The organism is Nocardia aurantiaca (assembly GCF_009708175.1).
Classification (GTDB): domain Bacteria; phylum Actinomycetota; class Actinomycetes; order Mycobacteriales; family Mycobacteriaceae; genus Nocardia; species Nocardia aurantiaca.
Window position 1 is genome coordinate 458,485 of the sequence record NZ_WMBB01000001.1, and the last position, 57,671, is coordinate 516,155.

Consider the following 57,671-nt stretch of genomic DNA (forward strand, 5'->3'; position numbering starts at 1 on the left):
CGCACGAAACCCTGGAGGGGACCGTCGTGACCCGCGCCGCCGACTTTCTAGCGGTCCCGGCACCGAGCATGGGCACCATCGACGTGGTGCAGAGCCGTTCGCGTTTCGGCCCGCGCGGCATCGCCCGCTACCGCTTGCAGTGGCGCGACCTGGAAGATGACGGCCGCTATGTGGTCACCGGCGAGCATCCCCCGGTGGCCGCCGCGGCCGACCGGCGCCGCCTGGTGACCACACTGAATGCCCATATCGCCGAGGTGTTGCAGGTGATGGCCGATGAGTGAAGGGAATGGCGTGCCCGTGGAATCTCCGGACTTCCCGACCGAGTTCACCCTGTCCTCGCGGACCGGCGCGATCGTGGTGACCACCACCGAACAGGGGCTGCCCCGGGCGATTTCGGTGGAACGCGATCGCCTGCGCGAGGACCCGGGGCTGCTGGCGGCGGAGATCCTGCGTCTGTGCCGCCAGTCCGCGGCTCGCGCCGGTGTCGAGCGCCGCGCCCAGCTGAAGGCCGCCGGTCTCGTGCCCGAACTGCTGGCGCTGACCGGTCTGCCGACCATGGAGGAGGTGACCCGCCAGGAATATGTCGAGGAACAGGAGTTCGAGACGGAACCCGACAGCTGGCTGCGCCCGATCTGAGCCGATACCGGCTGCCCCCGATCATCGCAGTGGTGCTCGACGACCACAGCCGTGTGCTGGTCAGACAGCGCTGGAACGCCGCCGGTGAGCGGACCATGGACGAGACGACTCGCCGGGGTAGATGAGATAGTCAGTGCCGCAACGTTATCCGATGGATTGGGTAACCTGTGGAATACCTGGTGTTCACCGCGCTGTTCGTCAGTTCGTGAACACTCTTCGCTATGCCGGGTGAATATCCGCTCTGTATAGTTCGATTCGAAATGGTCTTCCTGATGGGGGTCTCATGAGCCACCTCGTTGCCACACCGGATGCGATTCGCGCCTACGGAGACGCCTCGGCCGCCATGGCGAGCACTGTCGCCGGTGCCGCCGCTGTCGACCAGGTCGCCACGATCGCCGCGATGGTACCGGTTTTCGGTCTGATCGGTCAGGACTTTCTGCTGAGTTACGCGGGGGCCCAAGGCAATCACCTATCCTCGGTGGCCGAGCTGGCCGCCGTGCACGCGGGCACCGCCGTCACCGCCTACGAGGCGGCGGCGGGTTATGAGTCCGTTGACGACGCCTCCGGCGTCGATTTCCTCTCGCTGTCGCGGGACCTGTGAGTACGCCCTTCGATCAGGCCTCGACCGGGGCCGTCCAGGCCGCGCCCACGGCGGCCGGCGGCCAGTCGGTGGCGGACGCGTTGCGCGACACCGCATTCGCGCCGCTGCTCGACAGCCCGGTGGCCGATATCCTGCAAACGCTGGGCCTGCCCGCGCTGCCACAGCTCCCGGCGGTGCCGCCGCTGCCGGACATGCCGCCGCTGCCCACCCTGGACCTGACCGCGCTGACCAAGCCGCTCACCGACCTGGCCGCCTCCTTCGGCACCGGCCAGCTGGGGCAGGGAGCGGACGCGTCGCAGGTGCTTTCGGGCATCTCCACCGCGCTGCAGCAGGTGATGTCGATCGCCCAGTCGGTCATGTCGCTGGCCAACTCGAACCAGTGGCAGGGTTCGGGCGCGACCGGTGCGGGCGAGAAGGGCGCCGCGGCCCAGACCAACGCGGCGGAGCTGGGAGCCCAGAACCTGCAACAGAAGACGGTCATGGGCGGCGCGGCGGCCTCGGTGGCCACCGGCGCGGCCATGATGTCGGCCATCATCTCCAAGTTCGTCACCGGTGTCACGGTGGCCGCACCGTTCATCGGCACCCCGCCCGGGCAGGCTTTCCTGCTGTCGCTGGCCAGTGAGACGGGCCTCGAGGCGACCGCGACGGTGGCCAAGACGCGCACCGAAATGGCGGTGCACAGCGCCAATATGACCGCCGCCGGCCATAAGGTGAAGGTCACCGACGCCCCGAAGGGCGTGGACTCGATGTCACAGGTTACTCAGCTGCTGAGCCTGATCTCGCCGCTGAGCAGTGCCGCGAACACGGGTGTGCAGCAGCTGCAGCAACTCCAGTCCATCAGCCAGACCTCCGACGTGCAGCCGACCACGGACGTCGAACCGGTTGCCATGCCGAAGGATTCGGACGCGCTCGGTGGCGGCGGCCTCGCGCCGATGGGCGGTCTGGGTGGTGGCCTGGGCACGCCGTCGGCGCCGCTCGGCCAGGCCAGCCCTCGAACCATGAGCGCGACCACCACCCCGCCCGTCCCCGTGCCGGCGCCGATGCCCGCCACCGGCGCGGCCGGTATGGGCGGCGGCATGGTGCCGCCCATGGGCGCCGCGGCCGCGTCCGCGCAGGCCAGTGACGCCGACGAGGAAGTGCGCACGAACATGGTCACCGCCGAGCACGGCGACGAGGTCGTCGGCGAGCTGGGCTACACCGGCGTCCCGGTGGTCGGCGCGGTCGGCGCCAACGGCCCGCGCCCGGCACAGTCATCGACATGAGCGTGGAAACGGGGTCGTTGTATGTCGGGGCGACGCGGTAGGATTCGCGCGGAAAGGGAGGGACAATGAGCGAATTCAACATGGGCGGTGTGCGTTTCGACGCGGACACGGTGCTGTCCGCCGCCGCGGACCTGGAAGCCATGGCCGATCGGCTGGAGACCGCCCTGGGCGCGGACGCCCAGGCCCTCTCGGTGCCCGCCGCGGGCTCGGACAAGGTGTCTCTGGCCGCCGCCGACACCCTCACCTCGGTCGGCACGTCCTTCGTCACCCAGAGTGGTTTCGGCGTGGACGAGCTACGCAAGCTGGCCGCCGTCGTACGCGATCAGGCCAATACCTTCGGCCAGGTCGAGACCGACAACGCCGTGGACTTCACCAACCTCTGACCCTCCGGCCAGACTTACTTCCATACTTCGTCATCCCGGCGTGCGCTCGTTCGCATCCCGGCATGCTTACGGCCGGGATTCACAGCACCGCCATCCCAGCGGGGCCTACGGATGCTCGATGTGGGCCGGAAGCGGTTCCCCCGCTTCCGAATCCGGTTCGAAGGGCGGAGTCGATCCGGCCAGGCTGAGGTACCCGTTCACGCTCTGTGCGAGGGCGAATCCGAACCCGTCGGGTGTGCGCGCGTACCCGACGCGCGGGAATTCGTCCGGGTCGGAGATCGTCGGCCAGCCCTGGTCGCCCCACGCCCGCAGCACCAACTCGAAGGCGGAATCCGATGTCTCGGGCGTGGTGCCGAGCACCCAGTAACGGATATCCAGGAATACCAGCGGATTGTCGGGATCGCTGTCGTCCCAGGGGAGATTGACGCCGCGGTGGAACACCGCCTTGGGCAGGTCCGGATGGCGCAGTGCCAGTGAAAGCTGCGCGGGCAGCGCGCGCAATGTCTCGCCGAAGTGCCGCAACAGTTGTGCGCGGGCGGCACTCTGCGTGGTCACCGTCGGCATTCGGTCCTCGTTTCGTCTCGAAGGGTGCGCGCTCAGCGCAGCCGGCGCGCATTGCCGGTCAGGATCATTCCCAGGGTCCGGTAGGACCCGTGGGCGGCGCTGAAGTAGTTCTTGCCGCCGTGATCATCCGGATTCCAGCCCAGCCGCGTCCGAGTGGGTCTGCTATCGGACTCGAAAACCCTAGCGCCGAACTCCGGATCGGTGGGTGCGGGACCGTGCGTGGGCGGCATCATGACGAGGGAGTCGTACTCGGCCAGGGTCGCGAAGACATGATCGCCGACCTGGGACGGATCCAGGCCGGTCAGTCCCAGGTCCCCGACATGCGTGACGCCGGTACCGAAGCTGCCGATGAAAACCAGTGCGTCGGTGTTCAATTCGTGTCCGTGCCCGGCCGCGTGCCCGGCGGTGACGGCGCCGTAGGAATGCGCGATGGTGGTGGTGTTCGCGCGCGGGCCCTGATGGGTCGCCCGCAGCCCGTCGTGGAACTCCCGCAACCTCGCCGCACCGTCCTCGGCGTGCCCGGAATGCATGGCCTGGATCAGTGAATTCGGGTTGTTGTAGGCGCCGAACAGAATCACCGACGTCTCCGCGTTCGGATCGATCGCCAGGGCGGCCTGCCGCACCTGCGCCAGGGTCTCGAGTGCGTAGCCGACCCCGCTGCGCCGCCGGAACGCACCGGCCACTTCGATGGCCACGTTCTGGGCGGTATCCGGATCGCCCAGGGCATAGATGTACTGCAGCTTCTCGTCGATATACGACAGATGAACGGCGGGCATGCCCTCCTCGGTCGGCCGGTCCAGGTAGTTCTCCTTCATGTCCCGGATGATGTCCAGCCGATCCTGCATCTGTTTTCGCTCGGCCAGCACCTGCGGCGTCTCCGGCTGCGCCTGTGCCCGCAGCATCTGCTGCTCGGTCTGGTGCCGCAGCATCTCGAGGGTCTGCCGGTTGTACCGGTCGCGGTCGGCATGGGGTATGCCGTCGCGGTTTCCGATGAACGGGTCCGCGCGATGCCACGCGTCCTTGTCCTCGGGTGAGAGGCTCTGCCACTCCCGGTGCAGCTGCCGCGGATCGGCCGGCAGCCGGTGGTCCGGATCGGCGGGGAGCCCGACGTCCGGGATCGGCGTGTGGTCCGGATACTCCTGCGTGCCCGGCGGCCACCGGAACCACCGTTTCCCGGTCCGGACATCCTCGACCGTATGGTGGTCGCCGACGAGCCGCAGCCTTCCAGAGCCCGTGGTATGGGCATCTGTTCCGTGCGCCCGCGCGAGGTGCTCCGCCATTTCGGCTCGATACGCGATATGGGTCTTCATCACGGCCCCGTGGGTCGGGATGGACAGGAAATCGAGCGCGTCCGCGGCCCGGCGCTCGAGCCGGACCGTCTCGACGTGTTCACGGTCGGCGACGGACAATTCGGAGTCGCGGCGGCCGACATCGGCGAGCAGTTCGTCGACTCGTCCGCGCGCCTGCTCGGTCAGATGATCGGCGATGATCCTGCGCCGGTCGGCTGCCCCCGGTGTGCCTTCCCGCAATCCGAGTCGTTCGACCAGGGTCAGCGCTTCGCGACGGGTGGCGGCATGGCCCTCCCGCGTCCCTTCGGCCAGCTCGCGCAACTGCCGGATGCGGCCGAGATCATGCGGGGTGGGCGCGGCATCGTGATCGACCGGTCCCGGACGCAGGATGCCCGGATCCGGTATGCGCGACTGATCGATCAGGCGCGCCAGGTCCGGATCATGCTGGGCCAGTAGCCGTTCCACGGTGGGCGCATGCTCCGGATCGTGCAATCCCAGGTGGTACATCAGATCGTTGAGATCTCGACGCAGGGGCGCCATGACATGGGGCTTGGCGCGCGCCGCGACACCCTCGCCGATCTGCTCGACCAGCACCCGGAGTTCGGCGAAGCGGCCGCCCAGATGCGTCGTCATCCGCGTGGGCCGATCGTCGACCGGATCGATGACCACATCCTCGTCGTGCGCCAGCCGGATCTCGGCCAGCTCGTGCGCGACCGCGCGGACCACGTCCTCGTCCCGGGCGTGGGGGGAGACGTGGATGTCGTATCCGGTGATATGGCCGGATTCATCTCTGCGCGCGGTGAATTCGGCGACGGCGTTGCCGGTGGTCGGGCCGACGTCGACGCTGATGTCGAGCGCGCGTCCGTCGTGTGTCATCTCGAACCGGCCCGCCTCATGGTTCCACGCCATGTCCTCGGGCTCGATGAGCCGGAGATTGTGCTCGATCTTGTCGACCACGGATTCCCGGCTCAGCGGCTGCGCGCCGTCGGGCTCTGCGTCACCGCGGAATTCGCCGACCGGGCTCGCCGTGCCATGGTCGGCCGCGGTATCCGTGTGCGGAGGCTCGGCGGGGTTTGTCGACTTCCCGGTACGCGGAGCTTCTGCGGGCCGCACCGGTTCCCCGGTATGCGAAGCCTCCGTGTGCAGAGCGGGTTTCGCCGTGTGTGGAAGCCCGCGGGCGTCAGGTGGTCCGCTCGGTGGATCCAGGGAAGACCGCGCTGGACGGTATTGATCGACGAGGTTCTCCGGTCCCGAGGGAAAGTCGGTGTAGCGGCCGCTGAAGTTCTGGGCCTCGCCCATCGTGTGATTGCAGTTGGCGCAGTACGGGGTGGGCCGCGGTTCGTCGCCCTCGAACGGCTTGTAAGTCTGGGAATACATTTCGGCCAGGGCTTCCGGGCCGGTGGGTAGCTCGGGAAGTCCTTGCTCGCGGCGTTCCACGTTCGCGCGTTCACGCGCCCACAGCGCCGCGTTGGCGGCCTTCACTTCGGCGTGGCCCCAGGGCTGGTCGAAGTGCGGGTACGGCCGAACCTCTTTGGCGTAGCCGGGATAGGTTTTGCCATCGGGTCCGCCGCTGCGGCTCAGGTTGGCGTAACCGCCCTCCGGACGTGCCAGCCCGGCGGCTTTCATCCCGTCGATATTGGCCCGCAACGCGGGATGGCGCTCATCCTTCGGGATGACGTCGTTGCGGCCGCCGTTCGCCCCTTCGTAGGCGATGCCGGTCCGCAGGTCGACCACCGCGGCGGTCACGCTGCCGTGTGACTTCTGGCCGACGTAGGTGCCGTCATCCTGAGCCCTGGCGACTCGCCTCTGCGTCTTGATCGGCTTCTCGCCAGGCTGCCGGGAGAACTTCTCGGCCGCGGCGCGGAACTTGTCGGCCCGCTCACGCGCGATCTTGTCGACATGCTCCTCGACGGGTCTGCCGTCGACAGTGGCGATAAGGTCGCCGTTTCTCTCGATGCCGCCCGGATGCTCGTTCAGGTCCGCGACCGGTTTGGTGTCGGGAGTGGTCGGCGCCGCCTCATGATCGTGCGTGTGCACGCTCTGCGGATGCATGTGGGCCGCAGGGATATCCGGGTGTGCGCGGTCGGCATCGTGTGTACCGGCGGGTGTATCTTGCGCATTCTCCGGGTGTCCGTTGGGTGCCGGCCGGTGCACGTGCCCGCCTTGCTCTTCGAGTTCGTAGCGTTGCGCGAGTCGTGGATCGTGCTCGGCCAGCAGTCGGCGCACGGAGTCGGCATGGGCGGGATCGTGCATGCCGAGGTGGTCGGCGAGATCGCGCAGATCCTGGCGCAGTCGCGGAAGTTCGTGCGCACGAGACGGGTCGGCGACAGCGCGGTCGATGTGCTCGGCGAGCACCCGCATTTCGGCGAACCTGCCGCCCAGGTGGCTGGTCATCGCGGGGGGCCGATCATCGACCGGGTCGATGCGGATCTCCGGGTCCTGCGACAGCCGGATCTCGGTCAGTTCGTGCGCGAGCGCGCGGGTCACGTCCACGTCGCGCGCGCGTTCCGAGAGCGCCACGTCGTATCCGGAACCGTCTGGGCGCGCATGGAATTCGGCCACATTGTGGTCGCTCGTCTCGCCCACGTGGACGGTCACGGTGCGGCCGTCGGGCAGTACGAAGTGCTGTTCGTCGTCGTTCCAGACGACATCCTCCGGGGCGATGAGTCCCTGGTTCTCGCGGATCTGGTCGCGTACGAACTCCGGTTGGAGATGCTCCGCGCCCTCTCGGGCATCGCCGTGGAAGTCGCCCACCGGGCTCGCATTGCCGTGGTCGGCGCTCGTGTGGTGCGGGCTCGCGGACGGCTCGGCAGGCGAATGCTCATGATTGCCAGAGTCATTCGGCTCGTAGGAGATGATCCACCGATGCTCCGGCTGCGGCGGCGAGTAGTCGGCCATCCGCTCGTGTGGCAGCGTGTTGCTGGACCCGGCGTCGATTGTGTAGTAATAGTCCCGGTTCCCGGGGTGCTCGAAATCTGTCTGCTCCACGAGCTTGAACGGGCTGTTACTGTCCTGGTGCAGCCTTTCCAGCGCCTCCCACAGCTTGGTGCCCTCGATGTGATGGCGGCTGCCCCGGTCCTCGCCGATCTTGTCGGGCTTCATGTCCCACTGGATCTCGACGCGTCCGCCAGGAGCGAGGATGTCCGAGAGATGGCCGGCAATGGCGTGATACGCCGCGTCGGGGAGTTTGGCGCTGACATTGTTGATAAAGACGCGGGCGATGTCACCGCCGAGCAGGTGGCCGTTGCCCAGCATGTCGCCGTACACCATGACGGTGCCGGGTTCCATGAGCGGCCCGGCGTCGAGAATGCCGAGATCGCGACGGCGTTGTCCGCCGATCGCGGCATCGGCGAGCTCGGTCTTGATGATCAGCCCGCCGCCGGCGCGGTCGGCGGCCGGGGTCATCTCCACGGCGAACGCGCCGCGTCCGACACCGACATCGATGGTGTGGCCGCCCGCCGCGGCCGCGGGCACCGAGGGCCGTGGCCGGCGCTCGATGCTCTCGTTGTCCGCGCCGAAACGATACTGCTCCAACGCAAGCCGATGCTGCGGCTGCGGGCGGGGTAGTACCTCGACGGTGGACAGGCCGTCCACCGCATCGTGCAGGACGACCGTGTACTCGACATTGAGGCTGTTCTCGGCCGCCGCGCGGTTGGCGCGGTCGATGCCGTGCAGGAAGTCCGCCAGGGTGGTGTGCTCGCCGCCGATGTTCATGCGCCCGGTCGCGTGATCGATGACGCCGGTGACGCGGTCGAAGGCGTTCGCGAACCCATCGGCGGCGGCGTGCATCTGCGCGAAGCGGTCGGCGCCGAGGGCGTCGCGCGCCGCCTGCGGCATGCCGTCGTGAAAGTCGTCGATGGCCCGATGGATGGCCGCGGCCTGCTCAGATCCACGCAATGTCGGATGGTTGACGGCCGCGTTGATCGGATCGAGCGCCTCGAGGAAGCCGGGCACCTGGCGCCGGGCGGCCTTGGCCTCTTCCTCGAAGAGCGGCTCGAATACCCGCCGCGAAAGCTCCTCGCGCATACGGCCGTTCAGCCCGTGCTCTTCGGCGCGCACGAGATCGGCGGCGTGGTCGCCGGTCATCAGCTCGCGTAGCCGTTCGAGGTGATTCTCGGTGGCCTGGTGGAAATCGTCCTCGGTGAGGTGCCGATCGAAGGTCGGACGATCGGAGAGCACGCCCGCCCGTTCGAGCTCTATTCGGTGTGCGAGCCCCGGATCATGTTCGGCCAGCAGGTCTTCCACCGTCGGTGCGTGCGCCGGGTCGTGGAATCCGAGGTGATCCATCAGATCGTGCAGGTCGTGGCGCAGCCCGGGCAGCTCGCCGGACCGGGCCGGATCCATGACAGCGCGATCGATATGGGCCGTGAGCGTGCGCAATTCGGCGAACCGGCCACCGAGGTGGGTGGACATCCGAGTGGGTCGATCGTCCCGGGGATCGATCAGGATGTCGTCGTCCTGCGACAGCCGGATCTCGGCCATTTCGTGCGCGAGCGCGCGCACGACGTCCTCGTCGCGCGTCTTGGTCGACAGCCGCACGTCGTACCCGTCGGCGCTGGGCACGAATTCGGCCACATGCCCGTTCGAGGTCTCACCGATCTCGAACCGCACGATGCGCCCGTCCGACAGCACGAAGTGCCGCTCGTTCGGATTCCAGACCACCCCTTCGGGCGCGATGAGCCGCAGATTGTCCTGGATCTGCCCATGCATGACCTCCGGCGTGAGATCGCCCTCGGTGCGGGCGTTTCCATGGAAGTCGCCGACCGGAGCGGCAGCGGCGATTTCGTACTTGCGCGCGTCTCCGGCTCGGGGACTTTGGTCCGCGGGCGGTGGCGCGTCGACGGAAATCGGGACGATAGGTGTGATATCCGGGCGCTCGCCCGGCGAGCCCGCGCGATCATCGGGCGATGTGCGGTGATCGCCGGGGGGCCTGCCGCGGTCATCTGCCGGACCGTTGTCGTCGTGGGCTCGGGCCCGGTCGTGCGGCTGGACGTCGTGGTCGACCGGTGTGCGTGGTGCATCGCCGGACAGGTTCAGGAAATCGCCCGATCCGGCCGGGTACGCGTCCACGTTCCGCTCATGGTCGCCACCGGTTTGCGGCTCGGCCAGATGCGCGGTTGGTTCGACGCCGGTGCGGGTCGCCTGCACCGGGGCGTCCGGTCGGGTGGCGCGGTCGACACCGGCGCGGGTGTCGGGAGTCTTGGGTGCGCCACCGTCCGCGGGCTTGGGTGCGGTGCCGTCGGCGGGTCTGGGCGTGCTGCCGTCCGCCGGAGTGCGGAGCGGATCGCGTGGTGTGGCTGTCGCTCTGGCCGGATCCGCCGCCGGTGCGCGATTCTCGGTGGCGGGCCCGCTGTCGGAGGTATGCGCCGACGGGCTCGCCCCGGGCTCGCTGGGGTCACCCACAGGGCGGGTATTTCCGTTGTTCGACAGCGTCGTCGTCCCCGTGGAATTCGCATCCTTGGCGGGATCCGCGGCGTGTTCGGGGGTAGATTGCGCCGCCTGCGAATCTGTTCCGATGTCGTGCGTGCGACCGGCCGGATCCGTCGCGGCCGTGCCGTCCCCGGCACGATGCTCCTGGGTGCCGCTGGCGTCCGCCCGCGTGGAGTCGCCGGAGGTCGAGTCGCCCACGCGGTCGCCGCCGACGGACTGGGTATCGGCGGAGCGATGCGACGGGGAATCGGTGGCGTCGCTGCCATCCTGCGCACTCGCGTCGGGCCGCTCGCGCCTGCCGTCGGAAATGAACGAGCCGTTGTTGTCCGACCGTGTGGAGTCACCGCTGTGGTCGCTCGACTGATCATGCGGTTGGTCGGTGGGCGTGGAGTCGGTTGCCGTCGGAGCGCTGGCCGCGTGCAGAGCGGGTCCGCCGGACTGCTGGCCGTGGTCGCCACCCCGCTCGCCAGTCGCATCTCCCGTATTCCCCTGCTGCCCAGTGAGGCTCGGGTCTGCGGTGGCGCCGTGCTGCCCGTTGGCGCGCGGATCGCCAGTGGTGCCGTGCTGCCCGCTGGCATTCGTCTCGCCGGGGCCGCCGTGTTGTCCGGCGCTCGTGTCCCCGCCCGTGTAGTGCCCGTTGCCGTGGGTATCGACTCCGACGGTGCGGCCGTCCGAGGTCGTGCCCGGGTGGTCGAGTGGGGTGGTTTTGGCGCCGTTTTCGCCGGGGACGCGCGCGCTGCCGTCGCCGGTATTGTGTCCGCCCATCGGGCCGTTGTGATTGGTATCGCCGTTGTATCCGTGCAGGCCGCTGGGCCCCGCCCCGGCGAACGCACCGCCGGTGAGGGAGCGCGGATCGAAGCTCCAGTCGCCGTTGACGAGTCCATTGGCAAGCCAGCCCGCTCCGGCGCCGCCCACCCCGGCGGCCGCACCGGTGAGTGCACCATTGAACGCGCCCTTCCATCCGCCCATTTCGGTGGGGAGGACGCTGTGCGCGCCGAAGCCGATCGCGCCGCCCGCACCGCCGGAAAGTCCGGCCACCAGCGCGTTCTTTCCTATCGCGCCCCAATCGAAGCCGTGCCCGTGCCCGTCCAGATTCTGGATGGACTCCACGAGCAGTTCCTGGGTGGTGGCCTGGACGGCGGAAATCACCGCGCCCTGGCCGATCTCGTAGATGAGTTTCGGCAGGATCTGCTTCAGCAGCGCATTGGTGATCCGGCCCTCGATCAAATTCTCGATCCGTCTGACGAACATCTCGCCGAGCTCGCGGAACGTGGTGCGCGCCATCGTGAAGACGGCGACCTCCGACTCCGGCGCGAACGGCCCGGTGGCCGCGGCCCAGGCGAGTTCGGCCAGCAGCCACCCGCCCGCGATATAGAAGTTGAGCTTGGCCGACTGCAATTGATCGCCGAATCCATCGGCGGCCGTGGACAGCTGGCGGTAGTTGTCGCCGAATTCCTTGACCGAGCCGTGCCCGGAATCGTCCCCGTAGCGCAGCGGCTTCAGCCACTTGATGATCTCGTCGCCGCCGGTGCCGTCCGGATAGGCCTCACCGAGCGCGCCGAGCAGGTGGTCGAGATCCTTCAGTAGGTCATCCGCCTGTCCCGCAACCGATTCCAGGTCTCGGGCCATTTGCCACATGGTGTCTTCGTTGCCGTGCGGCCATTCGGAGCCCACCAGCCAGCTCAACCACTCGAGCCACGATGGAAACTCCAGCGCCACAGGACACCTCATGCCAGTCGGATCTGATCTTGGCGAGACCGACTGTGCCACAGGCACGTAGGTGAACTCAACACGAACATCGAATGAGTTGTCGGTGACCGGCCCGCGTACACCCGGCGGTGATAGGGTCCGGTGGCGAGGAGGCCGCATGGGTGACATCTCGGGAGCACGCGAGGAACTGGACCGGCTGGGCGCGGCCCTGCGTGCGCAACTGGTCGAGCTCATTGTGGATTTGACTCCGGGCACCGACCTCGGCCTGCTGTTTCTCGACGAACCGACGGTCGCCGACTGGACCGAGCCGCCGCGCTATCACTATTCGGGTCTGATCCGCGGCGAGCGTCCCGCCGCCGTCTCGGCCGCCGATATCGCCCGGCGTGCGGCCGCCCTCCTCGGCGCGGCGGGCTGGGAAGTCGGTGAGGCTCAGGACTTCAGTGGTCCGCGACCCGCCGTGGTGGTCACCGGTCAACGCGATGGCAACAGCATCGAAGTGCGTGTGGGCGAACATACTTCGGCGGTGATGTTCAGCGGCCGGACCCCGGCGCTCGCGCTGCGCGAGCCGAAGGAGTTCCGGCTGCCCGATCCGGTGCGCACTCCCGAAACGGTGACTCCTGGCTTCGTTCTGTGCTACGAGTGCGACGGCCTGGGCGCCTGCCCCGAATGCGGCGGCCGGGGTCGGCTGCCCGGCGGGCATCTCTGCCCCGAATGCAATGGCACCCGGGTCTGCCCGATCTGCCGGGGCGCGGGCCAACTGGCCATCTCTCTGCTGTCGTCCTACCAGCGCACCCACTATCCCGAATTACGCGGAGGCCCCGCATAATTCACCACCCTGAGTCGGTTGCCCCCCGGTTCTCCTGTCCCTCGGTCCACACCTCATAGCCGACGGCATCGCTGAAGTCGGGCACGGGTTCGCCGAGCTGGGACAGCCGCTCCCGCGACCGCGGGGGAGCGAGCGAGGCGGGCTCGACCGTCGGCGCCTTGGATTCGATGTCCGGCATTCCCTCGATCAGCTCCGACAGCCTGGGCATTCGCGCTCGCTGATCCATCAACGGCTGCAATAGTTCCCGCCCCTGCCGCGCCACGTCGGTCGCGGCCTGCTGCGCGGCCGTCGTCACCGCCTTGGCGATCTCCTCGTAGGTCAGTTCGTCGACATCGGGCGAGAATCGGGTGGCGATCACCACCCCGTCCGCGTTCACCGTGACCCGCACGCGGCCGCCCGCCGCGCTCGCGCTGGCGACGAGCTGGGTGCGCTTGCGCGACGCTTCGGCGATCTCCCGCATCTGCGTCGTGAATCCCTCGAGGATGGCGGCCTTCGCGACTTCGCCGTTCTCCCTGGTCATGTCGCCGGCCTACACGAAGGTGCCGTAGTTGCCGTGCTCCATGTCTTCGAGCCGTTTGGCGGACTTGGTCAGCCCGCCGTGCAGATTCTGGAAGGAGTTCGCCAGGTTCTCGGTCCCCGTGGCCATGTTCTCGCTGCTGGTGGAGAATCCCTTGGCGCCGCCGGCGAATTTGCCACCGAAATCATCATCGCCCCACCCCGAGGCCCCCGGCGAGACCGCCGCCCGGGCATTGTCGGCCATCGACTGCAATCGCGCCTGAATGTCTGCGGCGAACCCCGCGGCGTCGCGTACCGCCTCCGGATGTACCTGCAATCTCCCGGCCATGATGTGCCCCTCGCGAGTGAGCCGAATCCGTGACGCCATGCCCAGCACAGCAAGATCGACTGTCCCACAACCGATCAGTGAACACAACATGAACGAGACGTGTCGCCGCCCGCCTGGCAAGATCAATCCCGCACCGTCCATCCGGCCGAAGGAGCCCCATGCCAGAAACCCTCCCGCTGGCCAGAACCAACGCCGAGGCCCGCCTCTACCTCACCCTGCAACCCTGCCCCACCTGCGGCGAAAGTCGCTGCCAATTCCGCAGCGCCGTCGTCACCGTCGACGGCATCCTGGCCAGCCGCTACACCGGTGTATGCCCGTCGTGCGGCACATCACGCGAATACGAATTCCGCCTCCCCGACGACATCCTTCCCCCACCCGCGGATTTCGTCCGCTTCGGCCTGGACAACCCCTCCGAGCTCCTGGACCCCGGCGTGTGGCTCTGGTACTCCGACAACTGCGTCCGCCAGGTCCCCGCCGCTATGGATGCCCTCGACCCCCGTGCCGCTCATACAGCCCGCCACACTCTCGCCACCGCCCTGGCCGCCGTCGAGGAAACCCTCAAGTTCCTCCCACCCACCACCGATCGAATCCCCGAAGCGGCCTTCACCTCCCCGAAGGGACGCGCCACCTACAACACCGAACCGGGCCGTTTCACCCGCGCCCGCTTGGAAGCACTACGCGACTCCTACGCCGCCGCCCTGGCCGGCCGCTAGGCAGGTAGTGAATACGATTCGATAGTCAGGGTCGCGACTGCCGGCGAGAGGGACAACATGAACAGGATCGACTACAGCGTGAGTCGCCGTGAGATCGCCACGGATGACGATCTGCGCCTCACCTATCGGGGTGAGCCGTTCACGGGCGAGGCGGTCGAGACCATCGGCGATCAGCTCCTCTTCCAAGTCTTCTATGTTGATGGCATCCCACATGGCCCCGACCGGGAGTGGTGGGCTGATGGCCCGCTCAAGTCCGAAGGTCAGGTGAATTATGGTGTGCCGGTCGGTATCTGGCGCACCTGGCACCACAACGGCCAGCTGGCGAGCGAGCAGGAATTCGACGACGAGGGCGACCCGATCAAGGTCCGCAAGTGGGACGAGGCCGGCAACCCGATCGAGAGCTGACCTTCCAGCCTCAACTGCCGGTGATCACCCGGACAGCCGCATCCTTCGCGGCCTCGTCGACCTCACCGACCCGGAACCCGCGACTCGCGATGTGCCGCACCAACTCCGCCTCCGGCGGCAACCCGTGCTTGTGTAAATAGTGGGCCACAGCCCCCGCCCAAACCCAGGTCCCATCGGTCCTGAAGTTCAACGGCACATCCCGATCCGTCGGTGCGAACTCATCCTGCTCGAAACTCCGAGCCGCCAACACAATCGGCGCACTCTCCAGATACGCCAACACCGCGGTCCGCGTATTCCCCTCCACCGCAGGGCGATCCACCACCGGCCGCCCCTCGGCATCCTTCCCGTCATACACCTTCGCCATCCGAGGCGGCGGTGCAAGCTTGACGGTCGTTTCGACTCCCGAGTCAGGCGCGGGCGCTGCGAACGGGTTCGGTGTAGGCGCCGCGGGCGCGAACGAATTGGGCGCGGCCGCTACGGGTGCGAACGGATTCGGCACAGCAGCCATCGTGGGTGCCGCGACGGCGAAGGGATTCGGTCCCGGTGGCGGCATGAAGCCGGGTGCGTAACCCACTCTCGCCGGGGCCGCCAGTCGAGGCCGTGCCAACTGTGCGACCAGCCCGGCGATAGTGGCCGCTACGGACAGCATCAGCGTGAGTACGGCCAGCGACAGCCCGACACCTACGTATTCCCAGAAGTTGGGTCCCATCACGGCGAAGATGACACTCAACGCATTGATCGCGTTTGCGAAGATGAGGGCAGCAGCGGCGCCGACAGCCGCTCGTACAGCCGGATTTCGCTTGCCCGCACCCGCCAGCAAGGCAACAGCCACAACAATCACGGCGATCAATCCAAACGCGTATTGCACGGCTGCCCACGGAAGTGGCCTGTCCGCTCCCGTGTGCCAAATGGTCACGGAGGCCCAGTGCTCGCTGAGCAACGGCAAGAACGATCTCCCGAGGTCGACCGCCGCCGCGACGATCAGAAACACACCAGCGACTCGATCGGCCGCTCCACCGCTCGTCGCTCCGCCTACCTGGGGTGCCGCAGAGCGTTTCGACAACACGGCTTCCCGCAACCCCATGACCAATGCCGCGAGAGCGACCACCGCTACCAGCGTGATCACCCAGAATCCAGCCCCCGACGAGGCATCATCGTGGAAACCTTCCGCATAGACGGTCACATTCGCCGACGCGATTTCCAGCGCGAGCCCGCTCGCGAACGCTGCTGCCCAGAACAGCACACCCGGCCGAGCCCCTTTCCTCACCGCTAGCAGAGTCCCGGCCACGCCGGCGACGATCACCGTGAGCACGTAGGGCACAGCGGAGAAGTAGGGAAAGTAGCCGGAAAATTCGGCGAACCCGCTGACCACCTTGCTTTTCCAGAGGTACACGTCCCACGAATGGCTGTGATATCGGATGGTCATCACAGGCAGCCAGAATGTCGCAAGAGTCAGCACCGCCGCGGCGATCAGCAAGAACCCGGTAACCCGCCCGGCGCTCCGCGCCCCGGCTGTCGGCCCGGAGTTCCCCGGTGCCTGCTCATGCCCACTCATGAAGCCTTCATCCCGTGTGTAGGCCATAGATTCTCGCGCCTCTCCCGATTCAAAATGTGCCCCGCCGCCGCCCAGAACAGCCGGTCCTCGACCCCATCGGTCCGAACCGTCCGCCGAACCTTGTCGATGATCAGGGTCCGGCTCATTTCCGCACGCAGCGGCCCGAACCAGTACTCCGCTTCTTCCGGCTCATCCCGAACCTGCCGGTAATAGACGAGTAGCGCCACCACGTCACCGGTCGTCCGCGCGAGTCCGCCCCAGCGTGCGCGCAACCCGCGCACTGTCGTCAGCCATAGCTGGTTCCTCCCCCGTACGATGCTGCCGCCCACTCTAATTGGACAGCTCGATTGATGACATTCGACCGCGGGTCATCCGCGCAGCCCATTTCGCTTCCGAAACCGCTGGCTGAATCCGGCGACGAACGCCGCCGGCGGCATCGAGGACGATGAGGCTTCGATCACCGGCGTCATCGGCGATGTAGTAGAGGGCGCGGCCGATCACGATCTCGCCCGGCGGGGGAGGCACCCAAACCCATCCAGCCGCTGTTGATTCGCGCGGCGGTCAGTTGGTCGAGGGGATATCTGCTACTGGTGTCGACACCGCATTTAACCTCGGAACCGCCAGGGCCACACAGGTGTGGAGCCGATTCTCGGAGCTTTGACTGCGGCGAACTGCCCGATCTGCCGGTGAGAGCTCGCTGATCTTGGAAACTGGGCTGTGTCTCGAGGTCAGGTGAGGAGGCCATGGCGACCCTGGCTTTCGCGGTCCAGGCGCGCGCGGATTTCCTCGACCGTTGTGCCAGGGCGGGGACTGCGGTAGGGACGGGTGGATGCGACCATCCAGCCCAGCAGAGTGCCGATACCGGCGCCGATGAGATGGAGTGCGATCTCACCAATCATTGTCTTCCCCTTCATTATTCAGATCCGCGAAGAGAAGGTCCCGGGTTTGAGTGCTGAGCTGTTCGAGCGCGCGACCACCCACTAGCAGAAGGGTCTGTAGGGCGCCCGCGCTGAGGAAGAGCTCGAAGCCGCCGGGTTCGCCGAAAACGAGGGTGACCGCGCCATCCTCGGTATGAACAACGGGGCGAATGGGACATTGGTCGTCCACACAGACCCAAGTGCCGACCTTCAACTGCTCGAACATGGCCGTCCTTCCCGACGGTTGAGCTGTCGCGCAAGCAATCTGGGATAAGGGCTAACGAATTGTGGCCTCCGCCACACTCTGAGGATAGGCTGATATATCAGCAGATTCAATGGCTTGGTGTCGATGATGTTGATCGGCAGGATGTTTCGCAGAGCATACGAACGGAGGTCCATTGAGTGAGCGTTCCGATCCATCCGCGCTGCGGTTCTTGATCGGCCATGAGCTGCGGGCCGCTCGGGAGCGTGCACGGGTGAAGCAGAGCGAGGCCGCGAAGACGATCGGGTGCAGCCAGCCGAAAATCGTCGCGATGGAATCGGGCAAGTATCTTCAGCAGCCCGATGATGTGACCGCGCTGCTCAAGCTGTATCGCGCAGATGTGGCACAGATCGACCGGCTTGCCTCGCTTGCCGGCCGAGCAGACCAGACGACCTGGTGGGCACCGTTTTCCGAGGTGCTACCGAACTGGTTCAAGACATTCGTGGGCCTGGAGGGCCTTGCACGGAGCCAATTCATCTATCAGACAGTTACCTTCACCGGGCAGCTGCAGACCGCGCACTACGCCACCGCGTTGCACGAGGGCAGCCCGCTGGTCGCCACGGTGGACGTGCCGCAGATTGTCCGTGCCCGTTTGGCTCGGCAGCGGCTCGTCGGTGCCAGACCGATGGGGTTGTGCTCGGTCATCGAGGAGTCTGTCCTCTATCGAGAGGTCGGCAGCGCGGAGATCATGCGTGAACAACTCGAGCACCTGTCGGCTCTGATGGACCAGGACCATATAGACCTTCATATCTTGCCGACCAGAAGGTACGCCCACGCCGGAAACGTCAGCGAGTTCACGCTGCTGCACTTCGACGAAGCGCAGACGGTCGGCTACATCGAGTACCCGACAGGCGCTCTCTACCTGCAGGATTACGATGGGGTGGCAGTGTACGAGATGCTGGCCGAGCAGCTCCGTGCGGCGGCTCTGTCGAAAAGTGAGTCCGCCGAACTGATTCGAAGCCGGGCGGCCGATTGGTAATGAGGGAGTCGGTGCATGGCCCCGGTCGACCGTCGCGAGTGGCGTAAATCCAGCTACAGCGGAAGCAATGGTGGACAATGCGTCGAGGTGGCCTTCTCGCCCGCGTGGGTGCACATCCGCGACAGCAAGTACTCAGGATCGGCCGACCGCAGGCCGACCATCTCCGTCCCGAGTGATTCCTGGACTCGTGTATTGGAAGCGGTGCTGGCCCAGGAAGTTGTCGACATCGGTGCGGCGTGCGGTATCGACCTCCACCCGGATGGGGGTGCGACCGTCTCGGGCCGGGACGGGACCGAGTTGGTGTTCACCGCCGGCGAGTGGGATGCGTTCGCGAAAGGTGTTGCGGGCGGCGAGTTCGACATAAAGGCTCGCATGGGATGAGTGCGGCTCAACGATCACCGACATGGCCGCGAATGAGCCCCCCGATGCTTTTGTCGCACAACGCATCCACAACCCCCTGCACGGGAGCGCGTGGATTCGGTCACTGCGTGCGGCCTGGTGATCGCCCGGCGCACCGCCTTCAACCTCATGCCGCGGTCGAGTGCCGTCTCGATGAGTCCGTCCTCCACCAAAGTTCGGCGAGTTCTGCCGGAACCTCGACAGGCGCGACCTCCGAGGGCGGTGGCATAGCGATACTGTCGCTGTCCTCGGAAAGCCGTTGCCTGGCAAGACGTTCGCTGAGTTCGGGCATCGCTCCTACCGGACTGCCGGCCAGATCGGCCAGACACCCTCGCAGCACCGATTCCACCCGCTGCCGCGAGGTACGGGAGCCGAATTCGATACACAACCGCTCGACCGTCAGGTCGAACATCCGGGCATCGATCGTCCGCGTCGGCTCCAGGAGGTCATCAATCATGATCACGGTTTCAGGTTGCTGGGCGCGACAACCGCCGTGGCAGAGTCGAAAGACTCCACACCACCCGCCTTGGCCACCTGTGGTCCCGGGCCGCGCGAAGTAAGTGGGATTTTGCGATTGGGCCGCGTGTCCGCCGTTCGTGCTCGGCTTGTCTGCGGCGTACACGCCGAGGGGCAGTTCGGGTCTGATAGGCGCGCCGACGGTGTGGCGACCTGGGACGCTGCGGGCCAACGGGATTCGCGTAGACGGTGTCGTCGTCGCATTCACCGGCGCGGCCGAGGGCATCGGCGCCGGCCTCCAGTCCGCCGTGGTCGTGGCCGACGGACGTTGCTGAGCGGTGGCCAGGGTGCCAGTGCCCGATACGAGCTGTTCACCTGACATCGGTTCCTTGGTCTCCGCGATAAAGGGCCTTGGACCCTAGACTGGTCTACCGACCAGCGTCCGGTCAGAAAAGAGGTGCTTCCGTCATGTCAGGTTCGACAGACTCTCGCAAGGACCACGATGCCAGCGGTGGCATGATTCGAGAGACGCTGTCCCAGCTGCGGTTACGGGAATTGCTCGCCGAGGTGCGTGACCGTGTCGAGGAGATCATCGATGCCCGTGACCGCGTCGACGGCCTGGTCGAGGCGATGCTCGCCGTGACCGCGGGCCTGGATCTGGAGGACACTCTGCGCCGGATCGTGCGCACCGCGATCACGCTGGTGGACGCCCATTACGGCGCGCTCGGGGTGCGCGGTCCCGACGGGCAGCTGGCCCGGTTCATCTACGAGGGCATCGACGAGCAGACAGCCCGCGTGATCGGGCCGCTGCCGCAGGGACGCGGCGTGCTCGGGTTGCTGTTCGCCCAGCCCAAGGCGATCCGTCTGGATAATCTCGCCGATCATCCGGACTCGGTGGGATTCCCGCCCGGCCACCCGCCCATGCGCAGCTTCCTCGGCATGCCGGTGCGCATCCGCGAGGAGATCTTCGGCAACCTGTATCTCACGGAGAAAGACAACGGGATGCCGTTCACCGAGGACGATGAGGTCATCGTCGCCGCGCTGGCGGCCGCGGCCGGTGTCGCGATCGACAACGCCCGCCTCTACGAGACCGCGCAGGCGCGGCAGGCGTGGATCGCGGCCACCCGCGACCTCACCACCGCCTTCCTCGCCACCACCACCCCCGACACCGTGCTCGAGCAGGTCGTCGACCGTGTCCGCGCCCTGTCCGACTCCCAGTACGCGTGGCTGGCGGTCCTGCCGGACCCGGACCTGCCCGTCGGCGAGGCCACGGAACTGGTCATTGCCGAATGGTCCGGGCCCGGCCATACGCACCGCGGCGAGCGGATCCCGATCGCGGGCACGGTCCTGGCTCGAGCACTGGCCTCGGGGACAACACTGCGCCTGGACACCACTACAGACGTCGATGCCGGAGAACTACCGATCGGAGCAGGCCCAGCGCTGGTGCTGCCGCTGCACACCGGCGACGCCACCCTCGGGCTGCTCGTGGTCCAACGCGGCGACATCCGCCCCTACCCGCGCGAGACCGCGGAGCTGACGGAAGCGTTCGCCGGCCAAGCCGCACTGGCCATGCAACTGGCGGCAGCCCAACAGCGCATGCGCGAGTTGGACGTGCTCGCCGACCGCGACCGCATCGCCCGCAACCTGCACGACCACGTCCTGCAGCGATTGTTCGCGATCGGCATGGCCGCCCAGGGCACCGCCGCCCGCACCCGCAATCTCGAAGTGCGGCAACGTCTCAGCGACCACATCGACGACCTGCAAACCGTCATCAACGAGATCCGCACCTCCGTGTTCGACCTGCACGCCGGTGAGGGACCCACCCGGTTGCGCCAACGCCTCGACGAGATCATCCGCCAGCACACCGCCGACACCAACCTGCGCACCAGTGTCCGCGTCGCCGGTCCCCTCGACGTCGTCGACGCGGCACTGGCCGATCACGCCGAAGCCGTTGTCCGCGAAGCGGTCTCCAACGCGGTCCGCCACTCCGGCGCCGACACCCTCACCGTCGAACTCACCGTGAACGACGATCTGGTGATCGTCATCGAGGACGATGGATGCGGCCTGCCCGACGGGCTGACCCCCAGCGGTCTGACCAACCTCACTCACCGCGCCGAAACTGCCGGCGGACACTGCGAAGTCGGCCCCGCCGCCGTGGCCGGCCTCCACGGGCCCGGCACCCGAGTGTCCTGGTCCGCCCCGCTGTGAACCCAACCGCGGGTTTTACGAAAGGCGTTGTGAGCGGCCAGACGACTCGTCATGGGTGCGGATCTCGGCCGGTGCGATGGTGTTCTTCGGCGTCACCGGCCCGAATCCCTTGTTGAACTTCGGATTGCCGTCGATAATCCGCTCGGACGAGCGCAGCGCCTCACGCTCGCGCATGTCCGCGGCGACCTGCCGGTCGATCTCGTGCAACCGGCCGACCGTGATTCCCATTCGCGCGGCCGTCTGTTCGTCGATCTCCCGCTGTTCGTCCGGCTTATCGGGAGTCATCCACGGCGGCAAGGGCGGCTTGGACATGAACGGCTCCTCGCTCAGAAGTAGGTCGCGATCGCGGCGTCGAACCTCGGATCGGCCACATCGACCCCACCGCTGGGCTGGTAGTTCAAACCCCGCACATGCTCGAGGAACTCGGCGGGAATCTCCACCGCGTAGTTCTCCAGATAGTGGATGGAATCGACGCGCCAGATCCATTCGCCATCCGAGACCAGCGACGGCCCGCTGCGGATCGATTTAGCGGGATCGAGCAGATCGGTAATGTCTCCCGCAACATCGAAGATTGGTGTTCCCGCCCTCATGTACCCCGCCACCAGGCTTCGATCCTCGATCGGATGACTGCTCCCCGACTCGCGCAACAATGGCAGCTCATCCCGCGCCTTCCGAAACATCTCGCGGTAGATCCCGACGGGCTTCAACCCGCCCGCTGTCGTCGCTCCGGACACTGTGCAAACCCCCTATGGCAGACCACGGACGCCGACCAGCCTACTGGCCGAACCGTTCGACACGTTCTGTGAGTAGATCCTCGAGTCGGTGGCACGAACCACCTCCTGGCGCGTTGATAGAGTCGCGCTGGTCGATATGCCCATGCTCGAGCTGACTGGTTGGGCTGCGTTTAGCTGGCAGGAGCTGACATTGCTGTATTACCGAGCCGTTTACGAAGGGGAGTACGAGAAGTCCCCTCCCTTCACCATCTTCGTAACCTCCGACAAGTCTCAGGACGCTCTCGTCTGGGCCCAGGGCATCCAGATGTGGCAGTACGACCCCGGTCGGGTCATCGGGTTCACCAGCGACTTCAGGAACGACGATCGCTGGGAACTGGTCGATCGCGCGAGTGCGGAAATCTTCTCGAGGCGGCTGGCCGTAGATGGCTCTACCGCTAGTGAGCTGCCGTCCGAGGAATGGATCGAGTGGTTCTTCTCATGGAAGGGCGATCCGCCGGATCATGAGGATATTTCATGGAACGACGATTACTACGTGCGGAAAATGAAGGGAACTCCCCCTTCTCGGGATCAGTAGTCGATGACTTGGCTTGCGCAGCTGATCTATCGAGACCTAAGTCTCGGGGTGAGTACTCGAACTGCGCCCCCACGTGCATTGATCCAGGCTTCCAGCTGCGAATTGGCAAGTGTGTGTTCGCCATCGTCCGCAGCGAGGATGATCGGTCCGAAGAGGGTGCCCCGCAGGCCGTCGAACACAGTGGCATTGTCCACTTTAACCTTGAAGGTGTTCTCCTCGACAATTGCATTGGACAGGTCCGCCCCGCGGAAATCGACATGCAACAGGGAGCAACCCATGAGGGCGGTGCCACGCAGTGAAGCGCCCTTGGCGTCGACGTCGTAAAGTGAAGCGCCGACTAGATTTGCGCCGTCGAGGATCGCGTTCCGAAGGACCGCGTCATCGAGGTTCACTCGTACAAGGGACGCGTTCCTCAGGTCCGCCCCGGTGAAGTCCGCTCCCTCCGCATCGGATCGATACAGCTCGGCATCGGCCAGCTTGGCATTGGTGAAGATGGTTCCGCCGAACCAGGACTCGGAGAAGTTTCCGCCGGACAGATCGGAGTCGCTGAGATCGAGTCCGCCCGCATCGAGTCCGCCCGCCTTGCGCTCGAGTAGCCAATCACGCAAGCGCGCCGATGCTTCTGCGTTGTGCGGCAAGACGCGCGGAACCCAATCGCTAGGGGTACCAGATGACATCATCGTCCCATCCGTGTGTTCGTACAATCAGCTCGATATCGTCGATTGCAGCTTGGTCGGCATTTCTTAGATCGATAATAACGGTCCGGTTCTTCTCCTCGATTTGCTCGCGCAGCTTATCGACCCATCGACTGTTCTTAGCGGGGTTGTACGCGCCTTTAAAGGGTTTCGACTTATCGCGAACGTTATTGAACGGTGGCCAGTCCGAGTGAACACCCTTGATGTCGTAGTACTTCCCGTTGCTCTGCGAGTGGAATTCGCCATGATCAGCCTGGTCCGGTCGTCGTATGTCCTGCGGTAGGCGTCCCTGTTCTCGCAGATCCAACCCTACGCGAGCCTCGTCCTTGGACGGTTCCGAAATGCCACCGTTCTTGTCCGGATCGCGTTGGAGGTGATCGAACTCGTCAGGATTTCTCGCCTCCACTTGGTCCAAGTGTTGCCAATGCTGTGCCCTCTGCTCCGGGGTGAGCTCGGGTGCCGGCCCTGTCCGACCTGAGTCTGGCTGTATCGGGCCATCTGTATCAGCTTCGGGAAGGCCGGGCGCGTCGATCCGGTTCTCGTGTTCTTCCGTTTTGTACCCGGGCAGATGCTTGTCGAGATCCAGGCCGAATTGGTCTGTGACCCAACGGAGATCGCGGTTGTTCTCGTGCAGCCAATCCTCATACAGGCGCCAATGGTCGGGGTTCTTCCGAACCCACTTCGCCAGGCCGGAGTCCATGGGGCTCCACCGCTCCTCGACTCCACCCGGGATCCTCTCGTTGAGCCCGAGTTCTTCGTTGGTGCGCAGAATCTCGAAAAACGAGTGAACTCGTCGTTCGATCGGTTCCGGCGTCGGCTCGTTCGTCCGACGAAAGACTTCATAGGGCTCGTGCGTGAGCTTGTTTGCCCGCCAGGCGGTGTCAGTGGGGAACTGGAGTTCGAACTCACGTCCATGCGGAGACCGCAGTGTGGCGTTCAGTCCTAGATATCGATTGTCTTCCTTCCAGAAGTTCTTTACATCGACGACCTCGTATCCACGCTCCTCGAGACCACTCAGGACCGCGTCCAGGGCAGGACGGTATCCCTCACCGTCTGGCAGGCGCGTCGAGAACCGGACGAGGTCGTTGACGCGGTTGAGGAAGCTGTCAATATTTTCGCCTGCGCTGCGCTCGGTCTGGAACTTGCGAGCCAATGATTCCTCGGACTTGACTCTGTGGTCCTCGCCCCACGTTTCGACGGGATCGCGGACCAGATCGAGGTCTCGGTTCACGTTATCGAGCGTCGAATGCAGGTCTGAAAGGATCTGGTCAGCCTCAGGGCGGGCGGCGCCTACCGCGTCGGCGATCGCTTGATGGTCGGCCGGCGGCAGGTCGATCTCGATCGCCGGAGCAGGCTTGGCCGCAAACACCGGCCGCTGGTCGGATCCAGCCAGATCACCCGGAAGCAGGCTCCGCTGCTCCGCGGAACGGAAAAGTGCTATCTCACCCCATGTTTCGGCGACCTGTCCGCGCCGATAGACGATTTCGCCGGCGTCTCCACCAACTCGAAGGGTGCCATCCGGGAGCTGACGGATATCAACGCGGAGGGGATTGCGTTCGCGTCGGCTTTCATCCCATTCGTGTGGCCAATCCGCCAAACGATCGTTGGGAGAATGCAGCGCGGTAGGCACACGATCGAGGCGCGCCATTTGGGCGGCGGTCAGACGACGGTTGTCCAAACTGATGATGTGACCGTCTTCAGCAACCACGGCGTGGATCGGCCCGCCCCGCCAACCGCCGTCCGCCATATGGTCTGCAAGCTCTTGGATGGGAATTCCGTCGGAGGTCTCTCGGCTCACGCTACGTTGAGTGAAGCGGACCTCTTCGGTAGGGACAAGTTCGGTGACTGCCAACGCCTGCTCGATGCGCGGCAAATCGACCAGGGCTATGCCCTCGCCGTCAGGGAAGCCGAGATCATCCAATGTCGCACGGGGATAACCATGTTCGCCGGTTCTGTCGTTCGCCGGACGATCGATCTGTGCGGATGGCGGCGAGTCGTGCTCTGCCGGCCCAGTATCAGTTCTGTCCTCAGTGGTCCTATCCGGTGGGGGAGTCTTTTCGTCGCCTGGCCTGTCGTTACCGAGGATGTCCCAGTTCTCGCGGGGGTCCTCTTCGTACTTCGGGAGGCGCCCGTCGGTCTGCTCGGTCGGCTTCTGTACCGCGGGCTCCGGCGTGGTGCCGTCGGCCTCGCTCGGATGGAAGGTCCGCCATTCGCCCGTGTCGTGGATGACCGCGGGGGAATTGGGTACCGCTCGTACACCGACCAGATCCGAGGGCGCGCGGACCGGGACGCCGAGTTCGTCGGCGATGTGCTGGGCCCAGCCGATCTCGTTGCCGCTGTGGCATGACAGCAGCCGGACCGGAGTTCCTTCGACGTAATCGGGGTTGCTGCGGATGGCATCGACGACGTGCTGTGGATCGATTTCGAAACCCCCGTCGCCGGTGGGCTTTCCGAAACGGCCGCCGTGTACGACGACATCGTGCTCGCCCTCGTTGCGCACGTTCTCAAAGACGCGCTGGGCCTCCGGTGAATCGCCGAGGGCGGTGCGGTCGGTGCCATGGCGGACCGGCAGTTCCGCGGTCGAGTAAACGTCGGCGCCCGGTACCGAAGCGTGCTCACTCGGCCGGCCCTCGTGCCCCTTGCGCTCGGTCGGGGCCTCATGGACCGGTGCGGGTTCGGTCGACTCGTACAGGTAGACGCGGGTGCGGCCGAATAGGCCCGCGTGGGGATCCTGGACCGCGCCGCGCACTTCGAAGGTGGTGCCCGGCTTGAACAGGACCTCCTGCTCGCCGGGCCGTGCCGAGATGGCACTGATATCGCGGCCGGTCTCCGAGTGGATGATGAATTCGACGTTGCTGGTGAAGATTCGGCGGAGATCCCGCGAGGAGCTGATGAATGAAGGCTCGGTGATCTTCGCTCCAGGAACGTAGCGGGCGATCTGCTCCGGAGTGAGATGGGCTCCACGCCAAACGGTTCCGTCGTGCACCAGCAGCTTGTCGAGCCCCGATGCCAGATCGCCGGCAAGCTTGCGCTGCTCCGGATCGAGCTCGATCCCGTTGCGCAGACGATGGTTCAGATCGCTGAAGACATCCGCGTCTGGATCGGTGTAGCGGTGCACCGCGTAATGCTCATCGGAGGTGAGCGCCGATTCGGCTCCGACCTCCGGAATCTTGTTGTGTGGCTGTGCATCTGGATCGCCAAAATGCGGTTCGTCCGTTGGGTGTGTGTTCTTCGGTTCGGGATGGTGCTTTGCTGCGGAATCTTCGGTATGCGGCTGCTCCGTGTGTGGCTGTTCGGCCGGCTCGTGGCCCGATGGTTCCGTGCCGGGCGAGACATGTGTTTGGGCGAGATCCTCCGGACGAGGCAGCAGATACTCATGGTTTTGCTCGACGTACTGCGCGAGCGTGGCATCGTGCTCTCTGAACAAGTCCCATGCGGTGACCCAGGCTTCTCGGTCGCGCAGGCCGAGCTCGTCGACGAGGTCACCGAACTTCGCGCGCAACTCAGGCAATTCGGGTGTACGGGCGGGATCCTGATGGGCCGCGAAGATGTCGTTGATTCGCTCTCGGATCTGTTCGAAACGATCCTTCAGATGCTGGGTCAGCGTCGACGGCCGATCCGGATTGCCGTGGGCCTCGTTTTGGTCGGCCGGCCGCGCGTCGCTCGGCTCGAGCGGCGTTCCCGCGCGCTCGTCAGTCTTCCGCTCGGGGGGCAGGTCCCGATACTGATCGGCGAGCTTGCGGGCGAACGCGGGATCGTGCTCGCTGAGCAGTCGCCAGGGCGTTTCCCAGGTGGACCGGTCGCGCATGCCCAGGTGATCCAGTAGATCGGCCATGTCCCGACGCAGACCGGGGAGCTCGTGCGCATACTCTGAATACGTTGCGGCCCTGTCTATTTGGTTGCTGAGCGCTTCCAGCTCTAGCAGCCGATCACCGAGATGAGGGTTCGCCTGAGCTGGGTGCTCGGCCGCTGGTTCAGGCCTTTCACCCGGATCTACGCCATCTAGTACTCGAGGGTCCCCTGCTCCGGCCAGGTCCGGTTTACTTGCCACTGCCTCCGTGCCCAGGCCATCGCTCGTACTAATGGCTCCGGGCCGTTCAGCAGGCTCGTGCGGGGCTGCCGTGCCCTCTTGTTGATGATCAACCGGTGTTCTAGTGTCGGCTCCGGGGGCTCGCTCAGAGACGACGCGGTCACCTGGTATTCGATCTCCCGGTCGGTCTCCTGTATTCGCTGGAGCGTCACTGTCCAACGATGGGGGTAGATCTGCTCGCCCGGTACCGGTTGGCCCGTCCGAATCGCTTCGTCGTACTGGTGGCCGATCGTTGTCGGGTGCAGGCTCGGGTGAATGGTCACCACTCCCGTCTGAGCGTTGACCACCAAGTTGGCTTGGCCCGGAGTCGGCGGTCGGCTCCCCTGAGGGGTGGGCTCCTCCGAGGGTTTCGGGTGACAAACCCAGCCGTAGTCCGTCCGGGAGATGCTGAATTTCAGGTCCGGTCGGAAGATGCGGGCCAGGTACTCCTCCACTTGGTCCCGTGTGCGGTACTGCTCCTGCACCGGTAACACCTCCATTCGGCGCATTCGGGTCAAGGGCGACGAACCAGACCCCTGTGGATTGGTTGGTCAGGCTGTGCGGCGGTGCTTCCGAGATCGTCCGCTGCTGCGGATCCCACCATAAGGGGCCCGACGCACCCTTTGGATAGACGATCACGGTGGCATGCGCCCCGCCGCCCGACCAACTGTTGACGACCAATGCGGCCGATCCTTCACCCAATTGACTCATATGGTCGTGAAGCCACGAGAATTGTTCGGGGACAGACACAGTGGGATGGTTATAGCCCCAAGTGCTGAAATCGCCACCGAGCCAATGGAGGGCTCGGTCGTTGCCGCCCTGCTCGGGACCCCAGCCATCGATGGTGCCGTCGACGAGGAGATCAGGCCAACGCGGATGTGCGACCTGCGGATCGCCCAGGAACGACGACAAAGCGGCGAGGCTGTTGTCCAAACAGTTGTTACTGCGGCCGGTTTCGTGCGGACCACCGTCGTTGATGAGGTCCCCGTACGGGTTGGTGCGAGGGTCTGCGTGGACAAGGAACCTATCGCCGTCGCGCAGTGCGTCTTCGACTGCCCACTGATGCTCGGGGAACTCCAGGTCGTCCAGGTGGAGCTCCGCGATTACTCGGGTTTCGGGTAGTCCTGCGACGCGGCCTTCGGTATTCGCGATAGCGATGTCGTTGCTGATTCGGCGGACATCGATATCGTCGAGAGTGTGATCGCCGACGGTGTCGGTCGATAGTCCGAGGTGGTCGCGAAGGCGCTCGGCGAGCACATCCGTCGGGGTTTCGTGATTCCAAACAGTCGGATCGACGATCTCGTGAGGATTCCCCACTGACGCCTTCAAATGAGCGTCGGCCGGGTCGTCGACGAATTCGAGCTCGACGTGAAGACGATCACCACTGAGCAACCGTTCGCCCGTGTTGAAGACACGATCAGCCGTGCTGTGTAGCTGGTCGGCGATCTCGCGCAGATGTTCCGGCGGCACGGTCCCGATTTGTTCGAGATGCACCTTGACGGTGAGCGTTGTCAGCTTCTCGCCGGGGCCATAACTGAAGCGCCGTACCTCGTATCCCGTCGCGGCAGTGGGCGATCCGCCATCACGGGGTGTGACGTGGGTGGGTTTCGCGGCTTCAGTGTTCTGTTCCTTGTAGAAATCCTCGAATTCTTGTCGCGCCTTGGCGAGCTCCGGATCACGCTCGACTCCTGTGACCTTGTCGATGCGACGACGAACTTCCAGTGGATGCTCGCTGCCGGGGTGCGGCGCTGTGGTGACGATCAGCGCCGGTGCATTCGGCTGGGGCTTGTCGTGCAAGGACGAGTGATCCGATCCGACGGCACTCGGATCTTCCTTCGGCGCTTGATGATCGCCGCCGAGGGGTTGGGTGCCTGGGTCCGGTGGTTGTCCGCCACGCGGGTCGGCTGGGCGCTGGGCCGGTTCATCCGGGGTGTCCAACATCGTATCGATGGGGGAGCGGTCGGTGATTGGCTCCGGGCGATCAATGCGTGCTGCGGTGTCGCCGGGGGTCGCACGGTCGGCCGCGCCACCGTCGGTTGGGACGTTTGTCCGAGTCGGTGCTACATCGGTAGGGCGCGTCGCGGTCGGTTGCGCGGTTGGTTCGGCGCGCAACGGCCGCACCTCGGATTCTGGCGCTCGAACCTCCTGCGCCCGTGCGGCCGGAGCCGGTGCGGCCTTGTCCTGCGCGCCCGCAACGAGATTCGCCTTCTGTTCGGCGGGAGCGACATTGGCCGTCCTTGCGGGACTGTCGGCCGGTGGGCGTGCGGGTGTGTTGTCCTTGGAAGTGATGGGCTCGGCGGGACGGTCACTCGCCGCGGTTTGCTTAGCGGCGCTGTCCGCGACCTTGGCTCCGGTGTCGGCGGACCGACCCGTGGCATCTGTTGTCCGGCTGGTGGTATCGGCCGGGCGGTTGTGGTCAACCGGACCAGAGCGGGGCTGATCTACCGCCTGCGGAGTCGTATTCGTCGGTGCGGCACGGTGTTCCGTGTCCGTAGCAAGATCGGCCTTCGCCGGCTGCTCATTCTCATGAGCTCTCGCGTCGCTGGCAGCGGCGGGACTCTCGTGTGCCGGGTTCGTGTCGGGCGTGAGCTTGGTTTGCGCTTCGGCCGGAAAGCCTTTCGCCAGCGAACCACTGGGATCCCCGGTGCTGGGAACTCCTCCATGTTCCTTGCCCGCCGCTTTCATACCACCCAGACCGCCCATGGCGAGACCGCCCGCAAGCATTTGCGGACTCAGGGATTTGTCGACGTCGTGCCAATTCCCCTTGTCGTAGTACTGAACTCCCAACCCGGCCCCGTACATGCCGAAGGCACCCGCGACACCGCCGATGCCACCGGATACGAATCCTCCCAGCCGTGGGGTCAGCCCGGGAAGCGTCCGTTTGAGTGCCTTGTCCGCCAGCATGTGGCCTGGTCCGCCGACCAAACCGCCTACGCCCCATTCGATACCGGTCGTGAACGTCTGTTTCAGGTCGAAACCGTCGTCACGGTGCCCCATCCCGAGCTGAATTGCCTGAATACCGGCGTCGAGGCCCGCGCCCATTCCAGCGGCGATTACGGCGCTCTTGCCGATCTGGAGGGCGACCGGTGCGAGCCTCTGGCCCAGCGGAACGACGATCTCTTTCGACAGCGGCTTCGCCATGGACTCGAGTGCGGCCCGGCTGGCGAGCGCCGCAATGCGTTTCATCATCGATTCCGCGAAGACCGCCAGCCCCTCCCTGGCGATGGCAAGGTACGCGGGGACCAGAACCTCGCCGTACAGCGAGACCATAAGAGATCCCACGGTCCACAGCGTGAGAAGCGCGAAGGCTTCTTCCTGGATCTTCGTGTATTCGATCGTCGTCGCCGTGGAACGGGTGTCATGTCCCAACGAGTGCAGGTTCGACACCAGTTTCTGGATCGAGTAGTCCTTGCCGTCGAACAGCGTGGCGAATTCTTCGGAGATTTTGGTCGCGCCATCGCCGACGTAATACTGTGGAACCTTGCCGGTGACCGATCTCAGTTCGGGTTCGAGGTTCTCGAGTTGGCTCGCTGCCTTGTTCCAGGCGTCGCCGAGCGAGAACAGCGCCTCCTCATCACCTTTCGGATAGGCCTGCCCGAAGTTGAGGGCCTGCATGAGCCAGCCCGGCAGGTGGTCTCCGCCCGCAGTCAACCACGACACGCGTCACCAATCGGGAGCGGCAATGCTTGATCGATTGCGCGCTCGGGCGTCGTGCTCCCAGTCCTCGACATCGGTGAATCGCGGCGCTGACCCGTCCGGAGCGTCGCGCTCCGGTGATCCGGGAGGCGCGGTCGAGACTTCGGGCGGTGTCGGGATCATCGCCTGGATGTCGGGCATGGCGGGGAAGAACTCGGACATGGTGGGCATACGCTCTTGTTCGCGCCGCAAAGCCGTCATGATTTCCTGCGACTTCTGCCGCACCTGCGCCGCCGCCTCCTGGGTGGCGGTGGTCACCGCGGCCGCGATCTCGGAGAAGAGGAGATCGTCTATGTCATCGCTGAATTCGGTCTTGATCACCACTCCGTCGGCATTGACGGTGATGGTCACCCGACGCCCACCCGCCTGCGCGGTCGCGGTCAGCCGAGCGCGTTCTTCTTGAGCCCGTGCGACCGACGCGAAGCCGCCCTGCACCATCTCGAGCAGCTCGGCCAGTCGTGACTTCTCCGCCTCGTTTGCCATACTCGTTCGATGCCGCTCAGTACTTGAAACCGTCGACGTTATTGGCTTCGGCGATCTCGAGCGACGTAGCGCCGTCCCTGAGCCCAGCCGAATACTCCCGCAATCGAGCGGCTTTGGACTTCAGGACATCCTCGAGGTTGGTTGCTCGTTTCGTGTAGCCGCCGTCCCCCTCGTTGAACGGTCTGCCGTACTCGTCGTCTCCCCAGCATCCGTTATGGGCTTGCCAGGCTGCGTCGACCGTGGCCAGGATCGCATCGATCTGTGTGGATGCGCTATCGAGTCCGTCTGCGGTCGAACGCATTCCGGCGATTTCGACCTGGACCTTGTCTGTCATGCCAACCCCCCGAGGTACTGGTACCGACCAATGCCTTGATGATCATATACGGCTCGGGCGAGTGACCCGATCATGAAGTTTGGTCAGTCGGACTGTGCTGAAACCGAACTCGCGACACCGGCGAGCACCAGCTGGTAGTAGGCGTCATGTGTCTCGAATGCGTCACCGCCGAGCCCGCGCATCAGTAGCGGCCGTGTCACCTGGTGGGTCTCGGCCGCCGATACCAGATTCGAAATGCCCACGTTGCCTTTGGTGCCGAGTGCTTGCGTTATCATCTCGGCGGTGATCTTGCTGGTCCAGATGCCGGGCAGAGCGATGCCGACGGCCGTCGGATCCGGTGATTCGCCTTGGTACCAGGCATTCCCGTCCCACCAATAGCAGAACGACAGCAAACCATTGGCCGCGCGCGGACTCAGCACTGGATCGGCTACCCAATCGGGAGCGCCCCGATAGAGAAGCGGCAGCGCGGCACCGCGGTTGTAGGCGGCATCCAATTCCGCGGCGTTCCAGACGCCGCCCGATAAGACCGCCCGGCCTCCAGGCAGCCGGTGCAGTGTCGCACCGCTGCGTTTGGATCCCTCGAACCAGCCCACCCCCGCCGTGATTCGCGGTCCCCACTGAGAGTTGGCCGCCACGAATGCGGCGGAGATCGCGGCCCAGCGCGCCCACATCAGTGGGAAGGGCGGTAACACTGCCGCGGTGGAGATCGCGGTGACACCCGCGGCAAAGTCCGCTTGCGCCTGAGTAAAAGCCATCTTCGGGGTCCGAACCTGGCGGCCTTGATGCCCGACGTAAGCGGCGAGCCACACCGGCAGGGTTCTGCGCGGATACGTCTGCAAGTCCGCCTGATACGCGGCGGCGGGAAAGAGGTGATCATCGGGGAAAGGGTCGGAGCCGTCGTCGTAGTCGATAGTCGCCTCCCCGGTGTTCGTCAGCGACACCAAGAACCGCCACCACGGCCCATCGCCGACTCCCGCGGACCGATGACGATGCTCCCGTAACAGCTCGACCACCCGTGCCGAAGGCCGCGCGGGAACCGCACGTTGATTGTCGGACAGAATGACTTGCGCCGCTTCGTCACTCACAGTGAAGGCAAACGCCGCATCCAGCCGTTTCCAGGTCGGTGCGAGCAGCCGAGCCAGCTCGCGGGTGATCTCCGCCTCCAATTCGAGAGTCGGCCGCACCACCATCTCCGGTTCCCCTGGCAGGCGTGGAAAACTCACGAGCGCTCCTCCCTGGCCTTGTGACGCCACACGCCGGAACACTAGGCGACCTCGGCCAGGCGTCGCATCCGGTATCGGCGCGCAGGTGAGGCCGGCCACAGTCGACCAGTGTTCCAAGCGGTTTCACATGCGTTATCGTGCCGGGCAGGACACGATTGATCGGGGGCATCGATGAACCAGCCGCAGCAACCTTCTTCGGCGTCGCATGCGGCGAAACCCGGGCTGCCGCTGGAAGTGACCGTCGTATCGGACGCTGGCACCACCCGGCGCTTGAGCCGAGTTCTGGCCCTGGCACGTTTGCGTTCCCCGTACACCTGGGGATTCATGCTTCTGATTCCGCTGATTCTGATGTCGCGCCGCTTCATTGAGATCTTCATCGCGGCCAACTCGCCGGGTTGGAGCGTCTCGGGGCTGTTCCTGTCGTACTTCGTTCTGCTGGGGATCGCCGTCGCGATGGGCCTTCTGGGCACCGCCATTCAGATGATCAAACGCAATGCGAGCATCGCGGCCTACACTGCGCCCGGCACTGCGATCTCGGCCCGCTTCCACCAGGATTCGCTGGAACTGATCCTGATGACCGGTACTACCACGATCCCGTACAGCCAGGTCAAGGACCTGTTCGCCATCGGTGGAGGAACGTTTCTTCGAGAACAGGGCACGCGGGGCTCAGTTCTCCCACGTGCCCTGTTTTCCGACGCGGCGCTCGAACTGATGGAACGTCGGTTGGATGCCCGACCGAGCGGGATCCCGCAGCTTTCACGGAGGGCAACGGGTGTGCTGGTCCTAGGGGTTGTGCTCTTTCTCGGGGTAACGATCACGGTCGCCCTGAACGTTTTCCGAGAGAGTGGACCGACCTACTCCCTCACCGACGCGGAGCAGGGATGCGCCCTCGTCACGGCGGCGACGGTGAAGACCTACGTGCAGAACGCGACGTGCGACTCCCGCGACAACGTCCCCGAGACCAGGTATGCCCGATGGACAGGCGGCTCCGGTGGCACCTCGGCCGTTGAGGCGACGGTAACAGTGGGAGCCGCGAAAAATTGCTTCGCGAACGCTCGGCAAGAAATGAAGACCGCGGCACCGTCCTACTCATCCCAAACACAACGAACGCTCTCGCAACTCGGCTCCAATGGACCTGATATCGACGAAGGATGGTTGATCTCGGGCATGTTCGGCCGCAGCGGATCCGATAGCCAGCCCCGGGCGGATCTCGTCGTGCGACGGTCGAACGCATGCGTCCGGGTTTTCGCCGGTGGGTCCACGGATGCCACCGGGCACCCCGACCCGGACGCAGCCAGTACGACCGCCTTCGCCTTCGCGCGGGATATCCTCGCAGCCGTCCCCCAGAGGTAGCTGTCCGACAGGACGCTTACACCGCGCGCAGTTCTGTGGCCCGTGCCGTGGGCAACGCTGCTGACGGGCCTTCAGGCTGGTTCACCGTCCGCTTTGTCACCCGCGCTCTTCTTTGATCACTCGAATCACCTCGGCGATACGGGCATTGATCATCGAAGTCAACCGCCTGGCATCCGCAGGGACGGCCTTCCACGGGGCCGCGTGTCCGATCGCGTACCGCCCTTGTCCTTCCAGATCTCGCCACTCGAGCCGATGCTCGGCGATTCCGCGGGGACCGTATGCGGAGGTTCCTTGGATGACGCTGATCGTGCCGACCAGGCTCACTGGCGTTCTCGAGAACCGCTGAGTCATGCGGTCCAGGTCGTCTTCCGCCGGCGCGCCGATCCGGGAATGACCGTATCCATAGTCGACGTCGTCGCGTTTCTCATCCGGCGGAGTCAGAGGTATCTCGGCATCACCTCCGGGCTCAGCCATCGGCAGCTCGGCGACGATCCCATCCGCCAACATGATCGGGTCGCACTCGGTCAAGGTGAATCCACCGCTATGCATATAGGTTTCACCTGGCAGTTGCGTGACCAGCACGCCGCGACCGCCTCGACGCGCAGCCATCATCCGAATCCGCTTGTCCGCACGCTTCGGATCGCGTCCGTCCCAACCCTCGACCACGATCCGAATGTCGGGCTGTACCAGCGACTCCAGGACCTGGTTCAACGACCCATCGGCGTGCAGCCTGCTGCTCACCTGCTGCACCATCTCCCGTTTCTCCCGCACATAGTCGTCGTGCAACGGAGTCCGGCTCATGAACGTGAAGGGCTTGGGCAGATAGTCGTATCCGAGCCGATCGGAAAGCACCAGGAACTCCAGGTCACCGAACTGCCACTGTCGGTTCATTCTTCGGCCACCGGCCTCACCGCCGCCGGAATCTGTTCGAACACCGAGTCGAGATTCTCACCGGATCGCAGGAATTCGGGCCGCTTGTGTTCCTTGCTGCCGCCCTGACTACCCGCTTGACCGCCGGCGCTCATCGGCATACCGCTGCTGCCCGACGTGCCCGAAGTGGTTGTTGTCGATGCACTGGTCGCGAGCCCTGCGCGTGTGGCGGTGACGGTTTCTTCCTTGTCCTCGGTATTCGACTGAATGCCCGCGCGGGGAAAGAGCTTGCTCTGGGGATTATCTTTCGCCGGTGTCGGATTCGACCCAGTCGGTGTAACCGAGGGCGAGCCTCCCGGTGAAGTCGGAACGCTCCCAGGGTTCGTCAGCGAGGAGAGCAGCTGCTGCATCTGCTGCTGCTCTGTCGTCGTGGTCTGCTGGGTTTGCTGACCTGTCAAGAGTGACGACAGTGAGGTAATGCCTTGCTGGACCATTGTTTCGGTCGACTGAGCCAGTGATTCCACAAGCGATACGCCTTGTTGTGCCAGGTTCTCGACCGCGGAGACTACCGTCGTCAACGTTTGATCGTTTGTGTTCGTCGGATTGTTGATATTGGGGGTGGTTGGATTATCGGGGTTGCTCAGGGTGTTGGGGTTGCTCAGGGTGTTGGGGTCGCTCGGTGCTGTCGGAGTGGTCGGCGAAGCGGGAGTTGTCCCGCCGGGTGAAGGATTGGTACCGCCCGGCCCGGGGCTCAACTGCGGTTGTTCCGGGGGCGTTGGCTGAACCGGAACGAAAGATCCAGCTGGGTCCGGCAGACTGGGTGGAAGCGCGTCGTTGTATTCCTTCACCCCCACCGCGTATGTCTTATTGAATCTATCTTGATATTCCTGGAGTGTGGGGTCGCTTCTGTCCGTGGTTGTATAGCTGTACCCCACTGCGACGCCAGATGCGACAGCACTGCCGTAGTGAACATTGGTTGTCTCTCCCGGATCATGTTCCTTATCCGGCATCTTTTCCCTTGTGGCAGCCAGCCATCCGGACAGGTTCGTCAAAGCCTTGCTGATGGCTTTCATCCCGGGTGTCAGTTGCTGGTCGGCCTCGGTTGCATACTTGTTCACCGATTGCTGGGCACTGTCACTCCCGATGCCCTTCCATTCCCCTTTGAGTCCCACGATCTGGTTCCTGAAGTCACCAAATGCAGCACTGAGCTCGCTGGCCATCCAATCCCAATGTTTCCCGGCTATGGCGGGAGTATTGGCATCAATGTTGACCTTGAGAAGGTGCAGGCTCTCCCACGACAATGACGTGGAATTTTCGCAAGGTACCGCTTTCAAATCGGTGGAAGTGACAGTTATGTCAGCGCCGGTCTTGGCCGCATCTTTCGGTACTCCGGCGACATGTCCGTAGTCGACAGGCGGTATCTTGGAGCCTGCGGGCTGATTGGTTACTGCAATCTTGTTCAGGGCATCCGCTGAATTCTGATCGGCTCCCTCGAATGCTTTGCCTGCGGCCTTGAAGGTTTCGGCCATGTCGGTAACGGTGTCGATGTGCTTCTTGAGCACGTCCTTGAAATTGGTGCCGCAATCATTGAACACCTGCGTGATCCGGTGACCGGATTTGAAGGGGTCCGGTGGCCCCGCGAAGTCTTTCATCTCGGTGATGTTGTTGTTGTTCAGGCTGAACTGGACATCCAACATCTGGCCGAGCAGGTCATTGCAGATGTTGATCGCGGAGATCGCAACATCTGGCGTATATGTCAGCAGTCCCGCTTCGGCATTCTTGCGTTCGTCGGTCCAGGACGCCGGTGAGTTAGTAGTGCCCATCGCGCCGACTCTCCGAACGAAGATCCCTTATTGGCCTGGCCATCCTCTCGCCCCTATGTTGACGAACCCCCGAGTGTGACACGGCGCCACCGTACCACGGGCTATCGAACCGTTGGTCATGGAAAACGATGGCAGCTCGATGCTGCCGTATGGTATTCATACGCCAAGCCAACTGGGAGGGAGTTCGCGAATGACGGACGAGGGGGACGTGAGTTCCGAAGCAGTTCAGGACGATTGGCCCTCGGTGACCACCGCCACATTTACCGGCTCCATTCGTATCCGAACCACCGAGCAAGGGCTTCCGCTGGCCATCAAGGTGGATCCAGCTGAGTTGCACCGGGATCCAGCTCAACTGGCGGGAGAGGTGCTGCGGCTGTGCCAGAAGGCTGCGAATCGCGCTGGGCTCGCGCTGCGGAAGCAGTTGGAGGAGGACGGGCTCGATTCAGCTGGGCTTGCTCGGACCGGGCTACCCACCGAAGCCGACGTCGCTCGGCAGGAAATCGTCGAGGAGCAGGACTACGATACTGAGCCGCAGAGTTGGCTCAGGACGGTGTGAGAGGGGGAGCTCGTGGTTTCGTCGATGGATGAGTTGCAGGAGCAGGTTCGGCGGCAGCTGTATCGGTTTCAGGACTTGGCCGATCAGATGAAGGCTGTCAGGGGGCGGGAGACTTCCGAGGACGGCGCTGTGATGGCCGAGGTCGACGGGAACGGGGCGCTCACGGATCTGCAATTCAGCAGCGCTGTTTCGCGGATGACGCCGGGGGAGCTCGAGCAGGCTGTGGTGACCACTGCCGCGCAGGCGGCGCGGCGGGCCTTCGAGCGGCGGGCCGAGATCGTGAACCGGTTCAACGAGGAGATGGCCGGGTAGCGCCCGGTTTGTTAACAGAAGATTGAGCCAGAGTTTGCGCCTTGCGATCTGGCCCAGGGGTTTTCGCACTTGTAGGCTGAGCAAGATCATAGGTAGTGGGAGGGACACTGATGGCTGATCACGTGGCGGCGGAATTCGCGCCCATCTTGGCGTACGGCACTGAGAAGGCGGGCATCGCGGCGCAGGTCGCGGGATCGGCTGCGGCGGATGTGGGGACCGCGCTCGCGCAGGCGGTGCCGGTGTTCGGTCTGATCGGTCAGGAATTCCTGGCGGCATTCGCTGTCGCGCAGGGGAATTTCCTGATGTCCTCGGCGGAGATCGCCGCCGTGCACGCGGATACCGCGACCACTGCGTACGCGGCCGTCGGCGCCTACGGCAGCAATGAAGTGACCTCGGCGGCCAGCTTCCTCTCGACGGTGCTGTGACCAATCCGTCGAATCCGACCGTTCTGGACGAGCTACGCAGCAGTCCGATCGGTCCGTACCTCGATACACCGGTCACGGATGTTCTGAATAACCTGGGATTGCCACAGCTGCCGCAACTTTCGTCGATCAGCCTGCCGGATCTATCAGGGATACAGCTTCCCACGCTGCCGACGATCGACTTGACCGCGCTGATCCAGCCGGTCGTCAGCCTGCTGCAGTCGTTCGGGACGGGGAGCCTGAACAACAGCAGTTTCAATCCGGCGACCATTCTGACCTCGCTGGTCAGCGCGCTGACTTCCGCTGTGTCGCAGAGCAAGTCCGCGACCAGCACGGTCATGAACACCTGGACCGGTGACGCCGCGAAGTCCGCGGAGGCCAAGAGCAAGACGGTCGAGAGTCAGAGCGTGGAGGTGGCCGCGCAAGGGACGCAGCAGCACGGAATTCTGCTGAGCGCCGAAGCCATCGTCGCCGAGGGCTATGCCGAAATCAGCGCTGTCATCGCGAAATTCGTCGCGCAGGTGACCGCGGGCATCGCCATGATCGCGACTCCCGCCGGCATCCCGTGGTTGATCGCCACCGCGACCGACGCGATCACGGAGGGCTCGGCCATCGCGGCCAAGACCAGCGCCCAGTTGGCGGGCAGCACCGCCGAGATCACCGCTGCCGGAACGAAGATCATGATCGCGGGCGCGCCGATCATCTCCAATATCGCGGACCTGGCGAACATGGTGGGCACCACGCTGCAGCCGATCGCCACTGTCGCGCCGACCGTCGCGGAGAAGGTGATCGAGAAGGGCGCGTCGGTCGTCTCGACGGGTGTCAGCGACCTCAGCTCGGCACTGAGCAGCAGCAACACCAATACGAACACCAACACCGACACCAATACGAACCAGAAGACGACCACACCCACCGACACCACCAAGACCGACGACACCACCAAGACCGGCAACCCCGACGCCACCCAGACCGACGGTGGCGGCGGCAGTCCGCTCAGCACCATCTTCGGCGGCGTGCCCACCACTACGACGCCGACGAACACGGTGGGCACCAGTCGGATTCCGACCGGCGAGGTCAGCAACTCCGGTGCCGGATTGCCCAAGACCACGACCGAGGCGACCGGCCGCACCGCCACCACGCCGAGCATGACCGGGGCGGGCACCGCGGGTCGGGCGGGGGCCGCGGACGAGGAATCGACCTCGGACCGCTCCGGCTTGGTCACCGGCGCGCACGGTGACGAAGTGGTCGGCGTCATCGAGGGCGTGGTCCTGCCGGTGGTCGGCGCCATCGAAGCCATCGAAGAGCCGCCGGACAAGGCGCTCACGCTCTGAGACCGAACTGCCAGGGGAACACAGGAGGAATGGCATGAGCACCAACGCATTCGACGGTCTGCGGTTCGACGCCTCGACCGCCCGCGACGCCGCGGCCCAGCTCGACGCGCTGGCCGACCGCATCGCCAACGGACTGGGAGTCGAGCAGGTCAAGCTCGACTTCGCGCCCGCCGGAGCGGACGCGGTGTCGGTGCGCGCCGCGCAGACACTCAGCGCGGTGGCCGCGTCGTTCGTGAACTCCGGTAGCGACGGCGTCACCGAACTGCGCAACCTCGCTTCGACGCTGCGCAGTCAGTTCGACGCCTTCGGGCAGGTCGAAGAGCAGTCCGTCCTAGGCTTCGCCGGCTGAGCGGAGACCATCCTCGATGCTGGAACCGACGAAACCCGGCTTCACCGAGACGGTGTGGGAATCCCTGCCGCCCGAGCAGCTGGCGCGTGACCTGGTGACGGGTGCCGGTGCGGTACCCGCCGCTGAAGCCGGTCTCGCATGGACGCGATTGAGTGCCGGTTTCGCGGCTGCCGCCGTCGAATACGAGCGAATACTCGTAATCCTGGACAGCGCTTGGGAATCCAAGAACAGCGGTCCGTTCATCGAGCGCATCAAGGCGCTGCGGGACTGGCTGGGCGCATCCGCCTCGGCTGCGGCCGGTAATGCGGCACAGGCCGAATCACACGCCGCCGCATATGAACTCGCGAAGCTGGCCATGCCCGACGTTGACGAGGTCGAGAAGCTCAAAGACCTCCAACAGTTGATGCAGCAGCTCGGTCTCGCCGGCGGTCTGCCGCTGCTGGGCGGACTGGCGACGACCGAGACCGACGCCGAGAAGGCGAAAGCCGAGGCGGCCCGGGTGATGCGGACATACGAGGCCGCCACCGAATCGCTGGCGAAGCCGTGGGAGCACGAGGCTCCGCCGCAGGTGACCGCCGGACTGACGCCTACCGAACAGCCGGCCACACCCGTCGAAACCCCGGAAACGCCGACACCCGCGACGCCCTCGATGCCGACCCTGTCCCTCGACTCGCTCAATCTGCCGCCGATGCCGTTGACGCAGCTGCGCGCACCGACTGTCGAGGCCAAGGAGTCTGTCACGCAACGTGTTGTGACACAGCCTGTTACGGTCCAGTCGGCCGGCACCGCCATGGCGCCCACCGCCATGGGCGGTGCTGCGAGCCAGGATAGCGACGAGGAACACATCCCGCGCGCCGGACTCGTGGGTGCGCCCAGCGGCGATGCCGGGCTCGACCCCGGAATGCAGGTCGCGCCGGCCGTGCTCGGCGGCCTCGACCCCGCCGCGCAACGGCCGCCGGTCGACATCGCCTTCAACGCCGGCAGCACCGGATCTGAAAGCGTCTCCAGCGCCACTGATTCCGCTGGTCAGCAGGAGGCGTCCGCATGACGACGCTCACCAACGACGGCATGATCGCGCTCGCTGGACACCTAGGCGTGCAGACCCTGCCGCTGGTGCTATCCGTCGGCCCGCAACAGGATTCGTACCCGGAGTGGGAGCAGGCGCAGGAACAAGCTCGCGCCGACCTGCGCGCCCGCCGCATTATCGATGTCCACGGCGATGTCGACACCGACACCGCCACAGCGCTTTTCGCGCTGGCCCAGCCAGACCGTGAGTTGGCCATGCGTCTCCATACCGCCGACGGCATGATCCGCGTCTGCGTCGTCCGCCGCTCCGAGGACCACGCCCTAGCCATCCGCCGTGGCGACACGCTCGACATCCGCCCCCTGTGGTCCGACGGTTCCGGCGCATCCCTCGCCCGCCCCCTCCTCGACGCGCTCGGCCCCCGCCCGCCCGCCGACCTGGCCGCCTTCAGCGCCGAGTCGGCAGACCTGGCCGAACGCCTCGACACCGCAACGACTTCCGCGGACTACGCGAGCACGGTCTACAGCCTGGGCGTCCCCGACACCGACGCCACCGCCTACGGCCTCGCGCTCTCCGCCACCCACGCCTACGCCGAAATCGTGGCCTATGCCTACGCCGACGGCGTCACAGACCGATCGCCCGGAGCCGTAGCGGTTTACGACACCGCACGGGGCCGCATCGTGGCCGCACCGGGGGTCGCCCCGGACCAGCAACTCTGGTCCACGCTGACACCGGGCAGTGATCACCGTATCGCGCAGTCGATCACGGGTCTGATCGACTCGCTGCCCGGGGGGAGGTGGCTGTCGTGAGTCCCGCGCGACCCATGCAGCTGATCAACCCAAACCGGTGATGCGCAACGCATCGCCTATCCAATCCGAAGAAAAAAGGCAAGGTACAGACGATGGTTGCAGTTGATAAGGAAGTCGCCGTCAAGGCGCAGAGCCACATGGCTGACGTGGTTGCCTCGGTCAAGGGCATCCTGAGCAAGATCACCGATCGGGTGGACTCCTCCAAAGGCAGCTTCCAGGGTGAGGCGGCTGGTGCGTTCCAGACCGCTGCGCAGTCCTGGGACGACGAAGCCCAGCGGCTGAACAAGGCGCTGGACGAATTCCAGGAGAAGGTCGGTCAGGGCACCAACGTGTTCGAGCACACCGACATCGCCAGCAAGGACGACTTCACCAAGGCTCTCACCAACCTCGGGTAACAGAATTAGCGCCGACTTCACCTACCTACACCTACAAAGGAACTGACATGCTTTACGACAAGGCGGGGATGACCCAGCTCATCGCGGATCTCCGGCAGTACCACAGTGACCTGGTCGCTGTCGCTGGCGACGGATCGTCCGCGGTTGACACCAGCAGCGACCTCGGCCAGGCCTACAACCAGCTGAAGCAGGCATGGTCGGACCCGAACAGCGGTCAGGAGAACGGCGCCCTAGAGGCCGTCATCGCCGCGAAGAACGATTGGGACACCGCGTACGCCGACAAGTGCCTGTCGACGCTGGACGCTGTTGCCACCGCGGTTGAGAATGCGCTGAACAACGCCCTCGCCGCGGACAGCAAGGTCGGCCAGTCCTTCGCCTAGCGAGGACGTCAGTGCCGCTCACGACAGCGCACGCCTCCGACCAGGAGGGGTGCGCTGTCGTCGGCTGAGACCCAGCAATCTACGTGCCCGTAGTTCCCGGCTCGACGGAGGATTTGGTTAGTGCCAGCCCAATTGACCACCCGTGCCCAGGTCAATGGGTACCGCTTCTTGCTGCGCAGACTCGATCATGCGTTGGTGCGCCGCGACGTGCGGATGCTGCACGATCCGATGCGATCGCAGTTTCGGTCGCTCATGGTCGGCGCGGTTCTCGCGGTGCTCGTGGTCGCGGGCGCGGCGATCATGGCCTTCATTCGACCGCAGGGCTCCATCGGCGATGCGAATATCGTGATGGGCAAGGACAGCGGCGCCCTTTACGTCGTCCTCCGGGACAAAGACGATAAAAGCAAGATGACCCTGTATCCGACGCTGAATCTGGCTTCGGCACGGTTGATCTCGGGTACCAGCGAAAATCCGAAGTCCGTCAAGGACAGCAAGCTTAATTCCGTTCCGCGCGGTCCGATCCTCGGAATCCCCGGCGTGCCGGCGGCTTTGCCGGGCACCGGACAAGGCGAACGATCTCAGTGGACTCTCTGCGACAAGGTGCCTTTGTCGGCCTCCGGTGGGGCTGCCTCGTCCGCCGGTGCGGAGACGACCGTCATCTCAGGCAGTCTGGAACTCAGTGACCGCATCAAAGCAGCCGACACGGACTCGGCTGTCTGGGCGAGCAAGAGCGGCAAAGACTATCTGATTTACGACGGCAAGGTCGCTGAGTTCGACCGGACGAAGGATTCGATTGCGCAAGCACTCGGCTTGAGCGGCAAGCGATCCCGTCCCGCTACTACCGATCTGATCGGCGCATCGGTTAAGGTGCCGCCCTTGGTCCCGCCCGCTATACCGCATATCGGCGAGAACGGTCTGGGCAAGCTGAGCGCAGTGCCAGTTGGCGGCATTATCAAGGTCGCGGCACTGGATGGTTCGGACCGATCCGACCTGTATGTCGTGCTGGCTGACGGCGTGCAGCGCATCTCTGCTTTCACTGCCCAGGTCATCGGTTCCGACAATTCTCAGGGCATGAACGGATTCAAGTCCGTTACCCCCGATGTGCTCAACGGAATTCCAGTGGTGCATTCGCTGCCGGTCGACGACTTCCCCAATTCAACGCCGAAGATCATGACCGCCGAGGACAATCCGGTTGCATGCATCACCTGGGCGAAGAAGAGCGGCCTCGGCCGGGAACAGCAGGACGCCACCGAGGGGCCAGCGGACCGTGCCAAGGTTCAACTGCTGCTCGGTACGCGACTGCCGCTACCGGATTCACAGAAGTCGGTGGATCTGGCCACCAAGGACGGTGCTAGCGGAGACCGTGTCGATGCTGTCTATGTCCCGCCCAGCACGGGTGAATTCGTGCGCACTACAGGCATCGAACCAGGTAGTCAGCGGCGAGAAAATCTGTTCTATGTCGCCGACAACGGAATCCGGTATGGCATTCCGGATCTCGGGACCGCACAGATTCTCGGGCTGGGCACTACCCCGCACCTCGCCCCTTGGGAGATCATCGGGCAGTTGGTGCCAGGGCCGACTCTCTCCAAACAGGATGCGCTGAAGAACTGGGATACCCTGCCGACTCAGTAGAGAAGGTTCAACGTCCGATACCGAGCCGCATTACTTGACGCTCTTGCGTAGGATCGGCAGCAGCTTGTCGAGCAGGACCTGTTCAGAGTTGTCCGACCACTGGCGGATGGCGGCGACGGCGGCTGGGTCATCAAGGACGATAACCGAGGCCGTAGTCGACGTCACCGCAGCCGGGAGATTCACCAGACCACCCCCGCCCGCATCGGTATCACTTCGAACAGCCAGGAGATAGCCGGAATTTACGACTGTCAGTGCGGCGTATTGAGTATCCGAGCCCGGTGCGATCGGACGAGGATTCGGTTCATCTCCCTTGCACAGGAAGTTTGGGTTATAGGTGAATCCCAGGTCTTCGAGGAATTTCGATTGGGAGCCGGGCTTCAGCTGAACATCCATGTCCGCGGAATAACCGCTCTTGCCGGAAATATCCATCACTACAATGTTTTTCCCGTTGAAGGCGGGATTCTGGGCGCGCGCATCCGCCAGAATGCCTCGCGTAGCAGATGCCGTCGACCCTTGTTGTATTGCCCAGACGCCGACGCCCGCCGCCAGTCCGACCACCGTTGCGGCAACCCCGCCGATGAGCCAAGCACGCTTGCGCGTACTAGTTTTCGTGGGCACGTAGGACGGCGGCTTCTTGGCTACAGTGGCTCGATTGTGTGGCACGGTCTGCATGGAGAGCCCGGAAACACCATATTCCAGTGCTGATTTCAGAGCCGATGTAAATTCGTGGCAGGTGTCGAACCGTTCGGCTGGGTTCTTTGCCATAGCGACGGCGATCACGTCGTCCACAGCAGCCGGAAGCGTGGGATCGACAGCGGTGACCTGCGGTGGCGCCTCGCTGAGGTGCCCCATCATCACCATGGCGGGCTGGGTTCCCGGATACGGATTCTGGCCCGTGAGCAAGCGGAAGAACGAGCAAGCAAGGCTGTAGATGTCGGCGCGGTGATCGAGCCGATCACCGCTCAACTGCTCGGGCGATGCATAGGCAATCGTGGCGACGAAACCGCCAGCCTGGGTGAGCTCGTTCGTGTCTTCGGTGGACTTCGCGACGCCGAAGTCGGTGAGCAGCACTCGTTCTTCGCCATTGTCGCCCATTGACAGTAGGAAATTGGCGGGCTTGACGTCCCGATGGAGTAACCCTCTGCGGTGCGCGTGGTCAAGACCGCGCCCCACTTCGGTGACGATGTGGAGCGCGCGCCAGGGGGTGATAGACCGTGGGTCCCGCTCGGCTGCCGCCGCAGCGTCGATGCCGTTCACGTATTGCATCGCGATCCATAGCTGGCCATTGTCATCGCCACGGTTATAGATCGACACAATATTCGGATGATCCAGAGCGGCAGCGAGGTTCGCTTCCCGCTCGAAACGGGCTCGGTATTCCGCATCCTGACTGAACTGTGGGCTCAACACCTTGAGCGCATCCCAGCGTGGCAGTTCCGGATGTTGGGCCAGATATACCGTGCCCATGCCTCCCGCCCCGAGAACACGCTCGATGCGATAGCCGCGAATGATGCTGCCCGGTCCGACGTTCATCCCGATTCCTCACATGAACTGGCTGTTGGCCAGAAGGGCGTACTGGGCGGCGGCTTTCTGCTGCGCGTCGACCAATTGAGGGCTGGCCACGCGGGCGACATAGCGGTCGTAGTGCAAGCTGCAAAGGTAGACGGTGGCACCTTCTGCGGGGTCGTACGCGTACCTCAAGACGCCGGTTTCCTCGGTGGGTACCGCGCTGCATGCGACATCGGGGATGTTGGCGGGTGCTTCTACGGAATCGCTTGTGGTGCCTTTGATGCCGGCCCACAGCTTGGCTGCAGCTTCGGTATCGCGGGCTCGGAACAGCAGTCCGCCGTAGCTTGCGGTGGATACGCGGTCGACACCGTTGTCATCCATCAATTGCTTCCAAGTCGCCTGATCGTCCGCGTAGTGGAGATGACCTCGCGGCGTGTGGGTCGCTTCGCTGACGGGATGCGGGCGGTAATACGCCTTGGGGTGAAGGGTTCGGCGCAGCATGCCGTCCGGGTCGTAGTCCAGTCGGAAAATCTCATGCGGCGACAACGCGGGTGCTTTGTCAAGAAGCGGCAGTTGCGCCGCGAAGACCTTCTCGGCGAGGCCGCGCAGCCCATCGAGGTCGGGTTTGGGTTGTGCAACATAAACATTCACCGCGTACTGGCCGTACGCCATCGTGGCTGCCATCGACGGAACACCGGGTCGCCAATGGGCCTTCGCGGTCGGTTGTTTGTCGAGGGTAATTCGGACATTCTGATCGGCCGCCACCGCGAAGTCGGCGGCTTCCATTTGTTCGGCAGCCGTCTGGGCTCGTTGCGGGTCAGGGAACTGCAGCACCGTGACATTGAAAACGCTCGCTTCCGTGTCACTTTGGGCACCGTCAAATGGGTTGAAATTGCCAGGTCGCTCGCGTTGGCGCGACTTGGGCATTGCTCGGGTGCTCGCGGCTGCGGAGAAGCCGAACATCATGCCGTTGCTTTCTAGTGCGGGTTGGACGGCACCGGCCAGCACCTGCGTCGCTTTCGCTGTTGCCAACGAGTCCATTGACAGAGCAAGCGCGTTGTGGTTGAACTGCGGGTCGACATCCGGGCCGACGACGACACTATCGGCGAGTCGTGCCAGCGCAATTGCCTTGCCGGTAGTGGCCTCGTGATGAAAGGTAGAGCGGACGTCGAGCGGATCAGTTGGGTAGTTCCCGACGGCGAATTGCCTGACGTCGACCTCGCGCGCGGTCGGGTTTCCGGATGCCGGGCCGCCGCACCCGGATAGCGAGGCCGCGGCCAGCGCGATGGCAAGTGTACCGACGATCGTTCTACCAGCAGAACTGCGAGTACCAAATCTCTTCACGAGCCCCCCTATTTGTTATTGGCCAGGATGGCGTACTGCGCGGATATCCGCTGATACACGTCCTGTTGTTGCTGAGACACCATCGTTGCTACATACCGTCCATATGCCACATAGCAGCTAAAGGGGGCCGCATGCTCGTCGGGGCCGTGGTATTTCACGCAGTGTGCTGTCGAGAGCCCGGCCGGCGGCTCGATCCGATGCTGGAAACGAGATGCGAACGCGGTGTCGAGGAAGGTCTGAGCTGAAGCCGCGTCCTTGGTTCGAACCAGGATTCCCGCGCCGTAACTGAAGAAATCCACCCCAGTCTTTTCGAACAGTGCCCGGAACCTAGCAGGGTCCCCCACCGTATGCAGCGCGCCGTGCTGGTCGAGAGTCCCGGTAAACCCATCGCCTGTCTGATCGCCTGCTGGGCGTGGCAGAGTCAGCCGGAGTAATCCGTCAGGGTCGAGCGGGAGTTTGGCGAGTTGGTCCAGAGCCGTTGGGTGGAAGTGCTTCAAACGATCAGTAGTGATATCGATGGCCTTGTCGGCCAGAGCGGTCGGCGCGGGATCGGATGCGATATCGAACGCCTTATTTACCATGAGGTTCTCGACCTGGTCGATCATGGTGAATACGACGAACCTCCCGGTGGGATACCAGGACGCCAGTCGCTGTTCTGTAGGAGCCCAGATGATCTGGGCGGCCGGGTGCTGGCTCGACTGCACAGAATCGACCGTCGTGCTGTTATCTGCCAGCCAGAAGCCGCTATGAGCGAGGGCGGGCGCCGCGGATGAGGCAGCCGCCTCGCTTTCGAAAATCATGACTGCATTGGTGAGTGTATAGCCAACGTAGGTGTCCTCCGACGTGCGAGCGCTGGTGGCGAAACCCGCAATGAATCCTTTTGTGTCGTCGGCGAAATGGTCGATTCTTATGAGGTCTCCGAACGAGTTCGGGCCCGTGAATACATTCGTGCCGGAAGATCTACGAGAAAGCGTCGGGTCGATCTCAGAGGCGAGCGGAAGGACATTGCCGAGCCGCAGTCCCTCTAGGATGCGGGCCTGTTTCGCAGGATCGGCAGCGGTCGGATTTTGCGGTCTGGTCGGGAAGCTACCGGTATCCAGCTTGCTAAGATCTGCTGTTTGGTCCTCGGTCGCAGAGGATTCGGATCCGCACCCAGCGGTCGCCAGGAGTGAGATAGCCAGCGCCGCTGCCGCTGCCGCGCGCACCCCAATGCGGGCCGACCGTAGTCGGCCAAAGCCGTGACGCATGTCGAGCATCCCCCCGCTGATACCGAATTGCCTGTTATGCCTTGCTTCTCGTGGGCAGATTGTACTGGGAGGCCTGGATGGGAGGCGTACTGTATCAATCCGCTGGGGGACATCTCACAGGTACTGGCTTGTCGGCGGACCGATCACGGTGCTATCGGCTACTGCGGCGGGGCGATCAGCTCGTCACCGGCGACGCGGGACACGTGCGACACGGTCGCGAGCGCCGGGCTCACGGGCGGTCGAACTCTCCATCTCGTACACCCGCGACGAAGGGATCCCAGGCGCCCGGTGTGAAGACATGGGCGGGACCATCAGGATTCTTGGAATCGCGCACCCCGATCTCGACGCTGCCCAGGAAGGCGATCTCGGGGCGGTAGACACCTCACGGCACTTCCGGCGGATCTCGGATCAAGTGCCTGGCAGCGCTGGGATCACCGGTCCTTGGACGTCAGGCCCTCCGGTCGACGGCTCGTCGGCACTCGCGGAATGGCGGTCAGGTCCTGTGGTTTGGTCGGGTAGCTGCCCGTGTCGAGCTTAGTCAGATCGGCCGTCTTCTCCTCGGCCCCACGGGATTCCGAGCCGCATCCAGCGCTCACCAACACTGAAACCGCGAGCAGCGCTGTAGCTGCCGCGCGCACCCCGATGCGACCGACTGTAGTCGGCCATACGCATGACCCATGTCGAGCATTCCGCCCCGCCGAAAGCGAACAGCCAGTGTCACTTTGCTTCTGGTGTGCAGAGTGTACTGGGAGGTATGGATGTGCGGCCCACCTTGTCAATCGGCTGGGTGGCATCTCACAAGTACTGACTATTCGCGAGCAGGGCGTATTGTGCTGCCGCCTTCTGCTGCGCGTCGATCAGCTGGTTGCTCGCGACGCGGGCGACGTAGCGGTCGTAGCGCACGGTGCAGATGTATTTGTCGGCGGCGTTCCAGGCATTGTAGTCCTTGTTGGAGTCGTTAGCGGCGGCGTCATGGTTGTCGGCGCAGGCGACGTCGGGGACCTTGGCGGGGGCCTCGGCGGGGGTGGGGGTGAGCGCAGTGATGGCGGTCCAAAGGGCGGCGGCGGACTTGGGGTCACGGGCGCGGAAGAGGATGCTGCCCTCGTCGGCCTCCGAGACGCGGTCGACGCCGTTGTTGTCCAGCAAGGGTTTCCAGGTTGTCTGGTCGTCGACGTAGTGCAGGTAGCCGCGGGCGGTGTGGGTGATCTCGGTGTCCGGGTTGGGGTTGATCAACGAGCTGGGGTGCAGGGTGCGACGGAGCATGTCGTCGGGGTCGTAATCCAGGCGGTAGATTTTCTTGGCCGACAGCGCGGGCGCGCGGTCGAGCATTGGCAGTTGGGCGGCGAGGATCTTGTCGGCGAGGCCGCGCAGGCCGTCGAGGTCGGCGGTGGGTTGTTGGACGAAAAGGTCGACTACGTACGGGCCGTCGGTCAAGACGGCCGCCAGCGATGGGACGCCGGGCCGCCAATGGGCGACGGCGGCGGGGTTCCCGGTGAGGGTGACGTGGACGTTCTGGTCGGAGGCCACGTTGAAGTCGGCGGCCTCCATGTCCCGTCCGGCTGTCTGGGCGCTCTGCTGGTCGGGAAACTGGATCACGGTCAGGTTGAACGAACTGGCGGTGGGATCGACGTCCACGCCGCCGAAGGGCTGGAAGTTCCCGGAGAGGCTGAAACCGCTGGACTTGTCCAACGGTTTGGTGCTGGAGGCGGTGGAGTAGCCGTAGACCATGTCACTGGCCTCCAGCACCGTTCGAACCGGGTCGGCCAGCATGGCATAGGTACTAGATGCCGAGGCGAGCGACTTGGACAGCAGATTGTGGCTGAACGACGGGTCGACGTCCGCTCCGATGACCATGTTGTCGGCGAGGCGCGCGATGGCCATCGCATAGCCCTCGCCGCTGCTGTGGCGGTAGGTCATCCGAACGTCGAGCGGGTCGGTCGGGTAGTTGCCGATCGGGAGTTGCCGGACATCGACCTCCGCGGCGGCGGCGGTGCCGGACACCTCGCTGGCGCATCCGGCCAGGGCAGGCACGGTCACGGCGACGACGACGGACACCGCGCCGAGAACTGTTCTGCCGCAACCGCGGCGAGCACCGAGACGCTTCACGATTCCCCCTACTTCCCGTTGGCGAGCATGGCGTACTGCGCGGAGATGCGCTGGAAGACGTCCTGCTGCTGCTGAGACCACACCGTCGCCACATAATGTCCGTAGACAACCGAGCAGGTGAACGGGAACGCATGGACATCGGGGCCGTGGTACTTCACGCAGAACGCGCTCGGCAGCCCGGGCGGCGAATCGATCCGGTGGAGGAACTTATCCACGTTGGACTTCACGAAATCTTTCGCCGCGTTCTCGTCCCGGGTCCGGTACAGAGCGCCCGCGCCGTAGGCGACCGCGTCCACCCCGGCCTTGTCGTACAACGAGCGGGCCAGCACCACATCGGATTCGGTGTGCAGGGCTCCGTGCCTGTCGAGCACGCCGTCGAACGCGTGCGCCGTCTGGTCGCCGGCCGGGCGCGGCAGGATGAGGCGCAGCAGGCCCTGCGGATCGACCGGCAAGGAGTCGACCTGGTCCGGGGCGGTGGGCTGGAACGACTTCAGCTTGTCGGCGGTGACGTCGATCGTCTTGTCGGACTTCGCGATCAGATCGGGGAGATCCGAGATCTTCGCGTAGAAGTTCTCGGTATTGTCGACCAGCGTGAGGATGAGGTACTTCCCGGTCGGGTAGAACGTCGCGAGGTACTGGTCGCCGGGCAGCCACGAGAGGTGCGCAGCGGGGTGCGCGGACGACTGCGCGGGCTCACCCGTCCCGAAGCCGACGTCCAGGAAACCGTTGGCCCCCGCCGCCGCGGCGGCCGCGGCGGCGTCACCGTCGTTATCGAAGACCATGACGACATCGGTGAGCCGGTACCCGAGGGATTCGTCCGCGTCCGTGCGTGCGGCCGTCGCGAATCCCGCCACGAATCCGGCCGGATCGTTGGTGAAGGCCGCCTCATTGAGCCAACCGAACGCCGAATGTCCGCCGTTCATCTCGGGCCGAAGCACTTCGGAGACATGGGCGAAGGGGTGTACACCGCCATCGCCGTGGGTCAGCGCGGGATCGATTTCCATCGGCAGCGGCATGGCGTTCCCGAGCCGCAGCGCCTCCGTGATGCGCCCGCTCGCATCGGTGGCGGTGACCGGCCTCGGCGCGGTCGCGTAGCTGCCGGTGTCGAGTTTGCTCAGGTCGACCGAGTCCGCGGCGGTCGCATGGGAATCAAACCCGCATCCGGTCGTGGTCAACGCCGTGATCGCCAATACCGCGGCCGCGGCGGCGCGCAGCCGTACCGACCGGAGTCGGCCTGTGCCGTAACGCATGTTGGTTTATCCCCCCAGGTAGGTCAGCGCCGGGCCAAGGCCCCGCTCAGGTAGTGCTGTTCCGCCGGTGTGGTGACCATTTGCGCGGTCGTCATGGTGGCGTGAGTGTGCACGGAGATGGTGTGCGGGGCGTCGGGGTGCTGGACGATCGTCACATCTGCGTCGGGTTCGTAGTCGGCGGAGATGGATTCGTGGACTGTGACCACCGTGGCCGAACCCGGGGGAGCGCTGGCCGGGACGCCATCGAAGACGATGACCGTGGCGGCCGGACTGGGGAGGCGGCCGGTGACGGCGGTGCCCCGGGAGCTGTGCGTGACCGAGGAGGCCAGCGAGAGGGCGTGCGGGGCCGCGACATTCGCGACCATGGCCTGCCAGGCCCAAGGCCGGGCGGTGTGGACCACCGCGCCCGCGCCGAGGGCGATGGCGCGCAGGATGACCTGTTGGGCCAGTTGGAGACTGGCGATGATGTCGATGCGGCGGGAGCCGTCGCCGATGAGGGGGACCGCGATACCGCTGCCGGTGGCGTCCGCGCCGATGAGCTGGCCGCAGCCCGCGGTCGGCATGGAGATGTCGGTGAGGACGTCGACGGGGCCGCGGTAGCCGCTGGGGCGGATTTCCTGGGTGCCGTAGGACACGATGTCCATGAGCGCCCACATCTGCCGGCGGGGGAGTTCCTTCAGACCCGCGACAGGCGGTTCGCCGTGTTCGTAAGGCGTGTCGTAGCGGACGCGGGCGTCCACCTCGATGATGCTCGCGGGCTGGCCGGGCTTCGCGCCCGGCTCGGGGACCGGTTGCAGGCGCACCGTCACCGTGGTGGCGAGGCTGCGGACCGCCCAGATCTTGGCCAGGCCATCGGAATTGAACAGTTGCGGATCGATCTGGTAGCTCGTCAGGTGAACCCCGTTGTGCTCCAGATTGTCCGGGTGCTCGGTGAATTCGCCGACCGGGATGCCGCGGGTCAGTTCACGGGTCGCGGCGGTCATCTCCGAGGTGGTCAGGATCGACGCCGTAATGCCGTGTCCGGCCAGGCGATTCGCGACCCTGCGGGTGGCGACCAGCGCCGAGCGCAGCGCGCCCTCCGGGCCCCCGCCGCGATTGTCGACGGCTTTGGCGTTGTCGAGCGGGTTCAGCCGGAGTACCAGCCACATGGTGCGGTGCGCGATGGCGGGCAGGGGACCCAGGATCTCGTCGTACAGCCGGCCCAGCGGCGCGATGGTGGCCGCGTAGCCGGAGATCACCGCCTCGGTGCTGGCGGTGCGGGTGCCGGTGCTGATGACATCGACCGAGTGCAGTTCGACATCATACTGCCGCAGGCAGGCCGCGATCTCGTTGAGCGGCAACAGCTGATCGGTGCTCAGAGAGCCGCGACGCAGCAGCGTCAGCGTGTCCGGTGGCGGATCGATGCGCAGCATGGTGGTCAACAGCATGCCGTCCCAACGCAATCCGCAGCTGCCGCCATCGGGCAGCGGGACGTCGACCACCGCGCTTTCGTCTAAACTATTGCGCCGCACCTGCTTCCAGCGATAGGCGATCCACCTACCCAGTCGCAGCCCGATCGGCGTCCCGGATGCCGGGGCCAATCCGACCAGCGCGGGCGCCAACCCGGCCACCAGCGCCGCCCACCACGGCGCGTGCGTCGCGACCACCACCAGTGAGACCGCGACCCCGATCAATGCCACCGGAATCACCAGTCGCAAAGGAAGATTCCGCAGCAGCCACAGATCGTCCGACCGCAACTCGGCCGCGACGGCATTCGCGAGAGCGGTGGTGCTCGAGCCCGCGGGCCGAGCGGCGGAATCGGGGGCATCGCGCGGCTGGGACCGCAGTGATTCGGGAGCGGACTCCTGCGCCGGTGGAGCGGGACGTGGCGGCGCCGCGACGCTCGAGCCGCCTCTTTCGAAGGCTTCCGGCTCGCGCCGCCCGTGATCGCCGCGCCGGCCCTGCGGATAGTTGCCCGGACCGTTCGGCCCGAAGCCGTCGGGTGCATTCGGCGGAACGTAGCCGGGTCCCCCGGGTCGGGAGCCGTCCGGCGAGCCCGGCGCGAAGTCTCCTCGGCCGCCGTTCTGCGCGTTCGGGGTCACGCCGCCGGGTACGAAACCGCCCGGACCGCCTTGCGGATAGCCGCTCGGCGGGCGGCCGTGCCGTCCGTCTCCGGGGTGGCCCCCGTCCCCGCCATGTGGGTTCCCGCCATTTCCGCCCGGCTGATAGCCGCCCGCTCCCCGCGGAAAGTCGTTCACAGTTCAGTTGCCCCTCAGTCGGCGGCCGACGATAGGTTCAGCGAGGCGAGCAGAGTGCTCAGCGCGGCCTTCATGTCCGATCCTTCGATCCGCATGAGCACCGATTCGTCGACGGCGCTCAGATCGATGGATTCGTCATTGGCCAGCCGGAATTCGCGTTCCTCCTCGGCGGCCTCGATCAGATTGCGGATGAAGCGGCCGTTGCCGGCCAGGTCGACGCCGCGGCGCGGTTGCCCGCTCTGGTCGGTGCTCTCCATGGTGTAGAGCTTTTCGCAGGTCGCGACCAACGCTCGCAAGGCGTCCTCGGACAGCTCCGAGTCACGTTTGGAAGCAACCACTTTGCCGATCGCGCCGAGCTCTTCGGCAGTATAGGAGGGGAATTGGAGCCGCTTGGCGAAGCGGGAGGCCAGACCGTCGTTGGCGGCCAGGAAGCGGTCGATCTCGCCGTCGTATCCGGCGATGATCACCACCAGTCGGTCGCGGTCGTTCTCCATGCGGGCCAGCAGAGTGTCGACGGCCTCGCGGCCGAACGCGTCACCGCCCGAAAGACCCTGCTGGATCAGGGTATACGCCTCGTCGATGAACAGCACGCCGTCCATCGCGGTGTCGATCAAGGCGTCGGTCTTGATGGCCGTGGAGCCCAGATGCTGGCCGACGAAGTCGGAGCGCTTGGTCTCGACCACCTTGTCGGTCTTGAGGATGCCCAGGCCGCAATAGATCTTGGCGACCACGCGCGCGATGGTGGTCTTACCCGTTCCGGGCGGGCCCGTGAACGCGAGGTGCTGACCGCGCGCCGAGCTCGAAAGCCCCTTCTCCGCACGGATCTTCGCCAACTGGGCGCTCGACTGCAGCTTGGCCACCTGCGTCTTCACCGCGGCCAGGCCGATCTGCTTGTCCAGTTCGGCGCGCGCCTGGGCGAGGATCTCCTTGGCCCGGTCCTCGTGCTCGGCGGCCCGCTTCTCCTCCAGAGAGGGCGCCGAGGCCGGATCCCACCTGTCGGTGCGGGCCTCGATCACCTCTTTGGTGGTGAGAGTGATCCGGTAGGTGCGGTCGCGCATGGCCGCGGTGTTGGCGTCGAAATCCGGCGCTTGCGAATACACCTTCTCGAACAGCGCCTGCGCCTCGTCGGCGGCGCCGTTCTCGCGCAGGCACAGGCCGCGGCAGAACATGGCCGCGGTGCGGGCCGCCGGAATCGGGCCCGCCTCGGCGGCTTCCATCCGGCGAATCGCCTCACCGAACAGACCCAATTGCGCACAGGCCGTGCCGACCATCACATGCGCGCCCGCCGCCAGATACGGATCCTCCCAGCCCTCGGACCCGGCCAGCACCGTCATCACATCCGGCCAGCGCTGGGTGTTGTAGTGCAGGATGCCGCGCACGTATTTGGCGATGCGGCCGTCGATTTGGAAATCCGGATCCGAAGCCCTTGCCCGCCGGTGCTTTTCGAGTTCGTCCAGCACCTGCTCGGCCTCGTCGTACTGCTTCTCGGCGATCAGATGGGCGGCCCACGCCAGATGAGTTTCGGTGAAACTCGCCAGCGGGTAGTCGATGTAGAGGCCGGGCAGGAAACGTCCGGCAAGCGTCCGCGGCGCCAGCCCCAACCGGCGCTGTTCCCGCCCCAGTGAGACGGTGCTGCACTTGTACAGGTTGCTCAGAACATCTTTGGTGACCTCACCGGCCGCGGCCCGGCCCAGCCAGGCGTCGGCCATGGTGGGATCCCACTCGGTGGCGCGCTGAAAGGCGAGCTTCGCGTACTCGAGGTCCCGGTTCGACTCCTGGCCCTCGATGCTCAACCCCAGTGACAGCACTCCCGCATCGAAGGCGCGTTGGGCCTGGCGAGTGTCGATCATCCTAGTCGAACCCCGAATTCGTCGAACCTGGTTGGTCTTTCGTTCACAATCCCCACCCACCACCGCGCGAATCGCACGGCTGCGGACAGTCGGATACATTATGGTTAACCGCCCTAGGCGGGCAACTGTTGAAGCGACAGGGGAGCAGTTCAGCAAGTGACCGCACAGTCGATCAGCGGCCCGCGCGCCGCTGAACCCGAATTGTGCCGCGTGTCCGTCATCGGGGGGAACACCCAGCTCGACGTCGGCCTACCGGCAAACGTGCCGATCGCCGCCTTCATCGGTGATCTGGTGCGGCTCATCGAATCCCGCAACCCGGATCCCATCGGCGGCGACGACGGTGGCGCGCCACTTCAATCGCAGCACTGGACGCTGGCCAGATTGGGACGCGACATGATCGCGCCCGGCCAGACCCTCAATGACGCCGAGATCTACGACGGCGAATTGCTGGTGCTGCGGGCGGTTTCCGCCAAGGAAGCACCGGCGCTGTTCGACGACGTCATCGACGCTGTGTCGAGGCTCACGGCCGAGGAGTTCCGAAGCTGGTCGCCGAGCGCCGCCCGGTGGACCGGGCTCGTGGCGGGCGTGGCCGCGGTGGCGTTCGCGGTTGTGCTGGGCCTTATCTCCCGGTCCGCCGGGGACACATTCGTCGCGCCGCCGCTGCTGCTGGGCGGTGCCATCGCGGCGCTGGTGGCCGCCGCCATCGCCATGCGCAAGTACGCCGACGAGCTGACCGCGACCGTGCTGACGCTGTGCATGCTGCTGCTCACCTTCGGCGGCGCGGCCTTGGCCGTGCCCGGCTCGGTGGGCAGTCCGCACTTCATGCTCGGCGCGGCCGCGACCCTGCTGCTCGCCGTGGTCGGCTACCGCATCATCGGGGCCGGAGCGGCGGTGGTGTCCGCCGTCGTGACCGTGGTGATCCTCTCCGGCCTCGGCGCGGCCGTGCGCATGATCTGGGATGCCGGAATGCCGAAAGTCGCTGCGGGCGTGCTGGTCGCCTCGATCATCCTGCTGTCCATGGTGCCGCGCCTGGCCGCCATGCTGGCGCGGCTACCCGTGCCGCCGGTGCCCACCGCCGGCGCCGCGATCGACCCGGCCGACCACGAACCCCGGCCCACCATCGAGGGCATCGGCGCGATCGGCGCGACCGTGCTGCCGTCCGCGCACGGGCTCGGACTGCGCGCCCGCACGGCCAATCAGTTCCAGACCGGCATCGTGATCGGCAGCGCCATCGGCGCGGTCGCCGGTGCGCTCGGCACGGCCGACCCGCTGCACTCCGACCGCTGGCAGGGCATCGCGCTGGCCGTCGTCATCTCGATCATTCTCTGCCTGCGCGGTCGCTCGTTCGCCGATCTCACCCAGGCCGCCGTGCTGATCGCCGCCGGCTGTGTCACTTTCGTCGGTCTGGCGGTGCTGCTGGCCCTGTCCGACGATGACATGGTGCTCATCTCCGCCGGGCTGCTGCTGGCATTCGCGGTGGGAGCCGTCGGATTCGGCGTCATCGGCCCGCACGTCGAGGTCACCCCGGTCACGCGACGCTTCAACGAGATCTTCGAATACGGCCTGATCGTGTCGATCGTCCCGCTGGTGCTGTGGATCATGGACGTCTACTCGACGGCTCGGAACAT

At 65.3% G+C, this 57,671-nt stretch carries 51 protein-coding genes (2 of these 51 only partly in view); 24 read left to right on the forward strand and 27 right to left on the reverse strand.

The genetic code is table 11. From position 1 onward, the window contains the following. From GLP40_RS01880 to GLP40_RS01900, 5 genes are all read left to right on the forward strand, one after another. A protein-coding gene (locus tag GLP40_RS01880; protein ID WP_196054491.1) for an ESX secretion-associated protein EspG crosses the window boundary here: on the forward strand, positions 1-281 show its 3' end. The gene continues 514 nt to the left of window position 1, outside the view; 281 of the gene's 795 nt are visible here — the last part of the coding sequence; its start codon lies beyond the left edge, outside the window; the stop codon is at positions 279-281. Further along, entirely contained in the window at positions 274-636 is a 363-nt protein-coding gene (locus tag GLP40_RS01885) for a hypothetical protein (RefSeq protein WP_154786038.1), read from the forward strand. The genes GLP40_RS01880 and GLP40_RS01885 overlap by 8 nt, the downstream gene beginning before the upstream one ends. Positions 637-919: 283 nt before the next feature. Beyond that, positions 920-1,237 (forward strand): type VII secretion target, encoded by a 318-nt coding sequence (locus GLP40_RS01890; protein WP_154786039.1) that lies wholly within the window; start codon positions 920-922, stop codon positions 1,235-1,237. Continuing rightward, the gene (locus GLP40_RS01895) at positions 1,234-2,499 is read left to right on the forward strand and encodes a hypothetical protein (RefSeq protein ID WP_154786040.1); all 1,266 of its coding nucleotides are present in this window, start codon (positions 1,234-1,236) and stop codon (positions 2,497-2,499) included. Before GLP40_RS01890 ends, GLP40_RS01895 begins: the two co-directional genes overlap by 4 nt. Positions 2,500-2,564: 65 nt before the next feature. Then, positions 2,565-2,882 carry a PE family protein gene (locus GLP40_RS01900; protein ID WP_230329144.1) on the forward strand — a complete coding sequence of 106 codons (318 nt, stop codon included), beginning with the start codon at positions 2,565-2,567 and terminating at the stop codon, positions 2,880-2,882. A gap of 105 nt (positions 2,883-2,987) precedes the next feature. Here GLP40_RS01900 and GLP40_RS01905 read toward each other — a convergent pair whose 3' ends face one another. Together GLP40_RS01905 and GLP40_RS01910 are read right to left on the reverse strand one after the other, a co-directional pair. Next, positions 2,988-3,437: a hypothetical protein gene (locus tag GLP40_RS01905; protein WP_154786041.1), complete on the reverse strand. Its 450-nt coding sequence runs from the start codon at positions 3,435-3,437 to the stop codon at positions 2,988-2,990. A gap of 41 nt (positions 3,438-3,478) precedes the next feature. Further along, entirely contained in the window at positions 3,479-12,109 is an 8,631-nt protein-coding gene (locus tag GLP40_RS01910) for an alpha/beta hydrolase (RefSeq protein ID WP_456093999.1), read from the reverse strand. Between GLP40_RS01910 and GLP40_RS01915 the strand changes: the two genes are divergently transcribed. Further along, positions 12,033-12,701, forward strand: coding sequence for a DnaJ-like cysteine-rich domain-containing protein (locus tag GLP40_RS01915; protein WP_154786043.1), 669 nt, complete (start codon positions 12,033-12,035; stop codon positions 12,699-12,701). The two genes, GLP40_RS01910 and GLP40_RS01915, sit on opposite strands and share 77 nt — an antisense overlap. Position 12,702: 1 nt before the next feature. Here the strand turns inward: GLP40_RS01915 and GLP40_RS01920 are convergent, their stop codons facing one another. Both GLP40_RS01920 and GLP40_RS01925 read right to left on the reverse strand, forming a co-directional pair. Then, entirely contained in the window at positions 12,703-13,221 is a 519-nt protein-coding gene (locus GLP40_RS01920; protein ID WP_154786044.1) for a YbaB/EbfC family nucleoid-associated protein, read from the reverse strand. A gap of 9 nt (positions 13,222-13,230) precedes the next feature. Further along, positions 13,231-13,584, reverse strand: a complete 354-nt coding sequence (locus GLP40_RS01925; protein ID WP_154786045.1) for a hypothetical protein — start codon at positions 13,582-13,584, stop codon at positions 13,231-13,233. 119 nt (positions 13,585-13,703) lie between these two features. On the opposite strand from GLP40_RS01925, the gene GLP40_RS01930 reads away from it, so the two are divergent. Both GLP40_RS01930 and GLP40_RS01935 read left to right on the forward strand, forming a co-directional pair. Beyond that, positions 13,704-14,258, forward strand: a complete 555-nt coding sequence (locus GLP40_RS01930; RefSeq protein ID WP_154786046.1) for a hypothetical protein — start codon at positions 13,704-13,706, stop codon at positions 14,256-14,258. 57 nt (positions 14,259-14,315) lie between these two features. Next, on the forward strand, positions 14,316-14,663 hold the full coding sequence (locus tag GLP40_RS01935; protein ID WP_154786047.1) for a toxin-antitoxin system YwqK family antitoxin: 348 nt from the start codon (positions 14,316-14,318) through the stop codon (positions 14,661-14,663). A 10-nt stretch (positions 14,664-14,673) separates the two neighbouring features. On the opposite strand, the gene GLP40_RS01940 is transcribed toward GLP40_RS01935, so the two are convergent. The 5 genes from GLP40_RS01940 to GLP40_RS01960 form a co-directional block, all read right to left on the reverse strand. Beyond that, entirely contained in the window at positions 14,674-16,140 is a 1,467-nt protein-coding gene (locus GLP40_RS01940) for a hypothetical protein (protein ID WP_154786048.1), read from the reverse strand. A gap of 74 nt (positions 16,141-16,214) precedes the next feature. Continuing rightward, positions 16,215-16,445, reverse strand: coding sequence for a hypothetical protein (locus GLP40_RS01945; RefSeq protein WP_154786049.1), 231 nt, complete (start codon positions 16,443-16,445; stop codon positions 16,215-16,217). Between the two features lie 103 nt (positions 16,446-16,548). Continuing rightward, a complete protein-coding gene (locus GLP40_RS01950; protein ID WP_154786050.1) occupies positions 16,549-16,719 on the reverse strand; it encodes a hypothetical protein in 171 nt (56 codons plus the stop codon). Between the two features lie 227 nt (positions 16,720-16,946). After that, on the reverse strand, positions 16,947-17,117 hold the full coding sequence (locus GLP40_RS01955) for a hypothetical protein (RefSeq protein WP_154786051.1): 171 nt from the start codon (positions 17,115-17,117) through the stop codon (positions 16,947-16,949). Beyond that, on the reverse strand, positions 17,107-17,361 hold the full coding sequence (locus GLP40_RS01960) for a hypothetical protein (protein WP_154786052.1): 255 nt from the start codon (positions 17,359-17,361) through the stop codon (positions 17,107-17,109). Before GLP40_RS01960 ends, GLP40_RS01955 begins: the two co-directional genes overlap by 11 nt. A gap of 172 nt (positions 17,362-17,533) precedes the next feature. On the opposite strand from GLP40_RS01960, the gene GLP40_RS01965 reads away from it, so the two are divergent. After that, positions 17,534-18,376, forward strand: a complete 843-nt coding sequence (locus tag GLP40_RS01965; RefSeq protein ID WP_154786053.1) for a helix-turn-helix domain-containing protein — start codon at positions 17,534-17,536, stop codon at positions 18,374-18,376. Between the two features lie 15 nt (positions 18,377-18,391). After that, complete coding sequence (locus GLP40_RS33530; protein WP_230329145.1) at positions 18,392-18,757, forward strand: DUF397 domain-containing protein; 366 nt, start codon at positions 18,392-18,394, stop codon at positions 18,755-18,757. Positions 18,758-18,902: 145 nt separating this feature from the next. On the opposite strand, the gene GLP40_RS01975 is transcribed toward GLP40_RS33530, so the two are convergent. Then, on the reverse strand, positions 18,903-19,238 hold the full coding sequence (locus GLP40_RS01975; protein WP_154786054.1) for a hypothetical protein: 336 nt from the start codon (positions 19,236-19,238) through the stop codon (positions 18,903-18,905). Positions 19,239-19,699: 461 nt separating this feature from the next. Here GLP40_RS01975 and GLP40_RS01980 point away from each other — a divergent pair, with 461 nt between their 5' ends. Then, positions 19,700-21,439: a sensor histidine kinase gene (locus GLP40_RS01980; protein WP_230329146.1), complete on the forward strand. Its 1,740-nt coding sequence runs from the start codon at positions 19,700-19,702 to the stop codon at positions 21,437-21,439. A 15-nt stretch (positions 21,440-21,454) separates the two neighbouring features. Here GLP40_RS01980 and GLP40_RS01985 read toward each other — a convergent pair whose 3' ends face one another. Together GLP40_RS01985 and GLP40_RS01990 are read right to left on the reverse strand one after the other, a co-directional pair. After that, the gene (locus tag GLP40_RS01985) at positions 21,455-21,751 is read right to left on the reverse strand and encodes a hypothetical protein (protein WP_154786055.1); all 297 of its coding nucleotides are present in this window, start codon (positions 21,749-21,751) and stop codon (positions 21,455-21,457) included. A 14-nt stretch (positions 21,752-21,765) separates the two neighbouring features. Further along, positions 21,766-22,029, reverse strand: coding sequence for a hypothetical protein (locus tag GLP40_RS01990; RefSeq protein ID WP_154786056.1), 264 nt, complete (start codon positions 22,027-22,029; stop codon positions 21,766-21,768). Between the two features lie 232 nt (positions 22,030-22,261). Here GLP40_RS01990 and GLP40_RS01995 point away from each other — a divergent pair, with 232 nt between their 5' ends. Then, positions 22,262-22,747: a hypothetical protein gene (locus tag GLP40_RS01995; protein ID WP_154786057.1), complete on the forward strand. Its 486-nt coding sequence runs from the start codon at positions 22,262-22,264 to the stop codon at positions 22,745-22,747. Between the two features lie 26 nt (positions 22,748-22,773). Here the strand turns inward: GLP40_RS01995 and GLP40_RS02000 are convergent, their stop codons facing one another. From GLP40_RS02000 to GLP40_RS02020, 5 genes are all read right to left on the reverse strand, one after another. Continuing rightward, entirely contained in the window at positions 22,774-23,385 is a 612-nt protein-coding gene (locus tag GLP40_RS02000) for a pentapeptide repeat-containing protein (RefSeq protein ID WP_230329147.1), read from the reverse strand. A gap of 19 nt (positions 23,386-23,404) precedes the next feature. Beyond that, positions 23,405-31,171: a toxin glutamine deamidase domain-containing protein gene (locus GLP40_RS02005; RefSeq protein WP_154786058.1), complete on the reverse strand. Its 7,767-nt coding sequence runs from the start codon at positions 31,169-31,171 to the stop codon at positions 23,405-23,407. Between the two features lie 3 nt (positions 31,172-31,174). Continuing rightward, a complete protein-coding gene (locus GLP40_RS02010) occupies positions 31,175-31,690 on the reverse strand; it encodes a YbaB/EbfC family nucleoid-associated protein (protein ID WP_230329148.1) in 516 nt (171 codons plus the stop codon). Positions 31,691-31,706: 16 nt separating this feature from the next. After that, entirely contained in the window at positions 31,707-32,024 is a 318-nt protein-coding gene (locus GLP40_RS02015) for a hypothetical protein (RefSeq protein ID WP_154786059.1), read from the reverse strand. An 83-nt stretch (positions 32,025-32,107) separates the two neighbouring features. Then, positions 32,108-33,190 carry a hypothetical protein gene (locus GLP40_RS02020; protein WP_154786060.1) on the reverse strand — a complete coding sequence of 361 codons (1,083 nt, stop codon included), beginning with the start codon at positions 33,188-33,190 and terminating at the stop codon, positions 32,108-32,110. 228 nt (positions 33,191-33,418) lie between these two features. Here GLP40_RS02020 and GLP40_RS02025 point away from each other — a divergent pair, with 228 nt between their 5' ends. Beyond that, positions 33,419-34,600 carry a hypothetical protein gene (locus GLP40_RS02025; protein ID WP_154786061.1) on the forward strand — a complete coding sequence of 394 codons (1,182 nt, stop codon included), beginning with the start codon at positions 33,419-33,421 and terminating at the stop codon, positions 34,598-34,600. Between the two features lie 96 nt (positions 34,601-34,696). Here GLP40_RS02025 and GLP40_RS02030 read toward each other — a convergent pair whose 3' ends face one another. Further along, positions 34,697-35,491 carry an ESX secretion-associated protein EspG gene (locus GLP40_RS02030; RefSeq protein ID WP_154786062.1) on the reverse strand — a complete coding sequence of 265 codons (795 nt, stop codon included), beginning with the start codon at positions 35,489-35,491 and terminating at the stop codon, positions 34,697-34,699. Beyond that, complete coding sequence (locus GLP40_RS02035) at positions 35,488-37,293, reverse strand: hypothetical protein (protein ID WP_154786063.1); 1,806 nt, start codon at positions 37,291-37,293, stop codon at positions 35,488-35,490. The genes GLP40_RS02030 and GLP40_RS02035 overlap by 4 nt, the downstream gene beginning before the upstream one ends. 190 nt (positions 37,294-37,483) lie before the next feature. Between GLP40_RS02035 and GLP40_RS02040 the strand changes: the two genes are divergently transcribed. The 10 genes from GLP40_RS02040 (at position 37,484) to eccB (ending at position 44,503) form a co-directional block, all read left to right on the forward strand. Next, positions 37,484-37,849, forward strand: coding sequence for a hypothetical protein (locus GLP40_RS02040; protein ID WP_154786064.1), 366 nt, complete (start codon positions 37,484-37,486; stop codon positions 37,847-37,849). A 24-nt stretch (positions 37,850-37,873) separates the two neighbouring features. Beyond that, positions 37,874-38,161, forward strand: a complete 288-nt coding sequence (locus GLP40_RS02045; RefSeq protein ID WP_154786065.1) for a YbaB/EbfC family nucleoid-associated protein — start codon at positions 37,874-37,876, stop codon at positions 38,159-38,161. Between the two features lie 110 nt (positions 38,162-38,271). After that, positions 38,272-38,586 (forward strand): hypothetical protein, encoded by a 315-nt coding sequence (locus GLP40_RS02050; RefSeq protein ID WP_230329149.1) that lies wholly within the window; start codon positions 38,272-38,274, stop codon positions 38,584-38,586. Next, positions 38,583-39,914 (forward strand): hypothetical protein, encoded by a 1,332-nt coding sequence (locus tag GLP40_RS02055; RefSeq protein WP_154786066.1) that lies wholly within the window; start codon positions 38,583-38,585, stop codon positions 39,912-39,914. The genes GLP40_RS02050 and GLP40_RS02055 overlap by 4 nt, the downstream gene beginning before the upstream one ends. Positions 39,915-39,948: 34 nt before the next feature. After that, entirely contained in the window at positions 39,949-40,263 is a 315-nt protein-coding gene (locus GLP40_RS02060; protein WP_154786067.1) for a PE domain-containing protein, read from the forward strand. A gap of 16 nt (positions 40,264-40,279) precedes the next feature. Continuing rightward, on the forward strand, positions 40,280-41,311 hold the full coding sequence (locus GLP40_RS02065) for a PPE domain-containing protein (protein WP_154786068.1): 1,032 nt from the start codon (positions 40,280-40,282) through the stop codon (positions 41,309-41,311). Next, the gene (locus GLP40_RS02070) at positions 41,308-42,096 is read left to right on the forward strand and encodes an ESX secretion-associated protein EspG (RefSeq protein ID WP_154786069.1); all 789 of its coding nucleotides are present in this window, start codon (positions 41,308-41,310) and stop codon (positions 42,094-42,096) included. Before GLP40_RS02065 ends, GLP40_RS02070 begins: the two co-directional genes overlap by 4 nt. A gap of 92 nt (positions 42,097-42,188) precedes the next feature. Further along, entirely contained in the window at positions 42,189-42,491 is a 303-nt protein-coding gene (locus tag GLP40_RS02075; protein WP_154786070.1) for a WXG100 family type VII secretion target, read from the forward strand. Between the two features lie 47 nt (positions 42,492-42,538). After that, positions 42,539-42,871: a hypothetical protein gene (locus tag GLP40_RS02080; RefSeq protein ID WP_154786071.1), complete on the forward strand. Its 333-nt coding sequence runs from the start codon at positions 42,539-42,541 to the stop codon at positions 42,869-42,871. Between the two features lie 120 nt (positions 42,872-42,991). Then, positions 42,992-44,503 (forward strand): type VII secretion protein EccB, encoded by a 1,512-nt coding sequence (eccB, locus tag GLP40_RS02085; RefSeq protein ID WP_328289569.1) that lies wholly within the window; start codon positions 42,992-42,994, stop codon positions 44,501-44,503. Positions 44,504-44,533: 30 nt separating this feature from the next. Here eccB and GLP40_RS02090 read toward each other — a convergent pair whose 3' ends face one another. The 8 genes from GLP40_RS02090 to eccA form a co-directional block, all read right to left on the reverse strand. Then, positions 44,534-46,033 (reverse strand): serine/threonine-protein kinase, encoded by a 1,500-nt coding sequence (locus tag GLP40_RS02090; RefSeq protein WP_154786072.1) that lies wholly within the window; start codon positions 46,031-46,033, stop codon positions 44,534-44,536. Between the two features lie 9 nt (positions 46,034-46,042). Continuing rightward, positions 46,043-47,353, reverse strand: coding sequence for a DUF7373 family lipoprotein (locus tag GLP40_RS02095; protein ID WP_154786073.1), 1,311 nt, complete (start codon positions 47,351-47,353; stop codon positions 46,043-46,045). 8 nt (positions 47,354-47,361) lie between these two features. Continuing rightward, a complete protein-coding gene (locus GLP40_RS02100; protein ID WP_154786074.1) occupies positions 47,362-48,609 on the reverse strand; it encodes a DUF7373 family lipoprotein in 1,248 nt (415 codons plus the stop codon). Positions 48,610-48,829: 220 nt separating this feature from the next. Next, positions 48,830-48,964 (reverse strand): DUF397 domain-containing protein, encoded by a 135-nt coding sequence (locus GLP40_RS02105; protein WP_328289629.1) that lies wholly within the window; start codon positions 48,962-48,964, stop codon positions 48,830-48,832. A gap of 431 nt (positions 48,965-49,395) precedes the next feature. Beyond that, positions 49,396-50,706 (reverse strand): DUF7373 family lipoprotein, encoded by a 1,311-nt coding sequence (locus GLP40_RS02110; protein WP_154786075.1) that lies wholly within the window; start codon positions 50,704-50,706, stop codon positions 49,396-49,398. A gap of 8 nt (positions 50,707-50,714) precedes the next feature. Further along, positions 50,715-51,956 (reverse strand): DUF7373 family lipoprotein, encoded by a 1,242-nt coding sequence (locus GLP40_RS02115; RefSeq protein ID WP_154786076.1) that lies wholly within the window; start codon positions 51,954-51,956, stop codon positions 50,715-50,717. Positions 51,957-51,979: 23 nt separating this feature from the next. Next, on the reverse strand, positions 51,980-54,037 hold the full coding sequence (gene eccE, locus GLP40_RS02120; protein WP_328289570.1) for a type VII secretion protein EccE: 2,058 nt from the start codon (positions 54,035-54,037) through the stop codon (positions 51,980-51,982). Positions 54,038-54,207: 170 nt separating this feature from the next. Beyond that, positions 54,208-56,043, reverse strand: coding sequence for a type VII secretion AAA-ATPase EccA (gene eccA, locus GLP40_RS02125; RefSeq protein ID WP_154786077.1), 1,836 nt, complete (start codon positions 56,041-56,043; stop codon positions 54,208-54,210). A gap of 156 nt (positions 56,044-56,199) precedes the next feature. Here eccA and eccD point away from each other — a divergent pair, with 156 nt between their 5' ends. Then, positions 56,200-57,671, forward strand: partial view of a type VII secretion integral membrane protein EccD gene (eccD, locus tag GLP40_RS02130; protein WP_328289571.1) — the 5' portion only. Its footprint extends 4 nt past the window's final position; 1,472 of the gene's 1,476 nt are visible here — the first part of the coding sequence; the start codon lies at positions 56,200-56,202; the stop codon falls past the right edge of the window.

Coding starts and splice junctions, on each gene's coding strand:
- GLP40_RS01890 (WP_154786039.1), top strand. CDS start 920: ATGAGCCACCTCGTTGCCACACCGGATGCGATTCGCGCCTACGGAGAC.
- GLP40_RS01990 (WP_154786056.1), bottom strand. CDS start 22,029: ATGAGGGCGGGAACACCAATCTTCGATGTTGCGGGAGACATTACCGAT.
- GLP40_RS01920 (WP_154786044.1), bottom strand. CDS start 13,221: ATGACCAGGGAGAACGGCGAAGTCGCGAAGGCCGCCATCCTCGAGGGA.
- GLP40_RS33530 (WP_230329145.1), top strand. CDS start 18,392: ATGGCCCCGGTCGACCGTCGCGAGTGGCGTAAATCCAGCTACAGCGGA.
- GLP40_RS02050 (WP_230329149.1), top strand. CDS start 38,272: ATGGCTGATCACGTGGCGGCGGAATTCGCGCCCATCTTGGCGTACGGC.
- GLP40_RS01925 (WP_154786045.1), bottom strand. CDS start 13,584: ATGGCGTCACGGATTCGGCTCACTCGCGAGGGGCACATCATGGCCGGG.
- GLP40_RS01955 (WP_154786051.1), bottom strand. CDS start 17,117: ATGATTGGTGAGATCGCACTCCATCTCATCGGCGCCGGTATCGGCACT.
- GLP40_RS01910 (WP_456093999.1), bottom strand. CDS start 12,109: ATGAGCTCGACCAGTTGCGCACGCAGGGCCGCGCCCAGCCGGTCCAGT.
- GLP40_RS02075 (WP_154786070.1), top strand. CDS start 42,189: ATGGTTGCAGTTGATAAGGAAGTCGCCGTCAAGGCGCAGAGCCACATG.
- GLP40_RS02035 (WP_154786063.1), bottom strand. CDS start 37,293: ATGGGCACTACTAACTCACCGGCGTCCTGGACCGACGAACGCAAGAAT.
- GLP40_RS01915 (WP_154786043.1), top strand. CDS start 12,033: ATGGGTGACATCTCGGGAGCACGCGAGGAACTGGACCGGCTGGGCGCG.
- GLP40_RS01960 (WP_154786052.1), bottom strand. CDS start 17,361: ATGTTCGAGCAGTTGAAGGTCGGCACTTGGGTCTGTGTGGACGACCAA.
- GLP40_RS01930 (WP_154786046.1), top strand. CDS start 13,704: ATGCCAGAAACCCTCCCGCTGGCCAGAACCAACGCCGAGGCCCGCCTC.
- GLP40_RS02080 (WP_154786071.1), top strand. CDS start 42,539: ATGCTTTACGACAAGGCGGGGATGACCCAGCTCATCGCGGATCTCCGG.
- GLP40_RS01980 (WP_230329146.1), top strand. CDS start 19,700: ATGTCAGGTTCGACAGACTCTCGCAAGGACCACGATGCCAGCGGTGGC.
- GLP40_RS01900 (WP_230329144.1), top strand. CDS start 2,565: ATGAGCGAATTCAACATGGGCGGTGTGCGTTTCGACGCGGACACGGTG.
- GLP40_RS01935 (WP_154786047.1), top strand. CDS start 14,316: ATGAACAGGATCGACTACAGCGTGAGTCGCCGTGAGATCGCCACGGAT.
- GLP40_RS02070 (WP_154786069.1), top strand. CDS start 41,308: ATGACGACGCTCACCAACGACGGCATGATCGCGCTCGCTGGACACCTA.
- GLP40_RS02060 (WP_154786067.1), top strand. CDS start 39,949: ATGAGCACCAACGCATTCGACGGTCTGCGGTTCGACGCCTCGACCGCC.
- GLP40_RS02090 (WP_154786072.1), bottom strand. CDS start 46,033: ATGAACGTCGGACCGGGCAGCATCATTCGCGGCTATCGCATCGAGCGT.
- GLP40_RS02100 (WP_154786074.1), bottom strand. CDS start 48,609: ATGCTCGACATGCGTCACGGCTTTGGCCGACTACGGTCGGCCCGCATT.
- GLP40_RS01985 (WP_154786055.1), bottom strand. CDS start 21,751: ATGTCCAAGCCGCCCTTGCCGCCGTGGATGACTCCCGATAAGCCGGAC.
- GLP40_RS02065 (WP_154786068.1), top strand. CDS start 40,280: ATGCTGGAACCGACGAAACCCGGCTTCACCGAGACGGTGTGGGAATCC.
- GLP40_RS01885 (WP_154786038.1), top strand. CDS start 274: ATGAGTGAAGGGAATGGCGTGCCCGTGGAATCTCCGGACTTCCCGACC.
- GLP40_RS02015 (WP_154786059.1), bottom strand. CDS start 32,024: ATGACAGACAAGGTCCAGGTCGAAATCGCCGGAATGCGTTCGACCGCA.
- eccA (WP_154786077.1), bottom strand. CDS start 56,043: ATGATCGACACTCGCCAGGCCCAACGCGCCTTCGATGCGGGAGTGCTG.
- GLP40_RS02115 (WP_154786076.1), bottom strand. CDS start 51,956: ATGCGTTACGGCACAGGCCGACTCCGGTCGGTACGGCTGCGCGCCGCC.
- GLP40_RS02025 (WP_154786061.1), top strand. CDS start 33,419: ATGAACCAGCCGCAGCAACCTTCTTCGGCGTCGCATGCGGCGAAACCC.
- GLP40_RS02030 (WP_154786062.1), bottom strand. CDS start 35,491: ATGAACCGACAGTGGCAGTTCGGTGACCTGGAGTTCCTGGTGCTTTCC.
- GLP40_RS02045 (WP_154786065.1), top strand. CDS start 37,874: ATGGATGAGTTGCAGGAGCAGGTTCGGCGGCAGCTGTATCGGTTTCAG.
- GLP40_RS02040 (WP_154786064.1), top strand. CDS start 37,484: ATGACGGACGAGGGGGACGTGAGTTCCGAAGCAGTTCAGGACGATTGG.
- GLP40_RS02010 (WP_230329148.1), bottom strand. CDS start 31,690: ATGGCAAACGAGGCGGAGAAGTCACGACTGGCCGAGCTGCTCGAGATG.